At 65.6% G+C, this 57,671-nt stretch carries 49 protein-coding genes, 1 tRNA gene and 1 pseudogene (1 of these 51 running past the window's edge); 29 read left to right on the plus strand and 22 right to left on the minus strand.

The window, feature by feature from the left end; genetic code table 11:
• From murF to I6F09_RS14680, 17 genes are all read left to right on the plus strand, one after another.
• Positions 1–1,368 carry the 3' portion of a UDP-N-acetylmuramoyl-tripeptide--D-alanyl-D-alanine ligase gene (murF, locus tag I6F09_RS14600; RefSeq protein WP_225188366.1) on the plus strand. Its footprint begins 15 nt before the window's first position, so 1,368 of the gene's 1,383 nt are visible here — the last part of the coding sequence; its start codon lies beyond the left edge, outside the window; the stop codon is at positions 1,366–1,368.
• A 139-nt stretch (positions 1,369–1,507) separates the two neighbouring features.
• Entirely contained in the window at positions 1,508–2,611 is a 1,104-nt protein-coding gene (gene mraY / locus I6F09_RS14605; protein ID WP_036003524.1) for a phospho-N-acetylmuramoyl-pentapeptide-transferase, read from the plus strand.
• 7 nt (positions 2,612–2,618) lie between these two features.
• A complete protein-coding gene (murD, locus tag I6F09_RS14610; protein ID WP_225188367.1) occupies positions 2,619–4,016 on the plus strand; it encodes a UDP-N-acetylmuramoyl-L-alanine--D-glutamate ligase in 1,398 nt (465 codons plus the stop codon).
• A gap of 30 nt (positions 4,017–4,046) precedes the next feature.
• The gene (locus tag I6F09_RS14615; protein ID WP_036003531.1) at positions 4,047–4,340 is read left to right on the plus strand and encodes a hypothetical protein; all 294 of its coding nucleotides are present in this window, start codon (positions 4,047–4,049) and stop codon (positions 4,338–4,340) included.
• A 101-nt stretch (positions 4,341–4,441) separates the two neighbouring features.
• Positions 4,442–5,593: a putative lipid II flippase FtsW gene (gene ftsW, locus I6F09_RS14620; RefSeq protein ID WP_036003534.1), complete on the plus strand. Its 1,152-nt coding sequence runs from the start codon at positions 4,442–4,444 to the stop codon at positions 5,591–5,593.
• 113 nt (positions 5,594–5,706) lie between these two features.
• Positions 5,707–6,810: an undecaprenyldiphospho-muramoylpentapeptide beta-N-acetylglucosaminyltransferase gene (murG, locus tag I6F09_RS14625; protein WP_199751031.1), complete on the plus strand. Its 1,104-nt coding sequence runs from the start codon at positions 5,707–5,709 to the stop codon at positions 6,808–6,810.
• A 149-nt stretch (positions 6,811–6,959) separates the two neighbouring features.
• Positions 6,960–8,363 carry a UDP-N-acetylmuramate--L-alanine ligase gene (murC, locus tag I6F09_RS14630; protein WP_225188368.1) on the plus strand — a complete coding sequence of 468 codons (1,404 nt, stop codon included), beginning with the start codon at positions 6,960–6,962 and terminating at the stop codon, positions 8,361–8,363.
• Between the two features lie 4 nt (positions 8,364–8,367).
• Positions 8,368–9,288, plus strand: a complete 921-nt coding sequence (gene murB, locus I6F09_RS14635; protein WP_225188369.1) for a UDP-N-acetylmuramate dehydrogenase — start codon at positions 8,368–8,370, stop codon at positions 9,286–9,288.
• 144 nt (positions 9,289–9,432) lie between these two features.
• Positions 9,433–10,419, plus strand: a complete 987-nt coding sequence (locus tag I6F09_RS14640) for a D-alanine--D-alanine ligase (RefSeq protein WP_225185123.1) — start codon at positions 9,433–9,435, stop codon at positions 10,417–10,419.
• A 350-nt stretch (positions 10,420–10,769) separates the two neighbouring features.
• Complete coding sequence (locus I6F09_RS14645; RefSeq protein WP_057026921.1) at positions 10,770–11,798, plus strand: cell division protein FtsQ/DivIB; 1,029 nt, start codon at positions 10,770–10,772, stop codon at positions 11,796–11,798.
• A complete protein-coding gene (ftsA, locus tag I6F09_RS14650; RefSeq protein WP_225188370.1) occupies positions 11,795–13,117 on the plus strand; it encodes a cell division protein FtsA in 1,323 nt (440 codons plus the stop codon). Before I6F09_RS14645 ends, ftsA begins: the two co-directional genes overlap by 4 nt.
• Positions 13,118–13,204: 87 nt before the next feature.
• Positions 13,205–14,992 carry a cell division protein FtsZ gene (ftsZ, locus tag I6F09_RS14655; protein ID WP_074447532.1) on the plus strand — a complete coding sequence of 596 codons (1,788 nt, stop codon included), beginning with the start codon at positions 13,205–13,207 and terminating at the stop codon, positions 14,990–14,992.
• Positions 14,993–15,356: 364 nt separating this feature from the next.
• Positions 15,357–16,319: a UDP-3-O-acyl-N-acetylglucosamine deacetylase gene (gene lpxC / locus I6F09_RS14660; protein WP_109144668.1), complete on the plus strand. Its 963-nt coding sequence runs from the start codon at positions 15,357–15,359 to the stop codon at positions 16,317–16,319.
• Positions 16,320–16,559: 240 nt separating this feature from the next.
• A complete protein-coding gene (locus I6F09_RS14665) occupies positions 16,560–17,450 on the plus strand; it encodes an outer membrane protein assembly factor BamD (protein WP_036003576.1) in 891 nt (296 codons plus the stop codon).
• 13 nt (positions 17,451–17,463) lie between these two features.
• Entirely contained in the window at positions 17,464–19,137 is a 1,674-nt protein-coding gene (recN, locus tag I6F09_RS14670; RefSeq protein ID WP_036003579.1) for a DNA repair protein RecN, read from the plus strand.
• Between the two features lie 164 nt (positions 19,138–19,301).
• Entirely contained in the window at positions 19,302–21,455 is a 2,154-nt protein-coding gene (gene ligA, locus I6F09_RS14675) for an NAD-dependent DNA ligase LigA (protein ID WP_225188371.1), read from the plus strand.
• Positions 21,456–21,765: 310 nt separating this feature from the next.
• A complete protein-coding gene (locus I6F09_RS14680) occupies positions 21,766–23,214 on the plus strand; it encodes a cell wall hydrolase (protein WP_225188372.1) in 1,449 nt (482 codons plus the stop codon).
• A gap of 108 nt (positions 23,215–23,322) precedes the next feature.
• Here I6F09_RS14680 and nadC read toward each other — a convergent pair whose 3' ends face one another.
• The 3 genes from nadC to nadA are packed head-to-tail and all read right to left on the minus strand — an operon-like array spanning position 23,323 to position 26,934.
• The gene (gene nadC / locus I6F09_RS14685) at positions 23,323–24,201 is read right to left on the minus strand and encodes a carboxylating nicotinate-nucleotide diphosphorylase (protein WP_225188373.1); all 879 of its coding nucleotides are present in this window, start codon (positions 24,199–24,201) and stop codon (positions 23,323–23,325) included.
• A 10-nt stretch (positions 24,202–24,211) separates the two neighbouring features.
• Positions 24,212–25,816: an L-aspartate oxidase gene (locus I6F09_RS14690; protein ID WP_225188374.1), complete on the minus strand. Its 1,605-nt coding sequence runs from the start codon at positions 25,814–25,816 to the stop codon at positions 24,212–24,214.
• An 11-nt stretch (positions 25,817–25,827) separates the two neighbouring features.
• A complete protein-coding gene (nadA, locus tag I6F09_RS14695) occupies positions 25,828–26,934 on the minus strand; it encodes a quinolinate synthase NadA (RefSeq protein WP_225188375.1) in 1,107 nt (368 codons plus the stop codon).
• Between the two features lie 338 nt (positions 26,935–27,272).
• Between nadA and I6F09_RS14700 the strand changes: the two genes are divergently transcribed.
• The 6 genes from I6F09_RS14700 (at position 27,273) to I6F09_RS14725 (ending at position 34,547) form a co-directional block, all read left to right on the plus strand.
• Positions 27,273–28,526 carry an MFS transporter gene (locus I6F09_RS14700; RefSeq protein WP_225188376.1) on the plus strand — a complete coding sequence of 418 codons (1,254 nt, stop codon included), beginning with the start codon at positions 27,273–27,275 and terminating at the stop codon, positions 28,524–28,526.
• Positions 28,527–28,568: 42 nt separating this feature from the next.
• Positions 28,569–29,555, plus strand: a complete 987-nt coding sequence (locus I6F09_RS14705; protein WP_225172650.1) for an MDR family oxidoreductase — start codon at positions 28,569–28,571, stop codon at positions 29,553–29,555.
• Between the two features lie 114 nt (positions 29,556–29,669).
• A complete protein-coding gene (locus I6F09_RS14710) occupies positions 29,670–30,257 on the plus strand; it encodes a hypothetical protein (protein ID WP_036028315.1) in 588 nt (195 codons plus the stop codon).
• Between the two features lie 162 nt (positions 30,258–30,419).
• Positions 30,420–30,665, plus strand: a complete 246-nt coding sequence (locus I6F09_RS14715; protein WP_036003604.1) for a hypothetical protein — start codon at positions 30,420–30,422, stop codon at positions 30,663–30,665.
• A 200-nt stretch (positions 30,666–30,865) separates the two neighbouring features.
• Positions 30,866–32,602: a methyl-accepting chemotaxis protein gene (locus tag I6F09_RS14720; RefSeq protein WP_225188377.1), complete on the plus strand. Its 1,737-nt coding sequence runs from the start codon at positions 30,866–30,868 to the stop codon at positions 32,600–32,602.
• A 256-nt stretch (positions 32,603–32,858) separates the two neighbouring features.
• Positions 32,859–34,547 (plus strand): methyl-accepting chemotaxis protein, encoded by a 1,689-nt coding sequence (locus tag I6F09_RS14725; RefSeq protein ID WP_225175072.1) that lies wholly within the window; start codon positions 32,859–32,861, stop codon positions 34,545–34,547.
• A gap of 70 nt (positions 34,548–34,617) precedes the next feature.
• On the opposite strand, the gene I6F09_RS14730 is transcribed toward I6F09_RS14725, so the two are convergent.
• The 6 genes and pseudogenes from I6F09_RS14730 to I6F09_RS14755 all read right to left on the minus strand — a co-directional run bounded on the left by I6F09_RS14730 (position 34,618) and on the right by I6F09_RS14755 (position 41,388).
• Entirely contained in the window at positions 34,618–37,323 is a 2,706-nt protein-coding gene (locus tag I6F09_RS14730) for a DUF2339 domain-containing protein (RefSeq protein WP_225188378.1), read from the minus strand.
• A 110-nt stretch (positions 37,324–37,433) separates the two neighbouring features.
• Positions 37,434–38,402 carry an NAD regulator gene (locus tag I6F09_RS14735; protein WP_225188379.1) on the minus strand — a complete coding sequence of 323 codons (969 nt, stop codon included), beginning with the start codon at positions 38,400–38,402 and terminating at the stop codon, positions 37,434–37,436.
• Between the two features lie 226 nt (positions 38,403–38,628).
• The gene (locus tag I6F09_RS14740; protein ID WP_036038271.1) at positions 38,629–39,135 is read right to left on the minus strand and encodes a protein-tyrosine phosphatase family protein; all 507 of its coding nucleotides are present in this window, start codon (positions 39,133–39,135) and stop codon (positions 38,629–38,631) included.
• A gap of 145 nt (positions 39,136–39,280) precedes the next feature.
• A complete protein-coding gene (locus I6F09_RS14745) occupies positions 39,281–39,895 on the minus strand; it encodes an HD family hydrolase (RefSeq protein WP_036028303.1) in 615 nt (204 codons plus the stop codon).
• Positions 39,892–40,516, minus strand: a pseudogene (locus I6F09_RS14750) (DNA-3-methyladenine glycosylase I). Before I6F09_RS14750 ends, I6F09_RS14745 begins: the two are co-directional and overlap by 4 nt.
• Positions 40,513–41,388, minus strand: a complete 876-nt coding sequence (locus I6F09_RS14755) for a folate-binding protein (protein WP_225188380.1) — start codon at positions 41,386–41,388, stop codon at positions 40,513–40,515. The pseudogene I6F09_RS14750 and the gene I6F09_RS14755 overlap by 4 nt, the downstream one beginning before the upstream one ends.
• 97 nt (positions 41,389–41,485) lie before the next feature.
• On the opposite strand from I6F09_RS14755, the gene I6F09_RS14760 reads away from it, so the two are divergent.
• The gene (locus tag I6F09_RS14760) at positions 41,486–42,820 is read left to right on the plus strand and encodes a dihydroorotase (RefSeq protein WP_225188381.1); all 1,335 of its coding nucleotides are present in this window, start codon (positions 41,486–41,488) and stop codon (positions 42,818–42,820) included.
• Between the two features lie 153 nt (positions 42,821–42,973).
• Positions 42,974–43,843, plus strand: a complete 870-nt coding sequence (locus tag I6F09_RS14765; RefSeq protein WP_225188382.1) for a sulfurtransferase — start codon at positions 42,974–42,976, stop codon at positions 43,841–43,843.
• Positions 43,844–44,015: 172 nt separating this feature from the next.
• On the opposite strand, the gene I6F09_RS14770 is transcribed toward I6F09_RS14765, so the two are convergent.
• The 4 genes from I6F09_RS14770 to I6F09_RS14785 form a co-directional block, all read right to left on the minus strand.
• Positions 44,016–44,282, minus strand: coding sequence for a hypothetical protein (locus tag I6F09_RS14770; protein WP_036003643.1), 267 nt, complete (start codon positions 44,280–44,282; stop codon positions 44,016–44,018).
• Between the two features lie 266 nt (positions 44,283–44,548).
• Positions 44,549–44,926: a TIGR02301 family protein gene (locus I6F09_RS14775; RefSeq protein WP_036003646.1), complete on the minus strand. Its 378-nt coding sequence runs from the start codon at positions 44,924–44,926 to the stop codon at positions 44,549–44,551.
• A 45-nt stretch (positions 44,927–44,971) separates the two neighbouring features.
• Positions 44,972–45,406 carry an NUDIX domain-containing protein gene (locus I6F09_RS14780; RefSeq protein ID WP_036003648.1) on the minus strand — a complete coding sequence of 145 codons (435 nt, stop codon included), beginning with the start codon at positions 45,404–45,406 and terminating at the stop codon, positions 44,972–44,974.
• A gap of 9 nt (positions 45,407–45,415) precedes the next feature.
• On the minus strand, positions 45,416–45,925 hold the full coding sequence (locus I6F09_RS14785) for a hypothetical protein (RefSeq protein WP_036003651.1): 510 nt from the start codon (positions 45,923–45,925) through the stop codon (positions 45,416–45,418).
• Positions 45,926–45,988: 63 nt separating this feature from the next.
• On the opposite strand from I6F09_RS14785, the gene I6F09_RS14790 reads away from it, so the two are divergent.
• Positions 45,989–46,753, plus strand: a complete 765-nt coding sequence (locus I6F09_RS14790) for an SOS response-associated peptidase (RefSeq protein WP_036028292.1) — start codon at positions 45,989–45,991, stop codon at positions 46,751–46,753.
• A gap of 201 nt (positions 46,754–46,954) precedes the next feature.
• Here the strand turns inward: I6F09_RS14790 and I6F09_RS14795 are convergent, their stop codons facing one another.
• From I6F09_RS14795 to I6F09_RS14820, 6 genes are all read right to left on the minus strand, one after another.
• Complete coding sequence (locus I6F09_RS14795; RefSeq protein ID WP_225188383.1) at positions 46,955–48,148, minus strand: CoA transferase; 1,194 nt, start codon at positions 48,146–48,148, stop codon at positions 46,955–46,957.
• A 35-nt stretch (positions 48,149–48,183) separates the two neighbouring features.
• Positions 48,184–49,113 carry a glycine reductase gene (locus I6F09_RS14800; RefSeq protein ID WP_225188384.1) on the minus strand — a complete coding sequence of 310 codons (930 nt, stop codon included), beginning with the start codon at positions 49,111–49,113 and terminating at the stop codon, positions 48,184–48,186.
• A 285-nt stretch (positions 49,114–49,398) separates the two neighbouring features.
• Complete coding sequence (locus I6F09_RS14805; protein WP_225188385.1) at positions 49,399–49,980, minus strand: NUDIX domain-containing protein; 582 nt, start codon at positions 49,978–49,980, stop codon at positions 49,399–49,401.
• Between the two features lie 9 nt (positions 49,981–49,989).
• Positions 49,990–50,451, minus strand: coding sequence for a GNAT family acetyltransferase (locus I6F09_RS14810; protein WP_225188386.1), 462 nt, complete (start codon positions 50,449–50,451; stop codon positions 49,990–49,992).
• Complete coding sequence (locus I6F09_RS14815) at positions 50,448–51,875, minus strand: FAD-binding oxidoreductase (protein WP_225188387.1); 1,428 nt, start codon at positions 51,873–51,875, stop codon at positions 50,448–50,450. Before I6F09_RS14815 ends, I6F09_RS14810 begins: the two co-directional genes overlap by 4 nt.
• 16 nt (positions 51,876–51,891) lie before the next feature.
• A complete protein-coding gene (locus tag I6F09_RS14820; RefSeq protein WP_225138298.1) occupies positions 51,892–52,899 on the minus strand; it encodes an L-threonylcarbamoyladenylate synthase in 1,008 nt (335 codons plus the stop codon).
• Positions 52,900–52,949: 50 nt separating this feature from the next.
• On the opposite strand from I6F09_RS14820, the gene I6F09_RS14825 reads away from it, so the two are divergent.
• The 3 genes from I6F09_RS14825 (at position 52,950) to I6F09_RS14835 (ending at position 54,828) form a co-directional block, all read left to right on the plus strand.
• Positions 52,950–53,026, plus strand: a tRNA-Pro gene (locus I6F09_RS14825).
• Between the two features lie 144 nt (positions 53,027–53,170).
• On the plus strand, positions 53,171–54,244 hold the full coding sequence (locus tag I6F09_RS14830; RefSeq protein WP_225172643.1) for a hypothetical protein: 1,074 nt from the start codon (positions 53,171–53,173) through the stop codon (positions 54,242–54,244).
• 11 nt (positions 54,245–54,255) lie between these two features.
• Complete coding sequence (locus I6F09_RS14835; protein WP_225142377.1) at positions 54,256–54,828, plus strand: hypothetical protein; 573 nt, start codon at positions 54,256–54,258, stop codon at positions 54,826–54,828.
• Here the strand turns inward: I6F09_RS14835 and I6F09_RS14840 are convergent.
• The 3 genes from I6F09_RS14840 to I6F09_RS14850 all read right to left on the minus strand — a co-directional run bounded on the left by I6F09_RS14840 (position 54,825) and on the right by I6F09_RS14850 (position 57,641).
• Positions 54,825–56,081: a tyrosine-type recombinase/integrase gene (locus I6F09_RS14840; RefSeq protein WP_225142378.1), complete on the minus strand. Its 1,257-nt coding sequence runs from the start codon at positions 56,079–56,081 to the stop codon at positions 54,825–54,827. The two genes, I6F09_RS14835 and I6F09_RS14840, sit on opposite strands and share 4 nt — an antisense overlap.
• A gap of 650 nt (positions 56,082–56,731) precedes the next feature.
• Positions 56,732–57,277 (minus strand): tyrosine-type recombinase/integrase, encoded by a 546-nt coding sequence (locus I6F09_RS14845; RefSeq protein ID WP_225142379.1) that lies wholly within the window; start codon positions 57,275–57,277, stop codon positions 56,732–56,734.
• A 13-nt stretch (positions 57,278–57,290) separates the two neighbouring features.
• The gene (locus I6F09_RS14850) at positions 57,291–57,641 is read right to left on the minus strand and encodes a hypothetical protein (RefSeq protein ID WP_225188388.1); all 351 of its coding nucleotides are present in this window, start codon (positions 57,639–57,641) and stop codon (positions 57,291–57,293) included.
• Positions 57,642–57,671: the final 30 nt, after the last annotated feature.

Raw genomic sequence — 57,671 nt, forward strand, 5'->3', positions numbered from 1 at the left:
TGGACGGTTGCCGAGGTCGCGCGCGCGCTGGGCGTGGCCGGATCGTTCCCGGAGACGGCAATCGATCTCGTCACCCAGGACAGCCGGCTGGTGAAGCCGGGCAGCCTGTTCGTTGCGCTGAGCGGCACGCCGAGCGGCGGCTTCATCTCGGCTTTCGCCAGCGCGCGCGACGGCTGGGAGTTCGCCGACAAGGCGGAAGCCGCAGGCGCAGTGGCGATGATCGTGCCGCACGAGATCGCGGGCATCCGCATCCCCCAGATCGTGGTCAAGGACACGCTGATCGACGGCCTCTGGGGCCTCGCGCGCGCCGCACGCGCGCGCTTCAACGGCCCGGTGATCGGGCTCACCGGCAGCGCCGGCAAGACCAGCACCAAGGAATTCATCGCCGCCTATCCGAACGCCTATGCGAGCCCCTCGAGCTTCAACAATTTCTGGGGCGTGCCGCTGACGCTGTGCAATGCGAGGCGGGACGCCAGCCTCTGGGTCGTCGAGATGGGCATGAACCAGAAGGGCGAGATCGCCCGTCTCAGCGAGCTCACGCAGCCAACCGTCGCGCTCGTCGTCAACGTCCAGCCGGTGCATCTGGAAAAGCTCGGCTCGCTCGAAGCCATCCGGCGCGAGAAGGTATCGATCGCGCTCGGACTGCCCGAGAACGGCGTGCTGGTGCTGCCCGCCGGAATCAAGGCTTCCGAGTGGAAGGGCAAGGTCGTGCGCTTCGGCGGCGAGCATGCCGAGGTGCACGAGGTCGCCCACGCGCCGCACGGCGAGAGCTGGCAGGTCGTGGCCGCGATCGGCAGGAAGGAGATCGCCTTCAGCCTCACCCCTGGCGCGCCGCACCGGGTGCACAATGCGCTGGCCGCGCTCGCCTCGGTTCATGCCGCGCATCTCGACGTCGCGACCCTCGCGGTCAAGCTCGACCGCGTCGGCATCATGACCGGCCGCGGCGTCGAGCAGGCGGTCGGCGACGTCACCGTGATCGACGACAGCTTCAACGGCAATCCGGCCAGCGTGGCCGCGGCGCTGCAAAGCCTGCAGGCGCGCAACATGAGCGGCGGCCGCCGCATCGCGATTCTCGGCGACATGCTCGAGCTCGGCGAGGACGCAACGAGCTATCACACCGGCCTTGCCAGCCACCTCGACGGCATCGACGGCGTCTATTGCGTCGGGCCGCTGATGCGCCACCTGTTCGACGCATTGCCCTCTGGCAAGGGTCTTGGCTGGCACGACGATCCCGCCACGCTGAAGCCGGACGAGGTCGCAAATCTGCTGAAGGCAGGCGACGTCGTGGTTGTCAAGGGCAGCAAGAAGATGTTCTGGGTCAACAAGTTTGTGCCGGGGCTGGTGGCCGCCTTGCAGGCAAAGGCGTAAACTGCTTGGAAGACGCCGTTCCCGAATCCCACCCTTTGCGGCGGAAGCCGTCCGTTTCCCGAAACGCGCGGCCCATGACGAAGACCAGCGAATGCGCGTGAAGCACCTGGACGTGCAAAGGCGCCATAGGACCGTCTGAATGTTTTACTGGCTGATCGAGCTTTCCAACACATTTCCGGGCTTCGGTGCCTTTCGCACCTTCCTGAACGTCTTCCGCTACATCACCTTCCGCACCGGTGGCGCCATCGTGACCGGCGCGCTGTTCGTGTTCCTGTTCGGCCCCTGGATCATCGATCACTTGCGCATCCGTCAGGGCAAGGGCCAGCCGATCCGCACCGACGGTCCGCAATCGCATCTTTCCAAGAAGGGCACGCCCACCATGGGCGGGCTGATGATCCTGTCCGGGCTCACGGTCGGCACCGTGCTGTGGGCCAATCCGCTCAACCCCTATGTCTGGATCGTGCTGGCGGTGACGCTCGGCTTCGGCTTCGTCGGCTTCTATGACGATTACCTCAAGGTGACCAAGCAGACCACGACCGGGTTCGGCGGCAAGCTGCGCCTCTTGATCGAAGCCGTGATCGCGCTGGTCGCCTGCTATGCGCTGGTGCGGCTCAACCGCGATCCCGCCTCGACCGCGCTGACGATTCCCTTCCTGAAGGATACCGTGCTGCATTTCGGCTGGTTCTTCGTCGTCTTCGGCGCCTTCGTCATCGTCGGCGCCGGCAATGCGGTGAACCTCACCGACGGCCTCGACGGCCTCGCCATCGTGCCGGTGATGATCGCCACCGCGAGCTTCGCGATGATCGCCTATCTCACCGGCAACTTGGTGTTCGCCGATTACCTCCAGATCAAATATGTCGCCGGCACCGGCGAGCTCGCGGTGCTCTGCGGCGCGTTGCTCGGCGCTGGCCTCGGCTTCCTCTGGTTCAACGCGCCGCCGGCCTCGATCTTCATGGGCGACACCGGCTCGCTCGCGCTCGGCGGCATGCTCGGCGCGATTGCGGTCGCGGTGAAGCACGAGATCGTGCTCGCGGTGATCGGCGGATTGTTCGTGCTCGAGGCGGTTTCGGTCATCGTGCAGGTCGTGTCCTTCAAGCTCACGGGCAAGCGCGTGTTCGCGATGGCGCCGATCCACCATCACTTCGAGCAGAAGGGCTGGACCGAGCCGCAGATCGTGATCCGATTCTGGATCATCTCGGTGATGCTGGCGCTTGCCGGCCTCTCGACGCTGAAGCTGCGGTGACCGATCGATGATCCCCGTCACCTCGTTCGCCGGCAAGACGGTCGCGGTGTTCGGCCTCGGCGGCTCGGGGCTCGCCTCCTGCCATGCGTTGAAGGCCGGCGGGGCCGAAGTGATCGCGGCCGACGACAATGCCGAGAACGTCGCCAAGGCCACGCAGGCCGGCTTCATCACCGCGGACTTGCGCAACGTTTCCTGGGCGAATTTCGCAGCCCTCGTGCTCGCGCCCGGCGTGCCGCTCACCCATCCGGTGCCGCACTGGAGCGTCTTGAAGGCGCGCGAGGCAGGGGTGGAGGTGATCGGCGACATCGAGCTGTTCTGCCGCGAGCGGCGCCGCCATGCGCCGGACGCGCCGTTCGTCGCCATCACCGGCACCAACGGCAAGTCGACCACGACGGCGCTGATCGCGCATCTGACCAAGGTCGCCGGCTACGACACCCAGATGGGCGGCAATATCGGCACCGCGATCCTGTCGCTGGAGCCGCCGCGCATGGGCCGCGTCCACGTCATCGAGATGTCGTCCTACCAGATCGACCTTACGCCCTCGCTCGATCCCTCCGTAGGCATCCTGCTCAACGTCAGTGAGGACCATATCGATCGCCACGGCACGATCGAGCATTACGCCGCGGTGAAGGAGCGCCTCGTGGCCGGCGTGCAAGGCGGCGGCACCTCGATTGTCGGTGTCGATGACGGCTTTTGCCGCGACATCGCCGACCGGCTCGACCGCGCTGGCAAGAACGTGGTGCGCATCTCGGTCAAGAACCCGCTCGCGTCGGGCATTTACGTCGAGCACGGCACCATCGTGCGCGCCGCGGGCGGCGCCCACAGCGAGATCGCCGCGCTCGGCGGCATCGGTTCGCTGCGCGGCCAGCACAACGCGCAGAACGCGGCCTGCGCGGCCGCCGTCGCGCTCGCCATGGGCATCAGCCAGGACGTGCTGCAGAACGGCCTGCGCAGCTTTCCGGGCCTGGCGCATCGCATGGAGCAGGTCGGGCGCCGCGGCAACGTGCTGTTCGTCAACGATTCCAAGGGCACCAACGCGGACGCCACCGCGCATGCGCTGTCGTCCTTCGCCGACATCTTCTGGATTGCCGGCGGCAAGCCGAAGGCCGGCGGCATTACGAGCCTGACCGGGTTCTTCCCGCGCATCCGCAAAGCCTATCTGATCGGCGAAGCCGCGCAGGAGTTTTCGGGCACGCTCGGAACGGTCCCGCACGAGATCAGCCAGACCCTCGACGTCGCCGTCGAGCACGCCGCGCGCGATGCGGAAGCGTCGGGCCTCACCGACGCCGTCGTGCTGCTGTCCCCGGCCTGCGCATCGTTCGACCAGTACCGCAATTTCGAGATCCGCGGCACCAAGTTCCGCGAGCTGGTGCAGGCGCTGCCGGGTGTGCAGCCGGTGGTGTGAGGACACCGACACCAACGATTGAATGACATAATGACTCTGGTAGGCGCCTGGCTTGTAGACGAGACCGATGAACTGGCGCTAGCCCGCCTGGGAAATGTCCTGCTCGAGTTCGATGAGAGCGGTGGGTTGCGCTACACAATTCGTGAGCACGACAAGCGACAAATCATCAATCTTCGATATCGGGTGGAGGGCTCGACGATTGTCACCGACCAGCCCTCAGCTCCACAAGTTGAACGAACCCAGTTCTCATTCGCCGAGGATGGCGTTCTCACTCTGGCGTTTGGCGGCATACCCTATCGATTCGTCAGGGCTCCCGGTTCGTAGCCCGGCACCAACGCTTCGCTCAAAAGTTACCCGTCCCTTTAACCTCCCGGTAACCAACCTCGGCGACCAATGAACGGACCTCTGTCCGAAAGCGGCCGCCCATGCTCTCCCGTGAAGAACGCACCCCCTTTTCCGAGTGGTGGTGGACCGTCGACAAGCCGCTGATGGGCGCCATCCTGGGGCTGATGCTGACCGGGGTGATCCTGTCGCTGGCGGCGAGCCCGCCGGTTGCGACCCGCATCGGGCTCGATGCCTTCCATTTCTTCAGCCGCCACGTGCTGTTCCTGGTGCCGTCCTGCATCGTGCTGCTCGGGGTGTCCTTCCTGTCGCCGCGCGCGATCCGCCGCTCGGCGCTGATCATCTTCGCGGCGAGCATCGTCCTGATCGTGCTCACGCTCGCCTTCGGCCCGGAGGTGAAGGGCTCGCGCCGCTGGATCACGCTGCTCGGCGTCAACATCCAGGCCTCCGAGATCGCAAAGCCGTCCTTCGTCGTGATCGCGGCCTGGCTGTTCGCGGAATCGACGAGGCGCCCGGAGATGCCGGCGACCTCGATGGCGGTGGTGCTGTTGCTGATGCTGGTCGCGCTATTGGTGATGGAGCCGGATTTCGGCCAGACCATGCTGGTCCTGATGGTGTGGGGCTCGCTGTTCTTCATCGCGGGCATGCGGATGATCTGGGTGTTCGGCCTCGCAGGTCTCGGCGCGGCCGGCCTGTTCAGCGCCTATCTGTTCGTTCCGCACGTCGCGGGGCGCATCAAGCGCTTCATGAACCCGGCCTCCGGCGACACCTTCCAGGTCGATACCGCCATGGAGGCTTTCTACAACGGCGGCTGGTTCGGGCTCGGACCGGGCGAGGGCATCGCCAAGCGCAGCCTGCCGGACAGCCACACCGACTTCGTCTTCGCGGTCGCGGGCGAAGAGTTCGGCATCATCCTGTGCCTTGCGATGCTGGCGCTGTTCGCCTTCGTCGTCATGCGCACGCTGTCGCGCGCCTATGCCAACGAGGACATGTTCTCGCGCTTTGCGGCCTCCGGGCTCGCGATCCTGTTCGGCGTGCAGGCGGCGATCAACATGTCGGTGAACCTGCAGCTCATCCCCGCCAAGGGCATGACGCTGCCCTTCATCTCCTATGGCGGCTCCTCGATGGTCTCGCTCGCCTATGGCATAGGCATGATGCTGGCGCTGACGCGGCTGCGCCCGCGCACCGAGGTCGAGGCGAGCGGCCACGCCGAGGCGATGCGCAGTTACGCGTGAGCCGTCATTTGCGAGGAGCGAAGCGACGAAGCGATCCAGGCTGTCTCCGCGGAGGTGGTCTGGATTACTTCGCTTCGCTCGCAATGACGAGAAAGACCCTGTAAAACGCCCTCATTATGGACACGTCCCCCCTGATTCTTCTCGCCGCGGGCGGCACCGGCGGCCATCTGTTCCCGGCCGAGGCGCTCGGCGTCGAATTGATCCGGCGCGGCTATCGCGTCCGCCTCGTCACCGACGAGCGCGCGCTGCGCTATAGCGGGCTATTCAGCAAGGACATGATCGACGTCGTCAGAAGCGAGACCGCGCGCGGCCGCAATCCGCTTCAGCTGGCCTATGCCGGCCTCACGCTTGCCGCCGGCACGCTGTCCGCCTACGCGCTGATCAAGCGGCTGAAGCCCGTCGCCGTAGTCGGCTTCGGGGGCTATCCGACGCTGCCGCCGCTGGTCGCGGCGAAATTCGCCGGCGTGCCCGGCATCATCCACGACGCCAACGCCGTGCTCGGCCGCGCCAACCGGTTCCTGTCGAGCCGCGTGCGCGCCATCGCGACGTCCTTGCCCGGTGTGCTCGATCGCGATCCGGCGCTGGCAGGCAAGACGACGACCGTCGGCACGCCGATGCGTCCGGCGATCCTCGCGGCCGCCGCGGTGAAGTATGCCGCGCCCGAGCCGAACGGTCCGCTGCGTCTGCTCGTCGTCGGCGGCAGCCAGGGCGCGCGCATCATGGCCGACATCGTGCCTAGCGCGATCGAGCGGCTCGAGCCTGCGCTGTGGAGCCGTCTCGTCCTCACCCAGCAGGTGCGCGAAGAGGACATGAGCCGCGTGCGCGCCGTCTACGACAAGCTCAAGATCAAGGCCGAGCTCGCGCCGTTCTTCACGGATCTGCCGGCGCGGCTTGCCTCCAATCATCTCGTGGTATCGCGCTCCGGTGCGGGGACCGTGGCCGAGCTCGCCGCGATCGGTCGCCCCTCCATCCTGGTGCCGTTGCCGGGCTCGATCGACCAGGACCAGTTCGCCAATGCCGGCGTGCTGGCCAAGGTCGACGGCGCGATCCGCATCCCGCAGACCGAGTTCAGCTCCGACCGGCTGGCATCCGAAATTTCTGGCTTCGCCGCCGAGCCGGCACGGCTTGCCGCCATGGCGGCGGCGGCGAAGGGGGCGGGGCGGCTCGATGCGGCCGAGCGGCTGGCGGATCTCGTGGTGAAGACCGCGGGAATCTGACGCCTGTTCCGGCCCGAATGGCCAAAAAAGCCACTTGTCATGCCCCGCGAAAGCGGGGCATCCAGTATCCGACGCAGTTGATTTGAATCTCTGGCGTCGCGGAGTACTGGATCGTCCGCCTTCGCGGACGATGACCCCAAGGAAACCACATGAGACTGCCGCGCGAGATCGGACCCATCCACTTCGTCGGGATCGGCGGGATCGGCATGAGCGGCATCGCCGAGGTGCTGGCCAATCTCGGCTATGCCGTGCAGGGCTCGGACGCCGCCGACAATTACAATCTCGACCGTCTGCGCAAGAAGGGCGCGAAAGTCTCGGTCGGCCACAAGGCCGAGAATATCGACGGCGCCGAGGTCGTGGTCGTGTCTTCCGCGATCAAGCGCGACAATCCGGAACTGATGGCGGCGCGCGAGAGGCGCATTCCCGTGGTGCGCCGCGCCGAGATGCTGGCCGAGCTGATGCGGTTGAAGAGCTGCGTCGCCATCGCCGGCACCCACGGCAAGACCACCACGACGACGATGGTCGCCACGCTGCTCGACGCCGGCGGGCTCGATCCGACCGTGATCAACGGCGGCATCATCAACGCCTACGGCTCCAACGCGCGGCTTGGCGCCGGCGACTGGATGGTGGTCGAGGCCGACGAGAGCGACGGCACGTTCCTGAAGCTGCCGACCGATGTCGCGATCGTCACCAATGTCGACCCCGAGCATCTCGATCACTTCAAGACCTTCGAGGCGGTGCAGGACGCGTTTCGTCACTTCGTCGAGAACCTGCCGTTCTACGGCTTTGCCGTGATGTGCATCGATCATCCCGTCGTGCAGAGCCTCGTCGGCAAGATCGAGGACCGCCGCATCATCACCTATGGCGAGAATCCGCAGGCCGATGCGCGGCTGGTCGATCTCACCGCCGGCGGTGGCGGCTCGAAGTTCAAGGTCGTGATCCGCGACCGCAAGAACGGCATCACGCACGAGATCGCCGATCTCGCGCTGCCGATGCCGGGCCGGCACAATGCTTCCAACGCGACGGCGGCGATCGCGGTCGCGCACGAGCTCGGCGTGTCTGACGAGGCGATCCGCGAGGCGCTGGCGGGCTTCGGCGGCGTCAAGCGCCGCTTCACCAAGACCGGCGAGTGGAACGGCGTCACCGTGATCGATGATTACGGCCATCACCCCGTGGAGATCGCAGCCGTGCTGAAGGCCGCGCGCGATTCCTATACCGGCAAGGTGATCGCGGTGGTGCAGCCGCATCGCTACACCCGCCTGCAATCGCTGTTCGAGGAGTTCTGCACCTGCTTCAACGATGCCGATGCGGTCGTCGTCGCCGATGTCTATGCCGCCGGCGAAGCGCCGATCGAAGGCATCGACCGCCACCATTTCGTCGCCGGCCTGCGCGCCCACGGCCATCGCGAGGTGATCCCGCTGCCCAATGCCGGCGAACTAGCCAAAATCGTTCATGGCATCGCCAAGAGCGGCGATCTCGTTGTGTGTCTCGGCGCCGGCAACATCACGCAATGGGCGTATGCGCTGCCGGACCAGTTGAAGGCGCTGGGGTAGCGCGGTGGGATTTCCCGACATCACCCCTTCACTCAAAGCCGCGATGCCCGAGCTTCGCGGGCGGCTGTTGGCGAACCAGTCGCTGGCCGAGCTCACCTGGTTTCGCGTCGGCGGTCCCGCGCAGGTGCTGTTCACGCCGGCGGACGAGGACGATCTCGCTTACTTCCTGGCGCATCTCGCCTCCGCCATTCCCGTCTACGTCATCGGGGTCGGCTCCAATCTGATCGTGCGCGACGGCGGCATTGCCGGCGTCGTCATTCGTCTCGCGCCGCGCGCCTTCGGCGAGGCGATTGCGAGCGGCGACATCGTCACCGCCGGCACGGCTGCGCTCGACAAGCGCGTGGCCGAAGTTGCGGCCTCCGCCAATATCAGTGGGCTCGAATTCTATTTCGGCATTCCCGGCACGATCGGTGGTGCGTTGCGCATGAATGCCGGCGCCAATGGCGACGAGACCAAGGACGTGCTGGTCGAGGCGAGGGGCGTCGGGCGCGACGGCACCAAGCACGTCTTCTCCAACGCCGAGATGAAGTTCGTCTACCGCTCCAGCGGCGTCGATCCCTCCATCATCTTCACCTCCGCGCGCTTTCGCGGCGAGATCAGGGACGCGGAGGCGATCCGCGCGCGCATGGCGGAGGTGCAGAGCCATCGCGAGACCGCGCAGCCGATCCGCGAGAAAACCGGCGGCTCGACCTTCAAGAATCCGCCCGGCCATTCCGCCTGGAAGCTGATCGACGCTGCCGGCTGCCGCGGCCTGCGCGTCGGCGGCGCGCAGGTCTCGGAGATGCATTGCAATTTCCTGATCAACACGGGCGAGGCCACCGCGCACGACATCGAGACGCTGGGCGAGACGGTACGTGCACGCGTGAAGGCGAATTCCGGAATCGAGCTACACTGGGAAATCAAGCGGATCGGGGTTTCCAATTGAGCGTCATTCCGGGGCGCGACGAAGTCGCGAGCTATGGTGCGCAATTGCGCACCCGAGAATCCATACTCACGATCGTGGGTATGGATTCCGGGCCTGCGCCTTTCGGCGCATCCCGGAATGACGATACACATGGGTGACAGGAACATGCGCATCACCATCCTCTTCGGCGGCTCCAACCGCGAGCGTCTCGTCTCGGTTGCCACAGCCCAGGCGCTGCATCAGGCGCTGCCCGAGGCTGACCTCTGGTGGTGGGACGTCGAGGACAAGGTGCACGTCGTGCAGTCGAAGCAGCTGCTCGAGCATGCCCGCCCGTTCGAGGACGAATTCAAGCCGGGCACGCGCGGCGTCCCGCTCGCGCAGGCGCTCGACCGGGCCAAGGCTGAGGATCGCGTGCTGGTGCTCGGCCTGCACGGCGGGCGTGCCGAGAACGGCGAATTGCAGGTGATGTGCGAGGCGCGCGGCGTGCCCTTCACCGGCTCGGGCTCGGCGTCGTCGCATCTGGCCTTCGACAAGATCGCAGCCAAGCGCTTCGCCGCGCTCGGCGGCGTGACGCCGCCGGAAAATCTTGCGCTCGATGATATCGATGAGGCTTTCGCCGAGTATGGAAGGCTGATCGCAAAGCCCGCGCGCGACGGGTCGAGCTACGGCCTGATCTTCGTCAATGCCAAGCAGGACCTCGTCGCTGTCCGCAACGCAGCGAAGCATGAAGAGTACGTCATCGAGCCCTACATCGCCGGTGTGGAGGCGACCTGCGGCGTGCTGGAGCGCACCGACGGCTCGATCATCTCGCTGCCGCCGATCGAGATCATTCCGGGCGAGGGCAATTTCGACTACGCGGCGAAATATCTTCTGAAGTCGACCCAGGAGATCTGCCCCGGCCGCTTCGCACCCGAGATCACCGCCGCGCTCGAGGCGCAGGCGATGCTGGCCCATCGCGCAATGTCCTGCACCGGCTATTCCCGTTCTGACTTCATTGTCTCGGACAAGGGCCTCGTCTATCTCGAGACCAACACGCTGCCCGGGCTGACCAAGTCCTCGCTCTACCCCAAGGCGCTCAAAGCCGAAGGCATCGAATTCGTCGACTTCCTGCGCGGCTTGGTCGAGCTCGCCTGCCAGCGCGTGCGGAAATAGTCAGGACTGGTTAACGGCCGGACCGGCGAAACGGGCCGGTTTGGTGGCCAAAACCGGTAAAATGCCGGACATCGCGGCGCAAATGCCTCACAGCGCGAGGCAAAATGCGCAGGTCGTTAACGAATTTTACCTTTTGTTTACCAGGACGTCCGAAGGTTAACGCTGGCGGCGCATATGGCGCTTTGGCTGCCGGCGCGTGAGCTGTCGCGGGTGATGTCACCTCCAGCGAACGCTTTGAAGGGGAGAGGTTTTCTTCTGCTGAAGACCAGCACCCGGCCCGGCAAGTCCGAGACGTCATGTTCGCCAGGATCCGCGCGATGTCGCGGGCAAACTGTTGACGAGCTCGTGCAATGGATGGTGCAGGACGCCTCACCCGATCGGTTTTGAGATCGCTGAGGCCTCAAGCTGACCTGAAGGCGGCCGCTATCGGAGCGGTCGTGCTTCTGCGCGAGTGGGTGCAGGACAGGCACGAAGCGGCGCGCGCTGCCGCCAGGGACAAGGCCAAAGCCAAAGCCCAGGCCAAGGCCGCCGTCGAACGCGAGCCGCCGCCGCGCCTGGTCGCGCTGGTCGAGCGCTATCTGCCGCGCCGGGTCGGCCTCAGCATGACCGTGCTGCTGTTGATCGGCAGCTGCGGCTTCGGCATCGTCAAGGGCGGCCACCTCCAGGATTTCGTCACCGCGGTCAGCGATGCCCGCAATGCGCTGGCCAATTCCGCCGGCTTCCGCATCACCTCCGTCGTCATCAACGGCCGCAAGCAGCTGACCCAGGACGAGATCCTCGCGATCGGCGGCGTCAGCGGCCGCTCCTCGCTGCTGTTCCTCGATGCCGAGGCGGTGCGCGACAAGCTCAAGGCCAATCCCTGGATCGCGGATGCGACCGTGCTGAAGCTCTATCCGGGCCAGCTCATGATCGAGCTCACCGAGCGCAAGGCGTTCGCGCTGTGGCAGGAGGCCGGCCGGCTCTCCGTCATCGCCGACGACGGCGCCGTGCTCGAGCCCTATGTCTCGCGCCGCTTCCTGTCGCTGCCGCTCGTGGTCGGCAAGGGCGCCGAGACCCAGGCCCGCGATTTCCTGGCGCTGCTGGCGCGCTACCCGCAGGTCCATTCGGTGACCAAGGCCGCGATCTACGTCGGCGAGCGGCGCTGGAACCTGCGGCTCAAGGACGGTCTCGACATTCGCCTGCCCGAGCAGGACGTCGGCAACGCGCTTGCGATGCTGTCGAAGCTCGACAAGGAGGACAGGCTGTTCTCGCGCGATATCGTCGCCGTCGACATGCGCCTGCCGGACCGGCTGGTGGTGCAGCTCTCCGAGGACGCCGCCAAGGCGCGCGAGGAGCTGTTCAAGGACAAGAAGAAAAAGAAGGCCGGGGATTCCGCATGACCGGTCTCGATCGCACCCAGACGCCGAAGACGCGCCCGATGCCGCACAAGCGCGGCGGCATCGTCGCCTGCCTCGACATCGGCACCAGCAAGATCGCCTGCATGATCGCGCGGCTGAAGCCGTCGCCGCCGAGCGATGCGCTGCGCGGCCGCACCCATGCGGTGGAATTGATCGGCTACAGCCAGATCCAGGCGCGCGGCATGAAGGCCGGCGCGGTGATCGATCTCGGCGAATGCGAGCAGGCGGTGCGCCAAGCCGTCGGGCTTGCGGAGAAGATGGCCAAGGTGCGGGTCGAGTCCGTGCTGTTGTCGGTCTCCGGCGGCCGGCTCGCCGGCCAGCTGGTCGAGGCTGCCGCCGACATTCGTGGCGGCGCCGTGACGCCGGCCGATGTCAGCCGCGTCACCTCCACCGGCATGCGCCACGCCACCGGCGAAGGCCGCACCGTGCTGCACGCCCTGCCGGTCGGCTACACGCTCGACGGTGTCAAAGGCATCCGCGATCCCCGCGGCATGGTCGCGCACCAATTCGGCGTCGACATGAACGTCGTCACCTGCGACGCCACCGTGGCGCGGAACCTGATGCTGGCGGTGGAGCGCTGCCACATCAATGTCGAAGCCATGGCAGCGAGCCCCTATGTGGCCGGACTCTCGGTGCTGACCGACGACGAGGCCGATCTCGGCGCCGCTGTCGTCGAGATGGGCGCCGGCACCACCACGATTGCCGTTTATTCGGGCGGCCGCTTCGTGCACGCGGCAGGTTTTGCGGTCGGCGGGCAACACATCACGATGGATCTTGCGCGCGGACTCTCGGCGACCATTGCCGATGCCGAGCGAATCAAGACCTTATACGGCACCGTCATCACCGGCGGATCGGACTCGCGTGAGCTGATGTCTGTGCCGACAGCCGGTGACGAGCAGGATCTGCCGCAGATCGTCTCCCGCGCCACCATCGCGAACATCGTCAAGCACCGTGCCGAGGAAGTCTTCGAAATGGTTCGGGACAAGCTGAAGGATTCGCCCTTCGCCGCAGAGCCGAACGGCCGCGTCGTGCTCTCGGGCGGGGCCTCCCAGCTGACCGGCCTCGTCGATCTTGGCACCCGGATTCTCGGCCGGCCCGTGCGGGTCGGTCGTCCGCTCGGTTTCGGCCGGCTTCCCAACGAGGCGAAGAACGCCGCGTTCGCGGTGCCGGCCGGACTTCTGGTCTACCCGCAATATGTTCACCTCGAACATGTCGAACCGCGGCATACGCGGCAGCAGATCAAGACAGGGACCGGCGGATATCTCGGAAAGGTCGGACGATGGCTACGCGAGGGCTTCTGATGACCGCTTTCCGCAATCTTCGATTTTCACCAACTCCCGCGGCCACCGGCCGGGGCGAACCCACGCGCGCGTGATCGAGAGGCAACCATGACCATCAGCATCAATGTTCCTGATATTCACGAACTGAAGCCCCGGATCACCGTGTTCGGCGTCGGCGGCGCCGGCGGCAACGCCGTCAACAACATGATCACGGCGGGCCTGCAGGGCGTCGACTTCGTGGTCGCCAACACCGACGCGCAGGCGCTGACGATGTCGAAAGCGCAGCGCATCGTGCAGATGGGCACGGCCGTCACGCAAGGCCTCGGCGCCGGCTCGCAGCCGAACGTCGGCGCCGCGGCAGCGGAAGAGGTGATCGACGAGCTGCGCGACCATCTCTCGGGCGCCAACATGGTGTTCGTCACCGCAGGCATGGGCGGCGGCACCGGCACGGGTGCAGCTCCCGTCATCGCCAAGACCGCGCGCGACATGGGCATCCTCACCGTCGGCGTGGTGACCAAGCCGTTCCACTTCGAGGGCCAGCGCCGCATGCGCACGGCCGAAGCCGGCATCTCCGAGCTGCACAAGGTCGTGGATACGCTCCTGATCATCCCGAACCAGAACCTGTTCCGGGTCGCCAACGAGAAGACCACCTTCGCCGACGCCTTCGCGATGGCCGACCAGGTGCTCTATTCGGGCGTCGCCTGCATCACCGACCTGATGGTCAAGGAAGGCCTGATCAACCTCGACTTCGCCGACGTCCGCGCCGTCATGCGCGAGATGGGCAAGGCGATGATGGGCACCGGCGAAGCCTCCGGCGACAAGCGCGCGCTGACCGCCGCGGAAGCCGCGATCGCCAACCCGCTGATCGACGACTCGTCGATGAAGGGCGCCAAGGGCCTCCTCATCTCCATCACCGGCGGCAAGGACCTCACTTTGTTCGAGGTCGACGAAGCCGCGACCCGCATCCGCGAGGAAGTCGACCAGGACGCCAACATCATCGTCGGCGCCACCTTCGACGAAGCGCTCGACGGTCTGATCCGCGTCTCGGTGGTCGCCACCGGCATCGAGCAGGCCGCGATCGCCCGCAACAGCCAGGCCACCTCTGCGCCCGTCGCCAACCCGGCACCGCAGATGCAGCAGGCTGCCGCCCCGGCCGCCGCCGCCGAGAGCCGTCTCGCCGACCTGACCGCCCGGCTGCGTGCCGACAATCAGCGTCTGGCCGAGCGCGCTCAGAAGCTGGAAGCCCAGACCCCGGCCGCCGCGCCGGCTCCGGCTGCCGCCGCGCCCCGTCCGAACGTCGAGCGTGCTGCGCTCGCCGCGATCGCCGCTGCCGTTTCCGAGGTGCCGCAGCCGCCCGCGCCACAGACCTATGGCGACGTCACCGTGCGCCCGATCGCGCAGAAGCCGACCCTGTTCCCGGAGGCCGACATGGCCCCGGTCGCGGTGCAGGAGCCGATGACGCCTGATACCTTCATCCCGCCGCAGGCCGAGCGTCCGGCCCGCGCGCCGCGCATGCCGCGAATCGAGGAGCTGCCGATGCCGGCGCAAGCCGAGATTCGGCAGGCCCGCGGCGAGGCTGAGGAGGAGACCCCGCAGAAGACCCGCCTGTCGCTGCTGCAGCGCCTCGCCAATGTCGGCCTCGGCCGTCGCGACGAGGAAAGCGAGCCACCGGTCGCGGCCCGCACCGCCGGTCCCGCCATGCCGCCGCTGCCCGAGCGCCGGCCGCAGAAGACCGTGGCGCAGCAGATCGCGTCCAACGAGCCGGTATCGGAGTATGCCCGCCGTCCCGCGCCGCAGGGTCTGGACGTCCATGGCCGCCCCGCGCCTGTTGCGCCGGCGCCACAGGGTGACGACCATCTTGATATCCCGGCCTTCCTGCGGCGGCAGGCGACCTGAGGATTGTTACAATAAGGCAGACGAAAAAAGGTCCCGGCGAGGAGCTCGCCGGGACCTTTCCTTTTGTCCCGGGCATGTCCGGATTGAGCAGCCAAACAACTGATTTTAAATGATTAATTACGGCTTCGGTGGTTCAGTAGAACTGCCGACAGCGGTCCCGAAACCCGGCGCAATTTGGTTAAGCCTTGGCGCGAATACGGCAGGTTTGGGGTAACAATCGGTAAAAAAGCGTGAGTTGGCGCTGTTTGAGGCTGCAACTATGGTTTGCCGTGACTTGGGGATACGGAGATTCGGTAGCGTCGGCTCTGGCCGGCCAAGCAGGTCTCGTATAAGTCGCAGTGGGTCTTAGTGGGGCGGGTTCCTGATGAAATTTAGCCGGCAAACAACGCTTCGTGCGCAAGCCTCTGTGGCAGGCGTGGGCGTTCATTCCGGTCTTCCCGTCACTCTCACGCTTGGGCCTGCGCCTGTCGACGCGGGTTTTATTTTTGTCCGGACCGGACTTGAGGGAAGTGACCGCGAAGTTCAGGCCACCGCCGAGCAGGTGATTGCGACTGACTTTGCCACGGTCCTCGGCGACCGCAACGGTCCGCTGGTGTCCACTGCCGAGCATGTGCTTGCTGCACTGCGGGGAATGGGTGTCGACAACGCCACCATCGAGATCGACGGTCCCGAAGTTCCGATCATGGACGGCAGCGCCGCCGCCTTCATCGCGGCAATCGACCAGGCCGGCATCGTCACCCAGCCGGCGCAGCGCCGTTTCATCCAGGTTCTGAAGCCGATCTCGGTCAAGATCGGCGACTCCTTCGGCGAGGTCAGGCCCCACACCAACGGGTTCCGCGTCGAGGTCGAGATCGATTTCACCAATCCCGTCATCGGCCAGCAGGCTTACGCCTTCGACCTCAATCCGGAAGGTTTCCGCCGTGAAGTCGGCCGGGCCCGGACCTTCGGCCTGATGTGCGACGTCGCGCGGCTCTGGAGCGCCGGCTATGCCCTCGGCGCCTCCTTCGACAACACCGTCGTGTTCGACGACGAGCGGCTGCTCAACACCGAGGGCCTGCGCTACGCCGATGAATGCGCCCGTCACAAGGTGCTGGACGTGATCGGCGACCTTTCGCTGGCCGGCCTGCCGCTGCTTGGCGCCTACCGCTCGGTGCGTGGCGGTCATAAGCTCAACCACGCCGTCTTGACGGCGCTGCTCGCCGACCGGACCGCCTGGCGGGTGGTCGAGGGCGAGGCTGCCCGCCGCACCACGCGTGCCGTGGGCGAGGTCGGTCGTGGCATCGTCGGCGGCCGGGTCGCTGCGGCCTTCGGACCGGATGTGTCCTGACGCGGCCTGTCGCCTTCGGAACGTGGTTGGCGGCCCCGGGAAACTCCTGGTAACCATGATCGGCTAGCATTGCGGCAGGTTCGCCTTAATCCGGGCGAAATGCCTCCCTATCCGGTTCGTTAACGATCGTTTTCGGATACATCGGCGTGGTCGCGTGGCAGGCACCACGGTTACATTTCGCGCCCATGAGGGTTCGTGGGCTGGCGGACACCGCATCACAGGGCGTCAGGGCTTAAACTCATGTCGGCACAGCGTATGACGCGCGGATTTTTCTCGGTCTCGTCGCGAGCCCGCGGGCTGATTCAGGCCGTCACCTTCATCGTTCTTGCGCTGCCGCTCGCCGGATGCGGCACGGGCGCGCTCTGGGACAAGTTCACCGCCAAGGATGACACCTTCGTCGAGGAGCCCGCCGACAAGATCTACAATGAGGGCCTGTACCTCATGAACGAGAAGAAGGACATGAAGGCGGCGAACAAGAAGTTCGAAGAGGTCGACCGCCAGCATCCTTATTCCGACTGGGCCCGCAAGTCGCTGCTGATGTCGGCCTATGCGTCCTATCAGGGCGGCGATTATGACGGTTGCATCGGTGCCGCCACCCGCTACGTCACGCTGCATCCCGGCAGCCCGGATGCGGCCTATGCGCAATACCTGATCGCCGCCTCCCATTACGACCAGATCCCGGACATCAGCCGCGACCAGACCCGCACCGAAAAGGCGATCGCCGCACTGGAAGAGGTGGTGCGCAAATATCCGAACTCGGAATATGCGACCTCGGCCAAGGCCAAGATCGAGGGAGCGCGCGACCAGCTCGCCGGCAAGGAAATGAATGTCGGCCGCTACTACGCCCAGAAGCGCGACTACACGGCCGCCATCAATCGTTACAAGACCGTCGTGACGCAGTACCAGACCACTCGCCATGTCGAGGAGGCGCTGTTCCGGCTCACCGAGGCCTATATGGCGATCGGCATCGTTGGCGAAGCGCAGACCGCGGCGGCGGTGCTTGGGCACAATTTTCCTGACAGCCGCTGGTACAAGGACGCCTATAATCTTGTAAAATCCGGCGGTCTCGAGCCGAGCGAGAATCAGGGGTCCTGGATCAGCCGGACCTTCAAGAAGATGGGTCTCGGCTAGGAAATTTGGTTCCATGCTGGCGCGTCTGTCGATCCGTGACATCGTCCTGATCGAACGGCTCGATATCGAATTCGCCTCCGGCCTCGCGGTTTTGACCGGCGAGACCGGTGCGGGCAAATCCATCCTGCTCGATGCCTTTGCGCTGGCGCTCGGCGGCCGCGGCGACGCCGGCCTCGTGCGTCACGGCGCGGAGCAGGGGCAGGTCACGGCCGTGTTCGATGTCCCGAAGAATCACCCTGCGACGAAGATACTGGCCGAGAATGGCCTCGACGACACCGGCGAGATGATTCTCCGGCGCGTGCAGCTCGCCGACGGCCGCACCCGCGCCTTCATCAACGACCAATCGATCAGCGTGCAGACGCTGAAGGCGGTCGGCACCGCCCTGGTCGAGATCCACGGCCAGCACGACGAGCGCGCGCTGGTCGATGCCGCCACCCACCGCCGCCTGCTCGACGCTTTTGCCGGCCTCGAGAAGGACGTCGCGGCCGTCGAAGCGCTCTGGGATGCGCGCCGCACCGCCAACACCGCGCTGGAGGAGCATCGCGCCGCCATGGAGCGCGCGGCGCGCGAGGCCGATTATCTGCGCCACGCCTCCGACGAGCTGAAGCAGCTCGCGCCCAAGGACGGCGAGGAAACCGCATTGGCTTCCCGCCGCACCACCATGATGCAGGGCGAGAAGATCGCCTCCGACCTGCGCGAGGCGCAGGAGGCGGTCGGCGGCAATCATTCGCCGGTTGCCGCGCTCTCGGCGGCGGTGCGCCGGCTGGAGCGCCGCGGCGTCAACTCGCCGGCGCTGGTCGAGCCCGCGGTAAAGGCAATCGACGCGGCGATCAACGCGCTGGAGGAGGCCGATCAGCATCTCCAGGCGGCGCTGGCCGCAACCGATTTCGATCCGGCCGAGCTCGAGCGCATCGAGGAGCGGCTTTTTGCTTTGCGTGCGGCGTCTCGCAAATATTCGACCCCGGTTGACGGCCTCGCCGCGCTGGCCGCCAAATACGCCGCCGACGTCGTCCTGATCGATGCCGGCGCCTCGCGCTTGAAGAAGCTGGAGCAGGCCGCGATCGAGGCGGACAGCCGCTATGCGGCGGCCGCCAAGAAGCTGTCGCTGGCGCGGCAGAAGTCGGCCGAGAAGCTCAACAAGGCGGTCAATGCCGAGCTTGCCCCGCTCAAGCTCGAACGCGCGAGGTTCATGACCCAGGTCGAGACCGACGAGGCTGCGCCCGGGCCGCAAGGTTTCGATCGCGTCGAGTTCTGGGTGCAGACCAATCCGGGCACCAGACCGGGGCCCTTGATGAAGGTCGCTTCCGGCGGCGAGCTGTCGCGCTTCCTGCTCGCGCTCAAGGTCGTGCTGTCCGACCGCGGCTCGGCGCCGACGCTCGTCTTCGACGAGATCGACACCGGCGTCGGCGGCGCGGTCGCGGACGCCATCGGCGGGCGCCTGGCGCGGCTTGCCGGCAAGGTCCAGGTCATGGCCGTGACCCACGCCCCGCAGGTCGCCGCCCGCGCCGACCAGCACCTGCTCATCTCCAAGGACGCCCTCGACAAGGGCAAGCGCGTCGCCACCCGCGTCAATGCGCTCGCCGCCGACCACCGCCGCGAGGAGATCGCCCGCATGCTCGCCGGCGCCGAGATCACGGCCGAGGCGAGGGCTGCGGCGGAACGGCTGCTCAAGGCGGCGACGGCTTAGGCTTGTGTCCCGGACGCGCGTAGCGCGAGCCGGGACCCAGAATGCCTGCCGCGACATGGGCCCCGGCTCTGCAGCGCACCGCTGAAGGAGCGCTGCGCTGCGCCCGGGGCACGAGATTTCCACAAGCCTTTACCCTCCCGCCCGCTCCGTCGTATCCAAGCGCCATGGCCAGAGCAGCAAAATCCAAAGCAACACCGCTACGCGACGTCGCCGAGCTCACCAAGGCGCAGGCCAAGGTCGAGCATAAGCGGCTCGCCCTCGAGATCGAGGGGCACAACGATCGCTACTATCAGGAGGACGCGCCCACCGTCACCGACGCCGAATACGACGCGCTGCGCCAGCGCCTCAACGCGATCGAGGCGCGTTTTCCCGAGTTCGTCACCGCGGACTCGCCCTCGCAGAAGGTCGGCGCCGCGCCGTCAGGGCGCTTCAAGAAAGTCCCGCATGCCGTGCCCATGCTGTCGCTCGACAACGCCTTTGCGGAGGAGGACGTGCGCGACTTCGTCGGCCGCATCGTGCGCTTCCTGAAGCTCGACGACGACAAGATCGACTTCTCCGCCGAGCCGAAGATCGACGGCCTTTCGATGTCGCTGCGCTACGAGGGTGGCGAGCTCGTCACCGCCGCGACGCGCGGCGACGGTGCGGTTGGCGAGGACGTCACCGCCAACATCCGCACGCTCGAAGACGTGCCGCAGAAGCTGAAGGGCCGCAACATCCCCGACATCTGCGAGGTGCGCGGCGAAGTCTACATGACCAAGAAGGCGTTCCTGGCGCTCAACGAGCGGCAGAAGGCGGCAGGCGACACCATCTTCGCCAATCCGCGCAATTCGGCCGCCGGCTCGCTACGCCAGAAGGACCCGACCATCACCGCCTCCCGTCCGCTCGGGTTCTTCGCCTATGCCTGGGGGCAGATGAGCGCGATGCCGGAAGACACGCAGAGCGGCATGATCGGCTGGTTCGAGCGCTGCGGTTTCAAGACCAATCCGCTCACCAAGCTCTGTCACTCGGTCGAGGAACTGCTCGCCTTTCATCATGCGATCGAGGAGCAGCGCGCGCGGCTCGACTACGACATCGACGGCGTCGTCTACAAGATCGACCGCATCGACTGGCAGGAGCGGCTCGGCTTCGTCTCGCGCACGCCGCGCTGGGGTATCGCGCACAAATTCCCGGCCGAGCGCGCCATGACGGTGCTGCGGGACATCGAGATCCAGGTCGGCCGCACCGGCTCGTTCACGCCGGTCGGCAAGCTCGAGCCGGTCGGCGTTGGCGGCGTCATCGTGCAGAACGTCACGCTGCACAACGAGGACTACATCAGGGGCATCGGCAACAAGGGCGAGGTGCTGCGCGAGGGGCGCGACATCAGGATCGGTGACACCGTGGTGATTCAGCGCGCCGGCGACGTCATCCCGCAGGTGGTCGACGTCGTCTTCGACAAGCGGCCGAAGAGCGCCAGGGAATTCCACTTCCCGAAGAAGTGTCCGTGTCCGCTGCACACCGACGTCGTGCGCGAGGAGACGGCGACGGGCGAGGAGGGCTCGCGCGCCCGCTGCACCGGCGAGTTCGCCTGTCCCTACCAGAAGATCGAGCATCTGAAGCTGTTCGTGTCGCGGCGGGCCTTCGACATCGACGGCCTCGGCGAGAAGCAGCTCCAGTACTTCTTCGACGAGGGCTGGGTGAAGGAGCCCGCCGACATCTTCACGCTGGAGAAGCGCAACGCAAAACTCAAGCTCGAGGAGATCGAAGGCTACGGCGCGACCTCCGTGCGCAACCTGTTCGGCGCCATCGAGAGCCGGCGCAGAATCGCGCTGGAGCGCTTCATCTTCGCGCTCGGCATGCGCCATGTCGGCGAGACCACGGCGCTGGCGCTGGCGCGCGGCTACGGCTCGTGGGACGCCTTCCATGATGCCTGCCTCAAGGTTGCCAAGGGCGACGAGGAGGCGATCGCGGACATGGACGCGCTCGACCAGATCGGCGACACCGTGATCAAGAGCATCGCCGATTATTTCGGCGAGAGTCACAATCGCGGCATTGTCGAACGCCTGACCAAGGAGGTCGAGATCGTCGACGCCGAGAAGCCGAAGAGCAATTCGGCCGTCGCCGGCAAGACCGTGGTGTTCACGGGCTCGCTGGAGAAGATGACACGGGATGAAGCCAAGGCGACGGCCGAGCGGCTCGGGGCCAAGGTGTCGGGCTCGGTTTCGAAAAAGACCGATCTCGTCGTCGCGGGCCCCGGCGCCGGCTCGAAGCTCGCGGACGCCAACAAGCACGGCGTCAAGGTGCTGACCGAAGACGAGTGGTTGAAGCTGATCGCCGAGTGAGGGGCGCGTTGGCCCCTCGCAACCGTCGTCATCGCACAGGCGCTCCCCCAACAGCTTCCCGTGATGGTACGCGGGGGCGCAAGAGTTCCTTCACCATTCGCGTTGACCCGATGTTTACCGCTTCACGTGAGGCCGCATTTACCAATGCGCGACGTCGCCCCGTGAAAACACCTGCATTCGCTTGAGTGTGCCGCCTGCGCAACGCCGATTAACGCCCCGGCAACCTAAATTGGATACTCACAATAAAGATCGAATTGCACGGATGTACTGAGTTCGATCGAACCAGCGTAAGCGTAGCGTGAGCGTATCGATGTCTGTGTTGCGTAACCATCCGAAGGGCGCGCGGTTCGCGTCCTTCGGCATCGGTCTCTGCATCTTCGCATTGATGCCGAGAGAGACCGGCTATCAGGACATTGCCTCGCTGCTGGCGCGCCAACCCGGCGTCGCCGAGCGTTGGCAGAAGCAGGTGTTCTCCGCTGCGTCCTCGATCCAGCTGGCCACCTACAGTTTTTCCCGCCCCATCGGCACCTCGGTTCCGCAGAGCGCGATGGTTCGGCTCGCGAGCCTCGACGGCGGCGACGTCACCGGCGCGATCCGCCGCAATCCGGCGCTTCAGGCACCGCCGCGCTACCACGCATCCGACTTTCCCAAGGTCGATCGCGCCCTGAAGGGCGATCGCCTCGCAATCGTCCCGCCGACTCAGTCGCCTGAGACGGCCGCGCCGGCTGCAGCACCGGCCAAGGAAGATCCCGCGACCTCGAACAGCTCGGTGTTCGGCGCCAAGACCGCCGCATTGCCGCCGGCGATGTCGCCGGAATCCGCGGCCCCGCTCGATCCCGAGCTGCAGGAGGCGATGCGCGCGCCGCCGCTGCCGCAATATTCCAATCCGCCGCAGGCGAGCGAGGCTGCGCGCGCGTTCGCGGTGCAGCCGCTGGAAGCGCTGAAGCGCGACACGGCGCCGGCTGTTCCCGCGCGCGATCCTTTCAGCGTCAAGACATCGAGCCTGTTCTTCGGCAGCTCCTCGCTGGGCGGCAATCTCGAGACCATCGAGAGCTGGCAGCCCGGCGCCGAGCCGCTGATCGTGATGCCCGACCCCGACATGAAGGTGACGGCCTCGCTGACCCCGCCGACGGCGGAGATCGCCAAGGACATCGAGAGCGGCGAGAGCGTCGCGCCGAAGGGCGAGGTCAACGCCGACAACCAGCGCGGCAAGTCGCCGGCGGAGCGACTCGCGCTCGACGACAAGTCGCGCGCCAAGTCCGAGAAGTGTCTTGCCGAAGCCGTCTATTTCGAGGCCCGCGGCGAAGCCGTGCGCGGCCAGATTGCGGTGGCGCAAGTGGTGATGAACCGCGTCTTCTCCGGCAAATATCCCGACACCGTGTGCGGCGCGGTCTACCAGAACAAGCACCGTCACCTGGCCTGCCAGTTCACCTTCGCCTGCGACAACAATGCCGACGTGATCCGCGAACCCGAAATGTGGGAGCGCGCCAAGAAGATCTCCAAGGCGATGCTCGACGGACAGATCTGGCTGCCCGAGGTCGGCAAGTCCACGCATTACCATGCCTATTGGGTCCGCCCGTCCTGGGTCGCCGAGATGAAGAAGCTGTACAAGACCGGCGTGCACACCTTCTATCGGCCGCGCAACTGGGGCGACGGCAGCGAGTTGCCGAGCTGGGGCACGCCGGCGCAAACCGCCGCGCTCTCCGCCGCGCTCGCGCAGGAAGCCAAGAGCTCCGCGGAGTTGGGCGAGCGGCGGTAGCGCCTACAAGTGATCGTCATGCCCGGGGCTTGTCCCGGGCATCCACGTTCTTCGTAACGCATGACGTTGATGGCCGGGACAAGCCCGGCCATGACGCGAGAGGTGCCATCACGCCTCGATGTCCAGCGCACAATCGAAATTCGGCGCAGAATGCGTCAGGGCGCCGGCCGACGCATAGTCGACGCCGGTGGCCGCGATGGCGGCGATCGAGTCCAGCGTGACGCCGCCGGACGCCTCCAGCGCGAGGCGGCCCGCGTTGAGCCTCACCGCCTCGCGCAGCGTCGCAAGGTCCATATTATCGAGCAGCACCGCATCGGCCATCCCGCTCTCGAGCACCTCGCGCAGCTGCGCCAGCGTGTCGACCTCGATCTCGATCTTGACGAGATGGCCGGCATGGGCGCGGGCGCGCTCCAGCACCGGGCGGATGCCGCCGGCCACCGCAATGTGGTTGTCCTTGATCAGGATCGCATCGTCGAGCCCGAAGCGGTGGTTGAAGCCGCCGCCGCAGCGCACCGCGTATTTCTCCAGCGCCCGCAATCCCGGCGTGGTCTTGCGCGTGCAGCAGATGCGCATCCTGGTGCCTTCGGTGCGGGCGACATAGTCCGCGGTGAGCGTGGCGATGCCCGACAGCCGGCCGACGAAGTTCAGCGCGGTGCGCTCCGCCGTGAGAATGGCGCGCGCCGGGCCCGAGATCGTCAGCACGTGCTGGCCGCGCGCAACCCGCGCGGCATCGCGGACATGTGCGCGCACCTCGATCTCGGGCGAAAGCTTCTGCAAGGTCGCGAGCGCCAGCGGCAATCCGGCGATCACGCCGGACTGGCGCGCGACCAGGATGGCTTGCGCGCGCGTCGCCTCCGGGATCGTCGCCAGCGAGGTGATGTCGCCGGCGCGGCCGAGATCCTCGTCGAGCGCGCGCTCAACGGCCGCCTCGATCGCGAGCGGCGAGAGGAAGGCATCGGGATAGAGCAGTGAGGTCGGGGTGATCATGGGGCCTCCTTCAGGCGATCATGGATTGCGCAAGGCGTGGCCGCGGGCGCTCGTCGAGGCTCTCCGCGACCTCGCGCGCCGCGGCGAGCGTGGTCATCGTTCTCTGCGCCAGCGCTGGGTTCTCGGCCGGATGATCGGAACGGCAATGCGCACCGCGGCTTTCGCGCCGCGTCCAGGCCGCAGCGGCGACGAGCAGGGCCGAAATCGCCATGTTGCCGAGGACGCTGCGTCCGGCCTCGCGCTCGAGTCTGGCGAAATGGCGCACGGCTTGCGCAAGCCCATCACCGTCGCGGATCACGCCGACATGCGCGCTCATCATTGCGCGCAGCCGCTTCACCTCCGCAGCATCCGGCGTGCCGGCGCGTGGTGTCACAAAAGACTCGGGAAGGCGTGCCGGCGGGGACACGGTGCGGCCGGCGATGTCGTCGGCAATGCGGGCGGCATAGACGACGGCTTCGAGCAGGGAATTCGAGGCAAGCCGGTTGGCGCCATGCGCGCCCGTGGAGGAGACTTCGCCGGCGGCCCAGAGGCCGTCGATCGAGCTGCGACCGCGCGCGTCCACCGCGATGCCGCCCATGTGGTAATGCGCGGCCGTCGCGATCGGAATCGGCTGCGCCGCGGGATCGATGCCGGCGGCGATGCAGCTCGCATGCACGGTCGGAAAACTCGTCGCGAAACGCGCGCCCAGCGCCTGTCGCGCATCGAGGAAGGCGCCGCGCCCGGCCGCGATCTCGGCGAACACGCCGCGGGCCACGATATCGCGGGGCGCGAGCTCCGCGAGCGGGTGGCGGGCGCTCATGAAGCGCTCGCCGTTGCCATTGATCAGCGTTGCCCCTTCGCCGCGCAGCGCTTCGGTGGCGAGCGGTGCCGGGTCGCGGCCGACCATGATGGCAGTCGGGTGGAACTGCACGAATTCAGGATCGGCAATCACGGCGCCGGCGCGGGCGGCGATCGCAAGGCCCGAGCCGCTCGCTTCCGACGGGTTGGTGGTGACGGCGTAGAGATGGCCGAGCCCACCGGTCGCAAGCACGACCGCGCGTGAGGCGAGCACGAGCGGCCGTGCCGCGGGATTGCCGGCATCGCGCAATTGAAGCCCGGTGACCGCGCCGTCCTCGGTCAGCAGTGCTTCGGCGACGAAGCCTTCCATCAGGCGGATCGAGGGCGTGCGGCGCGCGGCCTCGCTCAAGGCCGCGATGATCGCGGCGCCGGCGCCATCGCCGCGCACATGCACGATGCGACTCGCGGAATGCGCAGCTTCGCGTCCGACCGCAAGCCTGCCGTCGAGATCGCGGTCGAACGGCACGCCGTAGGCGAGAAGATCGTGGATGCGCGGCGCAGCCTCCCGCGCAATGCCGAGCGCAACGGCTTCGTCGACGAGGCCGCCGCCGACCGCGACGGTGTCGGCACCGTGTGCCTCCGGCGTATCGCCTTCGGCGACGGCCGCCGCGATGCCGCCTTGCGCCCATGCCGAGGATGCACCGTGCCCGAGCGGGGCCGCCGAGATCAATGTCACCGGCCGCGGCGCGAGCTTCAGCGCGCAGAACAGTCCGGCAAGGCCGCCGCCGACGATGACGACGTCGTCGGCGCGGGCGCGGTCGTGGATGTCGTGTTGCATGTTGCTTGCCCTCAATTTCTCAGATTGATCATGCGCTCGACCGAGCGCCGCGCGCGTTCCGCGAGCGCGGGATCGATCGTCACCTCCTCGCGAAGCGTCAGCAGGCTCTCCAGGATGTTGGCGAGCGTGATGCGCTTCATGTGCGGGCAGAGATTGCAGGGGCGAAGCATCTCCACGTCGGGCAGCTCGGCCCGGACATTGTCGGCCATCGAGCATTCCGTGATCATGACGAGCCGCCGCGGCCGCTTCGCGCGTACCCAGTTGATCATGTGCGCGGTCGAACCGGTGAAGTCGGCTTCCGCCAGCACGTCCGGCGGGCATTCCGGATGCGCGATGATCTGCACCGACGGATCGGCCTCGCGAAAGCTCCGCAGCTCTTCGCCCGTGAAGCGCTCGTGCACCTCGCAGGCGCCTTTCCAGGCGATGATCTTCACGTCGGTCTTCGACGCCACGTAAGTGGCGAGGTATCGGTCGGGCAGGAAGATCACGGTCGGGGCGTTCAGGCTCTCGACCACCTGCACCGCGTTCGAGGACGTGCAGCAGATGTCGACCTCGGCCTTCACCTCCGCCGAGGTGTTGACATAGGCGACAACAGGCACGCCGGGGAACTTCTCCCGCAGCAGCCGCACGTCCGCACCGGTGATGCTGGCGGCGAGCGAGCAGCCCGCGCGCGAATCCGGGATCAAGACGGTCTTGTCCGGATTGAGCAGCTTCGAGGTCTCCGCCATGAAGTGCACGCCGCATTGGACGATGATGCCGGCCTTCACCTTGGTGGCTTCGACCGCGAGCTGGAGCGAGTCGCCGCCGATATCGGCGACGCAGTGAAAGATCTCCGGAGCCTGATAGTTGTGGGCGAGGATGACTGCGCCCCGCGCGCGCTTGAGCTCGTTGATTGCGTGAATCGTCGGGGCCATCAGCGGCCATTCGATCGGCGGGATCACGTGCTTGACGCGGTCATAGAGCGGCGCGGTGGCGCGTTCGACCGCCGGCGACCATTCCAGGGACGGCATCGGCCATGTCGGTCCCGGAGGCACCGGGACGGGGCGCGGGGAGACGGTGGGTTGGCCTTGCGGCCGGTTGGCAAAGTCGTCGGGACCGTAAATTGCAGTGATCGGCATTGAAGCCTCCCAAGTGTGGCCATTATGCGTGGCATTATGCTCAGTTTGAGAATATAGTGGGCCCGAGAAAACCGGCCGAGCAGGCCGGACAGAAGCCATATATACTCAATATGAGTAAATCAGGCATAGCACGCACGCGCGAGTATCGCTAGGGCCTGCCGCACACATTCCCGTCACCGCGCACCTGTCAGGCGAGGTCGGATTGAAACGCAATGCTCCCGCGTCAGCTCTTCGTGGAATGCAATCGTTTTGGCCTTGGGATTTTCATGCATATGCATTAAACGGGCTGTCCCGCGGCTGCTGATTTGCGGCTCCGCCAAGGACAGACGAGGACAACCATGTCGACACAGATCGGCGAGCTCGCACCGGCCTCGCGCTCCTCCAACTGGCGTACCCCGGCCGTCATCATCCTCTGCGGTTGTGCCATCGGCATGCTCGGCTTCGGTCCGCGCTCGGCGCTCGGCTTCTTCGTGCAGCCGATGAGTCACGAATTCAGCTGGGGCCGTGACGTGTTCGGCCTCGCCATCGCCGTGCAGAATCTGTTGTGGGGACTGGGCCAGCCGTTCGCCGGTGCGGTCGCGGATCGCTTCGGCCTGTTCCGGGTGATGTGCGTCGGCGCGCTGCTCTATGCCGGCGGGCTGCTGTTGATGCGCTATTCCTCGACGCCGCTGTCGCTCAACATCGGCGCCGGGGTGATGATCGGCTTTGGCCTCGCCGGCTGTTCGTTCAATCTGGTTCTGTCGGCCTTCACCAAGCTCTTGCCCGCGGAGAAGCGCGGCATCGCGCTCGGCGCCGGCACGGCCGCGGGTTCGTTCGGGCAGTTCCTGTTCGCACCGATCGGCGTTGCCTTGATCGACAATTTCGGCTGGCAGCAGGCGCTCTCCGTGTTCGGCTTCCTGATGCTGCTGATCATCCCGCTCTCGCTGGCGCTCTCGACGCCGCCGGTGACAAGCGTGAACAGCGCAACGCCCGCGGATGACCAGACCATCACCAAGGCGCTTGCCGAAGCTTTCGGTCATCGCTCCTACGTGCTCCTGGTGCTGGGCTTCTTCACCTGCGGCTTTCAGCTCGCCTTCATCACCGTGCATCTGCCGGCGTTCCTGGTCGATCGCGGTATCACCGCACAAACCGGCGGCTGGGTGATCGCGGCGATCGGCCTGTTCAACATCATCGGATCGCTCAGCGTGGGGTATCTCCAGAACTACCTTCCCAAGCGCTACATCCTCTCGGCCATCTACTTCACGCGCGCGCTGGCGATCCTCGCTTTCATCTCGTTCCCGATCACGCCGTTCTCGGCGATCGCGTTCGGTGCAATCTCCGGCCTGACCTGGCTGTCGACGGTGCCGCCGACCTCGGCGCTGGTGGCGCTGATGTTCGGAACGCGCTGGCTCGCGACGCTCTACGGCTTTGCCTTCGTCAGCCATCAGGCAGGTGGCTTCCTCGGCGTCTGGCTCGGGGGCATCGTGTTCGAAAAGTTCGGGTCCTACACGCCGATCTGGTGGCTCTCGATCCTGTTCGGCGTGCTCTCGGCGCTGATCAATCTTCCAATCGTCGAGAAACCGGTCCAGCGGGTGGTTGCGCAGCCGGCCTGATCAGCTAAACATCCCCGACAAACAAAGTCAGGGAGTTCAGTCGTGGCCACATTCAAGGCTGTCAGGATCGACAAGGCGGACAAGGGCACCACCGCGCAGCTCGCGCAGTTCGACGAAACCGAGCTGATGGAGGGCGACGTCACCGTCCGTGTCGAATGGTCGACGCTGAACTACAAGGACGGCCTTGCGCTCACCGGCAAGGCGCCGGTGGTGCGCCGCTTCCCGATGATCGCCGGCATCGATTTCGCCGGCACGGTCGAAGCCTCCTCGCATCCACAGTGGAAGGCGGGCGACAAGGTCGTTTGCACCGGCTGGGGCATGGGCGAGACCCATCTCGGCGCCTATGCCGAGAAGGCGCGGGTGAAGGGCGACTGGCTGGTCGCTCTTCCGCAAGGGCTATCGGCGCGCGATGCCATGGCGATCGGCACCGCCGGCTTCACGGCGATGCTCTCGGTGCTGGCGCTGGAGAAGCACGGCATCTCGCCGAAGAGCGGCCCGGTCGTGGTGACGGGCGCTGCCGGCGGCGTCGGCTCGGTCGCGATCGCCGTGCTCTCGAAGCTCGGCTACCACGTCATCGCTTCGACCGGCCGGGCCTCCGAGGCCGACTACCTGAAGCAGCTGGGGGCTGCCGAGATCATCGATCGCAATGAATTGTCGGCCCCGGCAAAACCCCTCGCCAAGGAGCGCTGGGCCGGCGGCGTCGACAGCGTCGGCTCGACCACCCTCGCCAACCTGCTTTCGATGACGAAATATGGCGGCGCGATCGCGGCCTGCGGCCTGGCCGCCGGCATGGACCTGCCGTCCTCGGTGGCGCCGTTTATTTTGCGCGGAGTGTGCCTTCTCGGCATCGATTCCGTGATGTGCCCAATCGAGCCCCGGAAGGCCGCCTGGCAGCGCTTGGCCTCCGACCTGGACCGAACAAAACTCTCTGAAATTACTGAGGAAATTTTGCTCGACGAGGTTCAGGGCTGGGGCGCGAAAATCCTCGCCGGCCAGGTTCGCGGCCGCGTCGTGGTAAAAATTGTCTGACGGCGTTCAGACTTTACCAACCAAGCTGCTTCAATCTCGCCATGGTTCGTATGGTAAGCAGCGGGTAAAGAGATAAAGGCATCGCCCGCTGCGGGGGTTGGTTCGGAGTTGAGCATGCTTGCGCGTATTGTGTTGGGGGCTGTCACGGCGGCAGCGACGTTTGCGCCGGCCATCGCTGGAAGCATGAACGCCGACGAGGCGCGCCGCTTCGTGGCCGGCAAGGTGTTCGCCTTCACCTGTTTCGACGGCACCCGCGGTGCAGGCCGCATCCTCGACGATCTCGGCGCCGCCGGTGCGGTGCAATTCTCGGGCTCGGGCCCGGTCAAGCACCTCCGACTTCCCGGCAATACGCTCCAGATCCGCGGCCAGAACGTCTGCGCCTCGATCAAGGGCATTCCGTTCGAGCCCTGTTTCAACCTCGAAAAGACCGACGATCGCAGCTTCCGCGGCTCGGTGTCGGGCATGGGCTTCGCCTATTGCGACTTCCGTCACCAGGGCGGCAACCAAATGCTGATGGCGCGCGCTGCGGCGCGGCCGCGCTCGCTGCACAAGCCGGAGCACACCGGCACGGTCGCCGCCTCGACCACCGAGGTAGCCGCGCGCGTCGAGACGCCGCGTGTCGAGGGCAGCCGGCTCGAGCCGGTGAAGTCCGAGCCGGCGAAGAACGAGGGACCGCTGGAGCTGCGCCGCTCCACGCAGTGAGTTCGTCTGCGCGAGACAACCCGCGCCATTGATCGTCGAAGGCATCATCGAACATCAAGCCGCCTGCGCCGTAGTCATACGGACGGCGGCTTTCATGCCTTGGTAGCTGTTCGGGCCGCAGTTTGCGCGCGCCGGGGGGCGGTCCCACGCAAGGGTTCAACCATGTCGCTCTATTTCTTCCGCATCAGCACCGGCCGTTATTCCGGCGCCGCCGACCTGCCGTACGAGTTCGAGGATCGCGCAGCCGCCTGGACCGAGATGACCGAGGTGTGCGCCAATCTGCTCAGCGGCATCGCGCGCGGCCTGAAGCCGAACGCCGAGTGGTGCATGGAGCTGCTCGATGAGGACAAGCAGCCGGTCTTTCGAATCAGCCTCGTCGGCGAGGCCATCGGATGTAAAGCGTCCTAGCTCCGACTTGAAGCTGCAATTTACAACTATGACGGGATCGTTTCCTTTCGCGCTCAATCATTTAGCGTGCAAAGTCAGTATTTCTGCGAGGGATTTCGTTAACCAAATCGGAATGTGAGAAGCTCATTTTTTGGGCAATGGCGCAGTCAGGGGAAGCCGACAATGACTCGGCTGCGCGTTCCTTCGGGGGAAGCATGCCCATGTTGAGCCTAGTTCAGAATCTGAGGATCGGGACCAAGCTGGCGATTGCGTCGGCGCTCGGTGTGCTCCTGGTTGGGGCCATGATTGCAAGCCAGATGCTCGGCAATGCGGGAATTCGCGAGAGCAGCCAGAGCGCGCTTGCGCAGCAGCAGATCGCGCGCGACGCAGTCAAGGCCGAGGCTGCGGTTCGCGGCATGCAGCTTGCGGTACGAGACCTTCGTCTTGCCAATAGCCCGGCTGACATTCAGAAGGCCGTCCAGAATCTGGGCGACCGGCAAAAATCGACGAATGCGCTGGTCGATGAAATGCTGAAGCTTTCTCACGAGGCGGAGAACCGCGCTCGGATGGAGAAACTGAGATCGCTGGCTGCGAATTACGAAAAGGCCGCGCAGCAGATCGCCGGCGTGCGCGGCGAAGCCCTGGCCGCCAGCGGTGCAGACGGAGCGGCCCGCGCTGCGAAGCTCAATGAAGACGTCGTTCGCATCGCACGCGAGGTGACCCTGCCGATTGCCGGCGAGCTCGACGTGCTGATCGGCCAGATCGCCGACTACGCAAGGCACAAATCCGAGGAGAAGAATTCCGCGGCCGCGGCCCAAATGAGATCGAGCGAGCAGCTTGCGATCCTGGTCGGCGCACTCGCCATGCTCGTCCTCGTCGGCTCCTGGCTGATGTCGTTCCTGACCATCGCGCGGCCGATCCGTGCGCTCACGGTCGCCATGGACAAGCTCGCCGGCGGCGATTTCTCCGTGGTTCTGCCCGGTCTCGGCCGCAAGGACGAGGTCGGCGGCGTCGCGGCGGCCGTTGAAAAGTTCAAGGTCGTGTCGGAGCAGAAGGCGCGCGAGGCCGCCGAAGCCAAGATCAGGCAGGACCAGATTGCGTCCGCGCAGCGCAAGGCCGAGATGCACAAGCTGGCTGACAGCTTCGAAGCCGCGATCGGTGAGATCGTCGATACCGTGTCCTCGGCCGCGACCGAGCTGGAAGCTTCCGCCTCGACGCTGACCGCGACCGCGGCGCGCGGCCAGGAGCTCACGACCATGGTTGCTGCCGCTTCCGAGGAAGCGTCCACCAACGTGCAGTCGGTCGCGTCGGCGACCGAAGAGCTGTCGTCGTCGATCACCGAGATCAGCCGGCAGGTGCAGGAATCCGCCCGCGTCGCCGGCGATGCGGTGAACCAGGCTCGCACCACGACCGATCGCGTCGGGGAGCTCTCCGCTGCTGCGGCGCGGATCGGCGACGTGGTCGAGCTGATCAACACCATCGCCGGCCAGACCAATCTCCTGGCGCTCAATGCAACCATCGAGGCCGCGCGCGCCGGCGAGGCAGGCCGCGGCTTTGCCGTCGTCGCTTCGGAGGTCAAGGCGCTTGCCGAGCAGACGGCGAAGGCGACCGGCGAGATCGGCCAGCAGATCGCCAGCATCCAGACCGCCACCGAGCATTCGGTCGGCGCGATCAAGGACATCAGCCACACCATCGAGAAGCTGTCGGAGATCTCCTCGACCATCGCAGCCGCGGTGGAAGAGCAGGGGGCCGCAACGCAGGAGATCTCCCGCAACGTGCAGCAGGCGGCGACGGGCACCCATCAGGTGTCGTCCAACATCACCGACGTGCAGCGCGGCGCGAGTGAGACCGGTTCGGCATCCTCGCAGGTGTTGGGCGCCGCGCAATCGCTGTCCGGCGACAGCAACCGGCTGAAGCTCGAAGTCGGAAAGTTCCTCGATACCGTCCGCGCGGCCTGACACGTGCCTTTGCGTCCGCATCGTAACGGGAGATGCCGGTGCGGCTGCAACAGAGAGTTGCAGCGAACCACGATCGCTGCGCACGAGCCGTATTTTTACGTAGCCTCCTGTTAACGCCTGTTTGCGATTATGCGCGCAATCCTTCGGGAAAAGAACCAGCCAGCATTGTTGAACTGACCTTCGCCCGGGTCGTCCGTCGTGACGTCTGCGGCGCAGGCGATGTGCGCGTTGCCGGGTAATCATCGGGATTGTCGTGATGTCGAAATTGTCGATCGTCTTCAAGCTGCTGACCGTGCTGTCGGTCCTCGTGCTCTCGCTCGCCGGCGTCGGCGTGATGGCGATCGGCACGATGCAGAACATCAACGCCCATACGGTCGAGATCGCGCAGGGCTGGTTGCCGAGCGTGCGTGCGCTCGGCTCGATGCGTGCTGACATCAACGAGCTCCGCGTCGCGCTGCGTCTGCACCTGATGCAGGATACTGCCGAAGGCAAGGAGGCTGCCGAGAAGCGCCTGGCAGGTTTGCGCGAACGGATCGAGAAGACCCGCAAGATCTACGAGCCGCTGATCACGCGCGCAGAGGAGCGCTCGCTCTACGAGCAATGGACCAAGGCCTGGGCCGAGTACCTGAACGGCGTGCAGGATGTAATGGCGCTGTCGCGTAAGAGCGTCGGCCGCTTCCCGACCGATGCCAACGAGATGTTGCAGACCAAGGTCGCGAAGATGGCTCAGGCCGCCGATCCCCTGCTGCAGAAGGGCATCGAAATGAACAATCAGGGCGCCGAGCTGGAGACCAAGCAGGCCGCCGACAGCTACGCTACGATCTTCCGTGTGCTGGTCGGGATCATCGTGGCCTCCGTCGTGATCGCGATCGCGGCCGCCTACTATCTCGTGCGCGACGTCTCGCGCGGCATCGCTTCGATCATCCGCCCGATGCAGTCGCTCGGCGAGGGCGACCTTGCGGTGGAGGTGCCGCATCGCGGCGAGAAGACCGAGATCGGCTCGATGGCGGATGCGCTCCAGATCTTTAAGGAGGCGCTGATCGCCAAGAAGGCGGCCGACGCTGCGGCGGCGCGCGACGCCGAGGCCAAGATCGAACGCGGCCGCCGCGTCGATGCCATCACCCGCAATTTCGAGGTCATGATCGGCGAGGTCGTCGAGACCGTGTCGTCGGCTTCGACCGAGCTCGAGGCGTCCGCGGCAACGCTGAGCGGCACAGCGCAGCGCGGCCAGGAGCTCGCAACCGTCGTTGCGGCTGCGTCGGAAGAAGCTTCCACCAACGTCCAGGCCGTGGCCTCGGCTTCCGAGGAGCTGTCGTCCTCCATCACCGAGATCAGCCGCCGCGTGCAGGATTCGGCGCGGATGGCAGCGGAAGCGGTCGAGCAGGCGGCGCGGACCAACGAGCGCGTCAACGCGCTGTCGCAGGCGGCCGCCCGCATCGGCGACGTCGTCGAGCTCATCAACACCATCGCGGGCCAGACCAACCTGCTCGCGCTGAACGCGACCATCGAGGCGGCGCGCGCGGGCGAAGCCGGCCGCGGCTTTGCCGTCGTCGCCTCCGAGGTCAAGGCACTGGCCGAGCAGACCGCGAAAGCGACCGGCGAAATCGGGGCGCAGGTCTCGGGCATCCAGGCGGCGACGCAAGAATCCGTCAACGCCATCCAGGAGATCGGCGGCACCATCGAGCGGCTGTCGGAGGTGTCCGCGGCGATCGCCGCCGCCGTCGAGGAGCAGGGCGCGGCCACGCAGGAGATTTCGCGCAACGTTCAGCAGGCCTCGCTCGGCACGCAGGAAGTGTCGTCCAACATCACCAACGTGCAGCGCGGTGCGATCGAGACCGGCTCGGCCTCGAGTGAAGTGCTGTCGGCGGCGAAGTCGCTGGCGACCGACAGCACCCGCCTGAAGGTCGAGGTCGCGCAGTTCCTGGAATCGGTCCGCGCGGCGTAGAGGCACCCGCTCGATCGTTGTTGACCTCTCCCCGCTGGGGAGAGGTGGAGTGCCCGCCCGACGATCCAGTCTAGCTGCCCGTCTGCGGCGCAGCCGGCGGCGGTGCGATCTGCCGCCGGAACAGGATGCGCTGGTAGAGCCAGCCGATCGCGACCAGCACGACGCCAAGGCACATGAACGAGAGCGCCCGATAGACGCCGGTCAGCGTCCACACGTCGACGGCAAAGGCCTTGAAGATCGTCAGCGCGATGACGGCGGCGGACGCCAGCCGCGCACGCTCCGAATTGACCAGGATGCCGACGCCGAGCAGCGCCACGCCAAAAGCGAGCCAGCCGATCGAATAGGTATATTGCTCGGCGCTCGTGGTGCCGCCGTAGAGCAGGACCGGGCCGTGATAGAAGCGGCGGATCTCCAGCGTCACATAGGTGAGCGCGAACACCAGGGCACCACCCGCAATCGTGTTTGCATATGCGACACTGCGGTGTCCTGCCACCGCGTAGGAGAGCAGCAGCATCAGCACGGCCGGCAACGCATAGCCAAGCAGCAGCAGATTGAACACGAGGCTGCCGACATTGACGCTGGAGAGCAGCATCGGGTTCTCCAGGATCAGGAGGCCGAACACGCTGATAAAGCCGGCGATCGCCGTCAGCACGACCGCGCCGACATTGTGCACGATGCTGCGGCTGCGCAGCCGCAGGCGCTCCAGGCCGATTGCCATGGCAAGCGTGACACAGACTTGCAGCGCGAACTCGAGCAGCGAGGGCGGCGAGGTCATGCGGCCGCCGGTCGCAAAGTGCCGGATCTCCATGAAGGCGAGCAGCGCGGTGAACAGGATCGCCGCCGTCTCGACCACGCGCAGCGGCGGATCGTCGGCGCGGCGGCGCAGGAAGATGCTCGCGCCCCAGAACGAGGCGGCCGGCAGGCCATAGCCCCACAACAGCCAGTTGAAGATCGGCGTGGTCCCGACGGCATCGCCGACGATGCTCGGATCATAGACGATGCGCGCGGTGACGATCGCAGCGAAGACCGCAGCCAGCCGGCGCAGCACCGGAATCGGCCGCTGCAACGAGATCCAGGCGGTGCCGAGCGACATCAGCGCGAGCGCAATGGTGAGCCAGCCCTTCTCCAGGGCGAAGGTCAGCGCCAGCGCCAGCGCGCCGAGCGTACCGGTCGCGAACAGCGCGACCGAGGTTGCAACGCCGGGCCGTTCTTCGCGGCGCATCAGCGCTTCGGTCGCAGCGCCAAAGGCCGCAGCGAGCAGCACGGCGAGGATCGCAAACGGGATCGAGCGGTCGAGATGGGCAATGCGCGCATAGAGCGCAACCAGGATGGCGATCGGCGTCGCGACGCCCGCCGCCGACCACACCACGGGAATGATCACCGAGTTCGAGCGGCCTTGCGCGAAAAAGCCCGTGACGCCGAAACCGGCGGCGAAGATCGCGGCCGTCACCAGATGCAGCGTCACCGCGCTATCAATCGCGACCGGGCCGACGCCGGGCATCGGGCCGCCCGGCAGCACCAGCATATCGGGGTTGGCGCGCACCGCCCATTCGGCGAACACGATGAACACGGCCGCCGCGGCCGCGCCCAGCGCGCCGGTCGCCGCCGGTGCGCGCCAGGCGACGAACAGCGTGCCGCCGACGAGGAGCGTGAAGGCGATCAGCGCGAGATCCGCATGCGCGCTCGACAGCACGACCAGCATCGCGCCGAACAAATAGCCGCCGAGCGCGCCCGATGAGACCGGCTCGATCTCGCCGTCCTCCATGCTGGGTCCGAACATGAAACCGCAGACGACGAGCAGTGCGGCGAGCACAAAGCCGGCGATGGCATGGAAGGCGTGCGGCGCGACCTGCACCTGTTCGGTATCGAGACCCGGGAAGATCCAGAGCACCGCGAAGGCAATGGTCGTGACCGCAAGCCAACGCCATAGCCTGATGCGGGCGAGCCCGAAACTCGCGGCCGTCACGACCGCAAGATAGATGTAGAGCGCCCAATAATCCGGCTTGCCGGAGGAGACGAGGATCGGCGTCACGAAGGCGCCGACGACGCCGAGCCCGGCGAGCGCGGGGCCGTGCAGGAGCGCTGCGGCCAGGGTGGCCATCGCAACGATGCCGAGCAGCACGAAGGCTGTCGCAGGCACGAGGAAGTCGTAGAGCGCGTACGCCGCGTAGATGGTCGCGAACGCCACCGCCGTGCCGGCCGCGGTGAGGATCGCGGGAATGTTGGCGATCGGCAGCGCCGCGATGCTCGAAATGCTCTCCTTGCGCCGCGTCCATTCGCCGGCGCCAAGCAGCGCAGCGGCGAACAGGCCGCCGAGGAACACGCGCACGCCGGGGCCGAGCAGACCGGCCTCGATCGAATAGCGCACCATGAAGAAGCCGCCGAGCGCGAGCGCAAGCCCGCCGATCCACACCACCCAGCGGGTGCCGAGCCGCTCCTCGAAGCCGGGTGCGGCCTCCGGCACCGGAGGGGGCGCAGCGGCGCCCGTGCTCGGCTCGAGCGGGGGCGGCGAAATCTCTTCGGTGACGAGCGGAGGCGGCGTCGTTTCGGCTTCCGGGGCCAGCGGCGGCGGCTCTGCGGCTGCAGTCGTCGCGGGGGCTTCGGCCTGCGCCGGCATCAGCGGGGGCGGTTGCACCGGCCGCTGCGCGTAAAGCATCTCTTCGAGCGACCTGATCCGGCGGCGCAACTCGGTCGCCTGGCTGGACGCCTTGATCGCGATCAGGAAGGAGATGATCGCAATGATCAGCGCAAAGACGTCAAACGGGCCGTCGAGCATGAAGCCTCCAGGCAATCGGCGGGCAGGGGCCGATACCACTGATATCAGGAACTTAATTTCTTGAGCATGATCTTACCGGAAAACCGCAACGCACTTTTCCGGATCATGCTCTAGCGCCGGGAGCGAACGCGCAAGCCCGGCGCGGGCCGCTCCTGGAGCACCTCGCGGCGGAAGCGGTAGAGCGCTGCCGGCCGTCCGCCCGTCTGTGTCGACATCACCCCGGTCGGTTCGACCAGGGCTTCCATCTCGACCAGGCGGCGGAAATTCTGCTTGTGCAGGTGCCGGCCGGAGATCGCTTCCACCGTGTGCTGCAGTTCAGTGAGTGTGAATTCGGTCGGCAAAAGTTCAAAGACTACAGGACGATACTTCAGCTTTGCGCGCAGCCGCGCGATTGCCGTGGCGAGAATCCGTCGATGGTCGAACCGCATCGAGGTCCCGAGCGGGGGAAGCGTCTTGCGCGCCAATGCCGCAGGACGGCCGTCGCGGCGGGCCTCCTCGATCAGCCCGGCCTCGTAGAGCAGCTCGTAGCGGTCGAGCACGCGCTCCTCGTCCCAGGGCGCGCCGTCCAGACCGAAATAGAACCGCACGCGATCCTTCCGTGGCAGCGCGCGAATCGTCTCCGCGGTCTCCTCCTCGGCCCATTCGGTCAGCGCGGGGATGATGTCGCGCGCGATGATCGTCGGCGGCTGCTCGCGCCAGTCTTCCCAGGGGAAGAATCGGTACCAGGGCGCGAAGCTCGCCGCGTTTGCGGCGAGCTCGCCGCCCACGGGGCGCGTCAGCGCGAGATAGCCGATCGACACGATGTGGGCTCCGGTGTCGCCGGCCTCGGCATGACGGCCACGGTCGCCGAACGTGTAGAGCTGCTCGACATAGCCGAGCCGCAGCCCCGCCTGTTGCTCGACCCAGGCGCGCAGGCCGATCTCGAACGTGCGATGGCTCACCGCGTCGAACGGACCGAACGGCAGCCCGGCAAGCCGGTCAGCACCGGGTGCGGTCAGGATCAGCGGCTCGTGGTTCTCGATCGCGACGATGGCCGCGGTGAGGCCGATTTCGATTGGCGTCAGCAGCGTCTCGCTCATGCGGCTGCCGTGTCGTTGAATTGAACAGAATGCCGCTTGGTTAAGACGGCCCATCCGCGGACTCGGTGCACCTCTCCCGCTTGCGGGAGAGGTCGCGTCGCATCGACAGATGCGAGGCGGGAGGGGGCTCTATCCTCTGGGGGAGTCTTCGTCGCCGAGATACCCTCTCCCCAACCCTCTCCCGCAGGCGGGAGAGGGGGCGCACCTCCATCGTGACAACCAGCTGTCATTCGAGCTCGATCGCGAAGGGGCGGCCTTCCACCATCATCGCGCCGGGGCCCATCTCGTCGAGCGCGCGCAGCATGCGGCCGTTGCGTCCGAGCGCATGATCGGCGAGGCTGACGATGCGACGGTTCGGCGAGGCGATCGGCGAGGCCGCGCGAATCTTCCTGGCGATCTCGATCTCGTCGCGATTCGGATTAAGCGCGCAAACGGCCGCGAACGCGCTGGCGGTGGAGCGGCTGATCCCGGCATAGCAATGCACCACCAGCGGGGCGCTGCGGTCCCAGCCGCGCACGAAGTTGAGCACCTGCTCGATATGCGTCTCCGACGGCGCGACGAAGCCGTCCATTTCCTCGGTGATGTCGTCCATCGACACCTTGAGGTGGTTGGCCGGGAGCACCGACACGGGACGCGCCACCTGCTCGACATTGGCCATCACGGTCAGCACGTGACTGGCCTTGGTGAGGCGGACGGTTTCGGGAAGCGCGGCGAGGGAACAGACGTGGATCATGGCGAACCTTTTTGCGCCCGATTATAGCGAGCGCTCGTAGGGTGGGCAAAGGCGCATCGCGCCGTGCCCACCATTTCGCAATTGCGCGCATGTCGCTTGGTTCGGTGGGCACGCTTCGCTTTGCCCACCCTACGAAGGAATAATGCTACGCAAACACGGCGCCAAACCGCTCCAGAAACTGCTTCTCGGCCCGCGCCGCGGTCCAGGGCGTCAGATAGTCGCGTCGGACGCTGTCGGAGAGACCCGGATCCTTGCCGAACAGGCGCCGCGCTTCGCTTGCGCTGAAGCCGGCGAGCTCGGTCGCCTCGAGATAGGCCGCGCCGCGATCGGCGGCCTTGATGGCCTGCGTGATGTCATCTGGCAATACCGGCGGCAAACCGAAGCGGATATGGATGGCACCGAGCAGCCGCTTCTCGACGGCCTTGTAATGACCGTCGAGCACGGCCTTGAACGGCGAGATCATGTCGCCGATCACATATTCCGGCGCATCATGCAGCAGGGCCGCGAGCCGCACGCGCTGGTCGACGCGGGGTATCTCATGCCGCAGCACGGTCTCTACCAGCAGCGTATGCTGCGCGACCGAAAAGATGTGCGCGCCGAGGGTCTGTCCGTTCCAGCGCGCCACCCGCGCCAGCCCGTGCGCGATGTCGCCGATTTCGATGTCGAGCGGGGAAGGATCGAGCAGGTCGAGCCGCCGGCCCGACAGCATGCGCTGCCAGGCGCGGACCTCTTCGTTGCGCGCTGCCTTCTTCGCCGTCATTTGGCCTTGAGGCGCAGCTTGCGCTGGCTTGCTGCAGGTCGCATGACAGTGGCAGTCGACCAGGTGGTCGTTGACCATGCCGGTCGCCTGCATGAAGGCATAGACGATGGTCGGGCCGACGAATTTGAAGCCGCGCGAGGACAGCTCCTTGGAGATCTGCACCGAGAGCGGCGTCGAGGCCGGCACGCTTCCCGTGGTCTTGAACTGGTTGACCTTGGGCCGTCCGTCCATGAAGTCCCACAGCAGCTTCGAGAAGCCCGGGCCCTTCTCCATGATGTCGAGATATGACTTTGCACTCAGGATCGCGCCTTCGATCTTGGCCTTGTTGCGCACGATACCCGCATCGTTCATCAGCGCGTGAATCTTCCTGGCACTGTAACGCGCGATCTTCTCCGGCTGGAAATCGTCGAAGGCTTTGCGGAAATTGTCGCGCTTGCGCAGGATCGTGATCCAGGACAGGCCGGCCTGGAAGCCGTCCAGCATCAGCTTCTCGTACAGCGCGCGGTCGTCGTATTCCGGCACGCCCCATTCGGTGTCGTGATAGGCGACATAAAGCGGATCTTCGCCCGGCCAGGGGCAGCGGGTCAGACCATCGGGATGCAAGCGGGCAGCGCGGCTCATGCGATCGGCTGCTTGGCTGGAATGCGAACGACGTCTGGTTCAGCGAGTGTCAAAGACAGCCCCCCAGCGGTGAGCGGCTGGCCTGCATCGAGTGCATCGGCGACACGATCGATGCGCACCAGCGCGATGCCCTTGCCGCCGGCCGTCGAGCCGATGGTGCCGACCGGCTTGTCGCCGGCGAGAATGGTTGTGCCAGGCTCGGGCGAGGCGTCCTCGAGCAGCACCTTCACGCTGCGCGTGCGCGCGGTGCCGCGATGCTGCATGCGCGAGACGACCTCCTGGCCGACATAGCAGCCCTTGTCGAAATCGACGCCGGCGAGGCGGTCCATGTTGGTCTCATGCGGGAACGCATCGCTGTACATGAAATCGAGCCCGCCGCGCGGCACGCCGAGCGCAATGCGATGCGCCTCGTACTCGGCTGCATCGACCAGCTCGGCGCCAATGAGATCGGACAGTTTCTGCTTGAGATCTTCCTGGACCAGGATGCGGGTGCCGAGCCCCTCAGCCCGCGGATCGGCAAAGGCAAGGTCGGGCTGCGCCGTCGGCTCGCCGTCCCAGGCCGCGAGCACGCCGAGGTCGAGCTTGTCCACGGTGACCTTGGCGCGCAGCTTGTAGAATTTCAGCTTGGTGGCGAGGGTGTCCGCCAGCGCCTTGGGGCAGTCGATCAGGAACCCGCCGCCGTGGCCCGCGGACGCTTCCGTGATCAGGAAATCCACGATGATCTTGCCCTGCGGCGTCAGCAATGCGCCGAATCGCCCCAGACCAGGTTTCAGCCTGTCCAGGTCGGTGGTGACGAGGCCATTGAGGAAGTTGCGCGCATCCTCACCCGCGACTTTGATCACGCCCCGGTCGGGAAGAAACGTCGATTTCATGCGAAAATCTCTTGCGACATGTTGCTCCGGAACGTAAGCCCGCAACGCATAAACGACAAGACCTCGAGCCCTGCGCCCTGAGGATGAGAGAGGCCCAATGACCCAGCGTTTCGATGTGATCCTGAAGGGTGGCACCGTCTTCAACCAGGACGGCGAGGGCGTGCGGGATATCGGCATCACGGGCGGTCGCATCGCCGAGCTCGGTCCGCTATCGCAAGACTCAGCCGCCGAGGTGATCGACTGCAAGGGCCTGCACATCCTGCCCGGCGTGATGGACACGCAGGTGCATTTCCGCGAGCCCGGGCTGACGCACAAGGAAGACCTCGAGACCGGCTCGCGCAGCGCCGTGATGGGCGGCGTCACCGCCGTGTTCGAGATGCCGAACACCTCGCCGCTGACCGTGACGGAGGCCGAATTCACCGACAAGGTGAAGCGCGCCCATCACCGCATGCATTGCGATTTCGCCTTCTTCATCGGCGGCACCCGCGAGAACGTGCAGGACCTGCCTGTGCTGGAGCGCGCACCCGGCTGCGCCGGCGTCAAGGTGTTTATCGGCTCGTCCACCGGCGCGCTCTTGGTGGAGGACGACGAGAGCCTGCGCCGCATTTTCCAGGTGATCCGCCGCCGCGCCGCCTTCCACGCCGAGGACGAATACCGCCTCAACGAGCGCAAATCGCTGCGCATCGAGGGCGATGCGCGCTCGCATCCGGTCTGGCGCGACGAGATCGCGGCGCTGATGGCGACGCAGCGCCTCGTCAAGCTCGCGCACGAGACCGGCAAGCGTATTCACGTGCTGCACATCTCGACCAAGGAGGAGATCGAGTTCCTGCGCGACCACAAGGATGTCGCCTCCTGCGAGGCGACGCCGCACCATCTCACCCTGGTCGCGCCGGAATGCTACGAGCGGCTCGGCACGCTGGCGCAGATGAACCCGCCGGTGCGCGGCGCCGATCATCGTGCCGGCATTTGGCGCGGCATCGAACAGGGCATCATCGACGTGCTCGGCTCCGACCACGCCCCGCATACGCTGGAGGAGAAGCAGAAGACCTATCCCGCTTCGCCTTCCGGCATGACCGGCGTGCAGACGCTGGTGCCTGTGATGCTCGATCACGTTAATGCGGGTCGGCTCTCGCTGGCGCGCTTCGTCGACCTCACCAGCGCCGGCCCTGCGCGCCTCTACAACATGGCCTGCAAGGGCCGCATCGCCGCCGGCTACGATGCCGACTTCACCATCGTCGATCTCAAGCGCAGCGAGACCATCACCAACAAATGGGTGGCGTCCAAGGCCGGCTGGACGCCCTATGATGGCGTTCGCGTCACCGGCTGGCCGGTCGGCACCTTTATCCGCGGCCGTCGCGTGATGTGGCAGGGCGAGCTGGTGACGGCCGCGCAGGGCGAGCCGGTGCGGTTCCTGGAGACGCTGAAGCAGTAGAGTGATGTGGGGGACGCACGGGGCTTCCACCGTCATTGCGAGCGCAGCGAAGCAATCCAGTCTGTCGCCGCGGAAAGACTCTGGATTGCTTCGCTGCGCTCGCAATGACGAGAGGAGCGGTCTACACTTCCTCTCGAACGGGAGTGCAGCCTGATGTCCCAACCCGCCGCCCTCATCACCACCGAGCAGCTCGCCGCCATGCTCGGCGATCCCAACCTTCGCCTCTACGACTGCACGACCTATCTTGAGCCCGCGCCGGAAGGCAGCGACGTGCCGTATCGCGCGGTGCCCGGCGCCAAGACGTTCGCGGCCGGCCACATCCCCGGCGCCGATTTCCTCAACCTGCAAGGCGAGTTCTCCGACGCCTCGTCGCAACACTTCTTCATGATGCCCGATCTCGCCCAGCTGGAGGCCGCCTTCGGCCGCCACGGCCTCGATGCGGGCAAGACCATCGTGCTCTACAGCATAGGCACGATGATGTGGGCGACGCGGTTCTGGTGGATGTTGCGCGCGCTCGGCGTCGATGCCCACGTGCTCGACGGCGGCTTCGACAAATGGCAGCAGGAGGGACGGCCGACCGAGACGGGCGCACCGAAAGGCTATCCGGTGACGGCCTTCAAGGCGGCGCCGCGCCCGGGCTGCTTCGTCGACAAGGAAGCCGTGCTGGCGAAGATCGGCGATCCCGCAACCATCATCGTCAACGCGCTCGGGCCGCAGTTTCACCGCGGCCTCGAGCCGAGCCGCTATGGCCGGCCGGGCCGCGTTCCCGGCAGCGTCAACGTTCCCGCAGCCACACTCGTGAATGCCGACAAGACGCTGACGAATCTTGCGGATGCGCAAGCGAAGTTCGCCGCCCAGGGCGTTACGCGCGAAAAGAACGTAATTCTTTATTGCGGCGGCGGCATCTCGGCGACGATCGACCTCCTGCTGCTGACGCAGCTCGGCTACGACAAGCTGACGCTCTACGACGCTTCGATCGGCGAATGGGCGAGGGATCCGGCGCTGCCGATCGAGACGGACTGAGGCGCGCGTTCCCGGGTCTGTCGGGAACATCTCCCGGTCATCGCGAGACTAATGCTTGTCCGCCGGCAACGGCTTCCGTGCGATAAGAGCGGCAGACTTCGCGACGCCTTTCGCCAAGTCATTCATCCGTCAACTGGCCCCGCCCGCGTGGCGGGGTCATTTTCAGGACGGCTTACTGCCTGCAGATGCCGACCGAGAATTCGCCGTTGCGAATGCGGCCGGGAAAGCCCTCGACGAACTTTGCCACTGCGTCCTCGCCATAGGTGCCGACGAGCTCGGCGAGGGCCGCGAACAGGCTCGCCTGCGCCAGGCAGTCGCCGTCGACGCCGTCATGACGCGCCTCGGCCCAGGCCTCGTTGAGATAGCTCAGTGCGGCCTGTTTCTGCTCGTGATCGGGCAGCGGCGCGCGGGCGGGGGCGTAGGAAATCGGCTGGCTCATGAAACTCGGTCAGGCTGGGGCGCGATCCACGGCGATGCGCTGTGCGAGAGGTGTAGCACGGGCGTTAACGACCGCTAGGCCACATCTTTAAGAACGGTTAACGGCTGTGAACAAAGTCGATGACAGGGTTCCAGGCCCGCACATGCGTCGACCGCGCCGTCATTCCGGGGCGCGCCTCGCGCGAGCCCGGAATCCATCGGGCATCAGAGCCGGTGGATGAATGGATTCCGGGCTCTCGCTTCGCGAGCCCCGGAATGACGGGGTAGCTAGTTCGCGTAGCGCGCCGTGAGATCGCGCGAGATCTTCGAGCCTTCCTCGATGTAGCGGCGGATCGCCACCATCGCGGCCGGCGTGCAGCTGCGATAGGTCTGCTGAAAACCGTTATAGCCGCGGTTGAAGCCGGCGATCATGCGGGTGCGGCGCTCGCCGGAGGGGGTCTCGGCATCGATCAGCGCCTGCATCTCATTGCGCCATTTGTTACCCTCGTTGGCCCCGCAGATGCCGCGCAGATAGTGCAGGCCGCCGAGGATCTCGGCCAGCCGCTGCAGTTCGCCGTCAAACGGCGCCGCCACGTCCTGGGCCCTCGCAGGCACGGAGGCGCAGGCGAGAATCAGGACAAAAATGGCCAGAAATCGCGACGACATCGGCGGCTGTATGCCCCCTCGGGATGGCTGGCGCAAGGCGGGCCGTCAGGCTCCAAGCAGCCGGTGAGCGGACAGGATGACCTCCTCCAGCCCCCCGGTCAGCTTGAGGTCGCCGAGGCTTGCCAGGGCGCCAGGGGCGATCCAGCGGTGATCGTCGAGCTCGTCGTTCAGCGCCGGCTCCCGGGCCGTCCAGCGCGCGGCAAAGGACATGATCAGGTAATGGCCGGCGCCGGCCGCGGCCGGCAGCACCTCGCGCCAGCCGGCGAGGCCAATGATCTCGATGCAAAGGCCGGTTTCCTCGTCGACCTCGCGGCTCAGGGCCTGATGCAGCGATTCGCCGAACTCGACCCGGCCACCCGGCAGCGAATAGAAGCCCTTGGCCGGCGAGCGGGCGCGGCGGACCAGTAGCACCTTGCCGTCGCGGAAGATCGCCGCGCTGACCGCAAGCTGGGGATGGGCAGGATGGACGATTGCGGCCAATCGCGTCACCTATCCGGATGAGTTCGCCATGATGGTGTCGACGTCGGCTTCCGCCCCGCCATTGATGATGCCGCCGCAGGCTGCGATCAGGGGCTTGACCCAAAGCGTGGCCTGCTCGGCGAGGCGGACCCGCGTCGTGTCCTTCTCGACCTCGCGCATAGCCGAGCCGACCGCGGTCAGGATCGAGGTCATGGTATCCGTCAAGTGGTCGAACTGGGCACGCACGTTGGGATCGGCTTTCTCATAGGCTTCGATCGCCAAATCCCGCGCCTTGAAATTCGACGCCGTGAAATGCTCGGCATAAGACAGCGGCGTCCAGGTCAGGAAGTCTTCGGCGCATTCCGGCATATCCGGCACCATTTCGAGCAGCATCACGGCTTCATTGAAATGGTTGAGATAGTCGGTGGCAAGCCCGGTCCGCGGATTGATGTTGGCCACGCGCAGCCGTTCGGCCCAGGCGGTCGCCTCAGGGCCCGTCTGTACATGCGTCCGCGCGGGTTGGGAGGCCGTTGAGCTCATCTGCCGCAGTGTTAACGTTCGGGGTTAAAAGGACCTGAACGGACCCTATATAGGCCTCCAAGGATGTGTGGACGCTTCGTCATAACTTCGGCCCCCGCGGCTTTGCGGCAACTGTTCGGCTATGTCGAGCAGCCGAATTTCCCGCCCCGGTACAATGTCGCCCCGACGCAACCGATTCCGGTGGTGCTGCTCGAGAACGGCGCGCGCCATTTCCGCCTGATGCGCTGGGGTCTTCTGCCCGGCTGGGTCAAGGACCCCCGCGGGTTCACGCTCCTGATCAACGCCCGTTCCGAGACGGTGCTGGAGAAGCCTGCGTTCAAGAACGCGATTCGCCGCCGGCGCGGCCTGATTCCGGCCGATGGTTATTACGAGTGGAAGACGCAAACCGGCCGCAAGCAGCCCTTTTTCATCCACCGTGCCGACGGTGAGCCGCTCGGCTTTGCCGCTGTGTTCGAGACCTGGGTCGGTCCGAACGGCGAGGAACTCGACACGGTCGCGATCGTCACCGCCGCGGCGGGCGAGGATCTCGCCGCGCTGCATGACCGCGTGCCAGTCACCATCAGCCCGCACGACTTCGAGCGCTGGCTCGACAGCAAGGGCGACGAGATCGACGCGATCCTGCCCTTGATGAGGCCCCCGCGCGCCGGCGAATTCGCCTGGCACCCGGTCTCCACCCGCGTCAACCGCGTCGCCAATGATGACGAGCAGCTCGTGCTGCCGATCAGCGCGGATGAGATCGAGGCTGAGGCCGAGGCGGCGAAGCCGAAGAAGGCGGTGCGGAAGACTGCGGCAGCGTCATCAGATGACGGGCAGGGGTCGTTGTTCTAGGTGCGGTGCCGCCACTCACTCCGCTGTCGTCCCGGACAAGCGCGCCCAAAGCGCGCGCCGATCCGGGACCCATAGCCACAGGATGAGGTTATGGCGCAAACTGTTCACCACGAGTCTTCGTCAAACGCGATCCTGTGGTTATGGGTCCCGGGTTCGCGCTACGCGCGCCCCGGGACGACGACTGAGTGTGAGGCGCTGCCGTCACACAATCTCCCGCGCCCTCAAGCCCGCGATCTCCGCCGCATCGAATCCCAGCTCGCCCAGCACCGCGTCCGTATCCGCGCCCAGCTCCGGCGCCATGCGATCCAGCCTGCCGCCGCCATGGGCCAGCTTGAAGCCGCTGCCGGCAAAGCGCAGGCGGCCGTATTCCGTGTCCAGCTCCTGGATCGCGCCGCGCGCCTTGATTTGGGGATGGTCGATGACCTCCTCGACCTTCCAGATGCTGGCGCAGGGCGCGCCGGCGTCCTCAAGAATTGTCTCCCATTCGCGTGCCGGCCGTTTTGCCAGCGCCTGCTCGATGATGGCGCGCAGCGCGCCCTCGTTCTCGTTGCGCGAGAACCAGTCGGCGAAGCGCGGATCTGACAGCGTATCCTCGCGGCCGAGCGCAGCCATCAGCGCGCGGTACTGCTTCTCGTTGTTGACGGCGAGCAGGATATGGCCGTCGCCGCACTTGAACAAATTCGCCGTGGTCCGGCGGCTCACCGCCTGATTGCCCGATAGCTGTTGCCGATGTCCGGCGACCGACCAGTCGGCGATCTGGCCCGAGAGAAACGCCAGCGTCGCCTCCAGCATGGAGACGTCGATCAGCTGCCCCTTGCCGGTGCGGTCGCGCTGGTACAGCGCGCTGGACACGCCGAACGCAGCGGTGGCGCCCGAGAGCACGTCGCACACGGCAAAGCCCGCGCGCGTGGGCCCCGTCTCGGAGTGGCCGGTGATCGCCATGATCCCCGACAGCGCCTGCATCTTGCCGTCATAGCCGGGCCGCAGGCGATCCGGCCCGGTCTGGCCGAAACCCGACACCGCGCAATAGATCAGCTTTGGGTTGATCGCGGACAGCGCCTCATAGCCGATGCCGAGCTTGTCCATCACGCCGGGGCGGAAATTCTCCATGACCACGTCGACGCGGCCTGCGAGCTTCTTCACGATCGCGATCGCCTCCGGGTTCTGCAGATCGAGCGTCAGGCTGCGCTTGTTGCCGTTGACCGCCTGGAATGCCGGCGCCAGACCGCGCTCGGCCCATTCGCGGCTGAGCGGCGTGCGGCGCATGTCCTCGCCCTCGCGCCGCTCGACCTTGATGACGTCGGCGCCTAGCAGTGCGAGCTGGTAGCTCGCGTAGGGGCCGGCCAGCACTTGCGTGAAATCCAGGATCTTCACGCCCTCGAACGGTCGCGTCACGTCGCTCTCCCTCGGCTTGTTGTTGTTGGAGGACGTCAGGCGGCGCGGTTGCCGCGCGCGATCTCCTTCTGCTTGTCGAACTCGGCGCGGCGGCGAGCCAGCTCTTCGGGCGAGAGCTGCGCAACGTTGTTGTAGTCGAGCTTCCAGGAGGCGTCCTCGCTCCAGCGCAGCGGCGATTGCATCGTGGTCTGCGGACCGCTCGCGCTCTCCAGCAGCCGGAGCGCGAGCTCGAGCGTCTGGGCCTGCGAGGCGATGTCGTGCGGCTTGCCGGCGGAATTGCCGAGCGGGAAGTCGGAGAACAGGAAGCGCGGCACGGCCGCGTGCTCGACGATGTCCTTGGCGCAGCCCATGACCACGGTGGCAATGCCGTTGCGCTCCAGGTGCCGCGCCAGCAGCGCCGTGGTCTGGTGGCAGACCGGGCAGTTTGGCACCAGCACCGCGACGTCGACCTTGTCCGCGAGGCAGCGCGCCAGGATCTCCGGCGCGTCGGTGTCGAGCGTCACGCGATGGCTGCGGTTGGTCGGCGCGCCGAAGAAGCGCGGCGCGACCTCGCCGATCCGTCCCGCGGCGCTCGCCTTCAACAGCTGCGGCAGCGGAAACCAGGTGCCGCTGTCGGTTGCCGAGGTGTGCTTGCGGTCGTAGCCGATGTGCGAGATGCGCAGGTCGTGCTCTGTCGACGTGTCGCCGTCATAGACCTGATAAAACTTCGCGCTGCCGTTATACGCCGCGCCCGGCCCCTGGTCGCCCTTGGCCGGATCGTAGGGCGCCGCGGTGGTGATGATGGTGACGCGCGATTGCGACAACGGCATCTTCAGCGGCTGGAACGGTGCCTCGGTGTAATGCGCCCAGCGGTACGGCGTGGTGTAGCCGATCGCCGCGTAATAATCCCGGGTGCGCTGCATGTAGGGGACGGGGGAATCGTAGTCGGGCGCAAAGCCGAATTCATCGTCGCGCGGAGCGGACATGGCGCGTCTCCTGGTTCTTGGTTGGGGCCAGAGTAGAGGTAGTTGCGGGGTTGCTCAACAGGGGGAGGGGACACGCAGGACAGAATTGCAGACGAGGACGGAGCGGCGCCTCTTACCCTCCCCTGGAGGGGGAGGGTCGATCGCGCGCAGCGCGAGCGGGGTGGGGTGATCTCTCCACGCGGGCAGTATGCGACGTGGAGAGACTGTCACCCCACCCCGTCTCACATTTCGCTGCGCTCAATGTGAGCCGACCCTCCCCCTCCAGGGGAGGGTGAAGAGCAGCACCTACCTGAACACGTGCAGCGCCACATATTGCAGCAGCATGATCGCCTTGGCGTCGATGATGCGGCCGTCGGCGATCATCGCGAGGGCTTCGTCAATGGAAAGCTCCAGCACCTCGATGTCCTCGCCCTCGTGTTCGAGGCCGCCGCCGTCGCTGACGCGCATCTCGGGCTCGTATTCGGCGACGAAGAAATGCAGCTTCTCGGTGATGGCGCCCGGGCTCATGAAGGCCTCGAACACCTTGTGCACGTGGTGCAGGCGATAGCCGGTCTCTTCCTCAGCCTCGGCCCGGATGCGCTCTTCGGGCTCGGCGTTGTCGAGCACGCCGGCAGCAGCCTCGATCAAGAGGTCGTCGTAACCGCGGATGAAGGCCGGCAGGCGGAACTGGCGCACCAGGATCACGGTCCGCCGCGCAAGATTATACGGCAGCACGGCGGCGGCATTGTCGCGCTCATAGGTCTCGCGATGCTGGGTCTGCCACTCGCCATTGGCGCGCCGGTACTCGAAGGTCGTGGTCTTCAGCGTGGTCCAGCCGTCCGAGAGCACGCGGACGTCCTTGATGCGGACGCGGTCGGAAATGGTCATGGCTAGATCTCAATTGCTTGGCGTGGTCGCGCGGCCGTCGAGCCACTTCTGGAACATCACGGATGTCGACAGCTCGAAGCCGAGCGAACCGTAGAACGCGTTGGCCTGCGCGTTCTCGCGCCGGACCAGAAGCTGCAGCTTCGAAATCCCGGCGCTTCGCAGCCAGTCCTCGGCCGCCGTCATGATGATGCGGCCATAGCCGCGCTTATGACGGCTGGGATCGACGGCGACGTAATAGACCCAGCCGCGATGGCCGTCATGGCCGACCATCACGGTGGCGACGATCGCGCCATTGTCGCGGCCGACCAGCACGGTGGAATTGTCGCGCCGCCGCGCCAGTGCGATGTCGGCATGGGGATCGTTCCAGGGGCGCGTCAGGCCGCAGCGCTGCCACAGCGCGACGACGCCCTCGACATCGGCGTCGGAGATGGGCTCGATCGCAAGCGGAGCCGGCGAGAGGGAAGCGCTCACAGCACCTTCCCCGGATTCATGATGCCGAGCGGATCGAGCATCGTCTTGATCGCGCGCATCAGCTCGATCGCGGTCTTGTCCTTCACTTGCGGAAGCTCGTCGCGCTTGAGCACGCCGATGCCGTGCTCGGCCGAGATCGAGCCGCCCATGCGCAGCACGATCTCGAACACCACCGCGTTCACATCATGCCAGCGCGCGAGGAAATCGGCGGTGACGGCGCCGATCGGCTGGCTGACGTTGTAATGCAGATTGCCGTCGCCGAGATGGCCGAACGGCACCGGCCGCGCGCCGGGGATCAGCTTCACCACGGCCGCATCGGCTTCCGCGATGAAGTCGGGCACGGCCGCAACCGGGACCGAGATGTCGTGCTTGATCGAGCCGCCTTCCGGCTTCTGCGCCGCCGACATCTCGTCGCGCAGCTTCCAGAACGCGCCGCGCTGGGCGAGGCTCGCCGCGATCACGGCGTCGTCGACGATCTCCTCCTCCATGGCACGGGCGAGGATCGTCTCCAGCGGCGTGCGGGCATCCTCGCTCGGCGATGACAATTCCATCAGCACGTACCAGGGATGCTTATCTGCGAGCGGATCGCGCACGTCGATGCCGTGGCGGACGGAGAAATCCACCGCCAGCTCCGACAGCAGCTCGAAGCTCGTCAGCGCATTGGCGGCTTCGCCTTGCGCGATGGTCAGCAGCTTTAGCGCTGCCGCCGGCAATTTCAGCCCGACGAAGGCGGTCTCGATCGCCCGCGGCTTCGGAAACAGCTTCAGCGTCGCCGCCGTGATGATGCCGAGCGTGCCTTCGGCGCCGATAAAGAGGTTGTGCAGATTGTAGCCAGTGTTGTCTTTCTTCAGCTTCGACAACGAATTGAGCACGCGGCCGTCGGCGAGCACCACTTCCAGGCCCAGCGCCATCTCGCGCGCGACGCCATAGGCGAGCGCCGCGGTGCCGCCGGCGTTGGTCGAGAGATTGCCGCCGATGGTGCAGCTGCCTTCGGCCCCTAACGACAGCGGAAACAGCCGGTCGACCTCGGAGGCCTTGGCTTGCGCGATCTGCAGCACCACGCCGGCCTCACACGTCATGGTGTTGGAGGCGGTATCGACCTCGCGGATCTTGTCGAGCCGGCGCAGCGACACCACCACCTCGCCATTGTGCGGGGTCTGGCCGCCGACGAGCCCGGTGTTGCCGCCCTGCGGCACCAGCGCGATGTTGTGCGCGGAGGCGAGCTTGCAGATCGCGGAAACCTCCGCCGTCGAGCCCGGGCGCAGCACCAGCGGCGAGCGGCCGTGGAACAGATTGCGCTCCTCGGTGACGTAAGGCTCGATGTCAGTCGGGTCGGTGATGGCGTGGCGGTCGCCGACGATCTTGCGGAATTGCTCGATCAATTCGGGCGCAAGCGGCGGGGTGGCAGGCTTGTTGATGTTCATGTCCTCGTCTCTTGCTTCAACGCGCCACCGCGGCGCGGCGCAGCCGGTCGTTGATCGCCTCGCCCAGACCATCTTCGGGAATCGGCATCACCGCAATCGCCCGCGGCGCTTTCGCATCGAGGCTGCGAAGATAGCCGAACAGATTGGCCGCGGCTTTATCGAGATCGGCGGTGGGCGACAAATTCATGACGGCCGAGGCGGCGTCAAGGCCGGGCAGGCGCTCCGGGCCGAACGCCAGCAGCGCTTCGCCCGGCGCGACCTCACGTGCATTGAGCCGCACATGGGCGCGCGGTGCGTAGTGCGAGGCCAGCATGCCCGGGGCCAGCGGCTGGCTGTCGTCGCTGCCAGCCTCCGCCGGCGGCCGCGTCAGCTTCGCGCCCAGCACCGCCTCGATCCGCTCGCGCGAGAGCCCACCGGGACGAAGCAGCATCGGCGCGTCGAAGCAGCCGACAATCGTGGATTCAACGCCGACCGTAACAGGCCCGCCGTCGATGATCAGGTCGATCCGCCCGGCAAGGTCGCTCTCGACATGCGCGGCCAGCGTCGGCGAGACGTGGCCGGAGATGTTGGCCGAGGGCGCCACCACGGCGCCGCCGAAGGCGCGCAGGATCGCCTGCGCGACGGGATGGGCGGGGATGCGGATCGCCACCGTGTCGAGGCCAGCCGTGGCGAGATCCGCCACCGGGCAGTCCTCGGTCTTGGGCACCACCAGCGTAAGCGGCCCCGGCCAGAACGCCTCCGCAAGCGCCAGCGCGCGCGCATCGAACAGCCCGATCCGCCGCGCGGCTTTGAGATCCGCAACATGCGCGATCAGCGGATTGAACGCCGGCCGGCCCTTGGCGGCGTAGAGATGGGCGATCGCGACCGCATTGGCAGCATCCGCCCCGAGCCCGTAGACCGTCTCGGTCGGAAACGCGACCAGCCCGCCGGCCGCAAGTCGCCGGGCGGCGGCTTCCGCGCCGGCTTCGCCGGCCGGCAATATCAGCGTTTCGACACCCGTCTTCACAGGGATAAAATTCCTCATCTCGGCCGCTTGCAGTGCGTCAAGCCCGACGCTATAAGCCGCCTTCTTGTCGGAGTGTGGCTCAGCCCGGTAGAGCACTGCGTTCGGGACGCAGGGGTCGCAGGTTCGAATCCTGCCACTCCGACCAAGATTTCAACTACTTATAGTTTCCGGGGCGTCGTTCCGCAATGAAATGCGCAATGAAAAGCCTCTTGCCTCCGGGGATAACGCGCTCACGACCTCTTCCTCAAGCGTGGGTTGTGACATTATCAGCTTCCGCAGGGAGGGCTGAGTGTCGAGTCCATTTCAGAGGATTGTTCTTTTAAATGGATTGGTTGCTCGGTCGATTTCAAAGGCTCCGAGCCACGCCAAAGTTCCGATCGTCTCCGGCAAGAGCATGTTCGACGCTCTCGAGGAGCGACGAAAAGCAGCGTGGGCTATTGAGTTTTTCGGAAAGTCAGAGACCGAGAGAGAGTCCGAAGAGACGGACGATGAGCGGAAAATCCGGTGCGCCGGATTGAACTTCATCTGGCTCCGAGATCTCAAGTCTCATACACGCGACGGTTTTCGATACTATCAGCTTCTGCTGGAATACGTTGATCAGCAAAAGACAACATTCTCCGTCGTCGACACAGCAAACTTGAACGGACGGGATATCTCCGGCCACGAAAATGAACGCGGGTGCGTGTCAGCCCATGTGGTCGTTCGCACCCCGGTCGTGGCCGTTGATAGCGGCGACTACCGATGTGTGATCGAAGTTGCACACTCAATAAACCGAAAAATGATTGAGGATTTCCTGTGTCGGCAGCTTCGCCGATGGGCAACGCAGGACGAACTCTCATTTGACGTACCGGTGCCAGATCCGAAACGAGGAAATGTGCTCAAGCCCTACCGATTCAATCCCCGCCTGGAACTCCACGCCGATGTTGGACGGAACGTCGGGTCTGCCACTGGTCCAGGTGCTGAAATTTCCTATCTAATCTTTACCAAGAGCAAAGAAAAACAATCGATTGCCGGTAAAACCCATGTGATCAATGAGGAATTTGACGCCCAAGTTCAATTGAAGGTGTCCGCCAAGCAGGGACCAAACGACCCTAAAGCACGTTTCGAATGGATGAACGCCCTGCGAACCTACTACACACAGCGCGGGTACAAGATTAAGGTGTCATTCCGGCACGTAAACGGTGCGATGATCACCGGGTCGTTGCCGGATGCACTTGCCGGCGCTTCGGATCTGATGATCTGCACAAAAGATGTAATATCTCTCCAGGCAGCCAGAGAGTGGTACACGACAGTCAACCGCGATGTCGTGAAGCAGATGGAAGCCTTGCTGGACAAAGACTCGCTATGGAAAGGTCACGGATAGAGTATCTGGACGTGGAACAGGGCGGGACGCATTCGCGACTGCGCCTGCTTGCTCCTATCCGCTACCTTTCTATCCGTCATCCAGAGAAGCGCCGGTATGACGTGATCGTTCCATTATCCGTCGCACTGGTGGCATGGATCGTTTACGTAGGCGTCCAACCACGCGCCCCACTGTTCGGCGATGCTGGGTTATTGCGGTTTGCCAGAGACCTATTGATCATGGCTGTACCGTTTATGGTGGGGGCGCTGGCGGCAGTATCGATGGGCGCGCCAGGTAACAACATTGATCGAAGGCCAATGGGAGCTGAGCTTTGGCTGGACAATGACGCCCTGACTATGCGCCAATCCCTTTGCTTTCTGCTAGGTTATCTGAGCTTCTTGGGCCTTGTGACGCTATTCGCTGTCGTGGGCGCTGGCTTGATGAGGGACGCGGTTATCAGCTGGACAGCAAGTGCTCCGTTGGCTCGAACAGCGGTCTGGGCAATCGGTAGCTTGATCCTGTCTATGCTTTTGTCGTTCTTGTCGGTGACTGTATTTTGGTCGCTCTATTTTCTGACAGACGTTGCTAACCGCAAGGGGAATTAGCGTCGTCCCCCAAACGCTTCGGCCGCCTCTTCCTGGAAATCTGGATGGTGATGGCCATAGTTGGCTTCCAGCTGCTCCACGGTCATCCCAAGCCAGCCAGCGGCTTCCCACATATCGACGCCAGCTTGCATGAGCCAAGTCGCGGCGGTGTGGCGCAAGGAGTGGCGAACCACATCATCGCCCAGTCCCGCATCCTCCAGAATTCCTTCCCAAGCCGACCTGATCTTGCCGGCAAGCGGCTGGCCATCGTGGATGCGGTTGACGATGAATCGTATCTGCTCGCCGTTCCTCATGATGCCCGCTGCTCTGAGTTCGGAGGAACGCTTCTCGTCGATCTTACGCCAGCGGACTAGGTGAGGGCGCAGCCGGCTGGCGATCTTCGCGGGCGGGCGTCGCTTCTTGGTGGACCGCTCCAAGGCTCCCTTGCCTTGGTACACCATCGCGTCCAGATTCATCCAAGGATGAGTCGTTGTCGATAGCCACTGTGTGCGGCGGATCGTCTCTTCGCGGCGCGCGCTGTAAATGCCGACCAACATGAAACGCGCCGCCGGATAGCGACGGCGGATGATCCACCGCTCACGTCTCAAAAGCTTGCCATCTTCACCACGCTTCCAGGTCTCTCGCTCATTGTCCCACACGTAACCAATCGCTGCTGCGAGTAAGCGAGCGGCTTCATTGCGTGTTAGCCACCGGTGACGCCCCTCCGCCTTTGGAGGCAGGGTGATCTTTGGGACCACGCTAAGTGTGTGTTCTGCGTGATAGACGTTGACCGCAGCCCGCAAATCCTCAAGTCGGCGTCGCGCGGTCTGATCTGAGACCGAGCTGTTGCGGGGCTTGATGCCTGCCTTTCTGTTGTTCTCGTTCGGCGTGCCAGTAGACCAGTCTACGAAATCACGACAGAGTTGGGCTTTGAGCTCGCTGACCGTCTTGTCGCCAAAGAAGGTGTTGAGGTCGAGCAAGCGAATGAGCAGCAGATCGTGTTGTGCCCACGCGCGTTGGTCGCTCTTATCCTTGGGGCGCTTTGCAATCTCGTAAGCAGTGAGAACATCAGCTATGGCGAGGGCGCCCGGGTCAGTGGCGCCGATTGTACTAGTATGTCGCCCGCCGATGTAGGTTTCGAGTGCCTTCGCAGCGCCATCAATGTCGTCGCGGCCGAAGCCTGTGCGGATCTGCCGGCCGCGGTCGAGGATGATCCAGGTCTCATCGTCGTCTCGGAACCAGAGTCGTGGTGGCTTGGCTTTGCGGCCCGGCATGACGGCTTGACCAGTTTGCGGATGGCGCGAGGTGTGGTCAAATCTTTGCCTGCCACTTTGGCAATTTCAAGAGTCCCAGTCGCTGCGGCCCTGCGCAACGATGATAAGGTCAATGGACCGTGCGGAAAAAATACGGTAACGGCCTCGATCAGCGTCATCACTTCGTCCTCCCCCCACTGTGCAGGATCGGGCCGGGCTTTGGCGCGAGCGAGTCTATCGATCTTACGCTTCGGCATATCTTGAACGCGGTACTTGTGAGTGCGCGAGGCCCTTCGGATCGGCCACCCGTCCAAGGTGTATGCGAAATCTGCTCTTCGAGAAGCGCGCCTCTCATTACATGCGGCAATTGGCGGTTCCCGAGTGCAAAACGGACAATTCGAGACTCTTAATCAGCGGGTCCCAGGTTCGAGCCCTGGTGCGCCCACCAAGCAAATCAAGCACTTACAGCAGTGCACGTCAGAACGGACCATTCGGTTTGACGTCCGGTTTGAGAAATCTGTTCATTGTCCGTACGCCGATGGCGGGATGGCTGCGCGTTACCGCAGCGGCTAGCTCGTTTCCGCGGCGGCGTGGAGCACTCTCTCACGCAGAAGCCTTGGCGACCGAGGACGCTTTCACCTGGAATCGTTCCACATCCCAATCCGTGGTTCCTACCCGTACACTTCGCTCAGCTTTTTGATCGCTGACTCCGCGAGTTCGAGCCGGCCACCCAGGTAGTGCGCGTCCAGAATCTCCTGCACGATCTTCATCGAGTGGCCGGTGATCGAGGCGATCTCCGGCACCGAGCAGTTGGATAGCGCGAGGCGCGTAACAGCAGTGCCGCGCAAATCATGAAAGTGCAGGTCCTTCAAGGACGTTTTCTTAAAGGCCTTGTCCCAGCTTGTCCTGAAGCCGTCCTCCGTCCACGGCCGTCCGAACGAATTGACCAAAATGGTCACTGCAGAGCGCCTTTCCTTGAGCGCAGCATCAAGCGCCGCCTTTAGCGTCGGCCCCACCGGTATGGTTACACGGCGCCTGCCCTTGCTGCCGCGTCCCTTAGACTGACGCATCCGGATGTACGTGCCATCGTAGTCCTTCCAAGTTAGGCGCAGCAGGTCCCCTTGGCGCTGGCCCGTCCACAGTGCAAGCAGTAGAGCCGCCTGCAGCTCAACGGACGCAACGCTGCAGAAGGCCCGGATGTCCTCGGCGCTCCACACGATCTCCGATCGATCAGAGTCGTAAAGCCGCGCCGCAAACGTTCACTGCGATCTTGCCGCGATCCTTCGCAACCGACAGAACACGCGCGATCGTTGTCCAAACGTAGTCCGCCTTGCGCGGCGTATCGGAGAATGAATCACGAAACTCTTTGAAGTCACCCCTCGCGCGCTTGTCTTCGAGAGCGCCGATTGGCATCAATCCAAACTTGGCCTCGATGAGCTTGAGATATCCGTCGTAAGCGCGCTTACTCTTGTCGCCGAGATCTTTGTACTCGCTACAGTCCTTGAAGTAGTCAATGAGCGAGCTGAACGTCTCGGCAGTCTTCGTTGTGTACGACGACACTGCTTCGTTGTAGAGCCGCATAAACTCCGGTGTGCCGGGTTCCGCGTCAAT

Origin of the sequence: Bradyrhizobium sp. IC3195, assembly GCF_020193585.1 — a bacterium.
Classification (GTDB): domain Bacteria; phylum Pseudomonadota; class Alphaproteobacteria; order Rhizobiales; family Xanthobacteraceae; genus Bradyrhizobium; species Bradyrhizobium yuanmingense.

Excerpts from the sequence above, each read along its gene's own strand:
- I6F09_RS14730 (WP_225188378.1), bottom strand. The coding sequence starts at position 37,323 with ATGCTCGACGGCCCGTTTGACGTCTTTGCGCTGATCATTGCGATCATC.
- I6F09_RS14800 (WP_225188384.1), bottom strand. The coding sequence starts at position 49,113 with ATGTCCGCTCCGCGCGACGATGAATTCGGCTTTGCGCCCGACTACGAT.
- I6F09_RS14725 (WP_225175072.1), top strand. The coding sequence starts at position 32,859 with ATGTCGAAATTGTCGATCGTCTTCAAGCTGCTGACCGTGCTGTCGGTC.
- I6F09_RS14665 (WP_036003576.1), top strand. The coding sequence starts at position 16,560 with ATGTCGGCACAGCGTATGACGCGCGGATTTTTCTCGGTCTCGTCGCGA.
- mraY (WP_036003524.1), top strand. The coding sequence starts at position 1,508 with ATGTTTTACTGGCTGATCGAGCTTTCCAACACATTTCCGGGCTTCGGT.
- I6F09_RS14640 (WP_225185123.1), top strand. The coding sequence starts at position 9,433 with ATGCGCATCACCATCCTCTTCGGCGGCTCCAACCGCGAGCGTCTCGTC.
- I6F09_RS14680 (WP_225188372.1), top strand. The coding sequence starts at position 21,766 with ATGTCTGTGTTGCGTAACCATCCGAAGGGCGCGCGGTTCGCGTCCTTC.
- I6F09_RS14815 (WP_225188387.1), bottom strand. The coding sequence starts at position 51,875 with ATGAACATCAACAAGCCTGCCACCCCGCCGCTTGCGCCCGAATTGATC.
- ftsZ (WP_074447532.1), top strand. The coding sequence starts at position 13,205 with ATGACCATCAGCATCAATGTTCCTGATATTCACGAACTGAAGCCCCGG.
- nadC (WP_225188373.1), bottom strand. The coding sequence starts at position 24,201 with ATGATCACCCCGACCTCACTGCTCTATCCCGATGCCTTCCTCTCGCCG.
- I6F09_RS14850 (WP_225188388.1), bottom strand. The coding sequence starts at position 57,641 with ATGCGGCTCTACAACGAAGCAGTGTCGTCGTACACAACGAAGACTGCC.
- murC (WP_225188368.1), top strand. The coding sequence starts at position 6,960 with ATGAGACTGCCGCGCGAGATCGGACCCATCCACTTCGTCGGGATCGGC.
- I6F09_RS14745 (WP_036028303.1), bottom strand. The coding sequence starts at position 39,895 with ATGACGGCGAAGAAGGCAGCGCGCAACGAAGAGGTCCGCGCCTGGCAG.
- nadA (WP_225188375.1), bottom strand. The coding sequence starts at position 26,934 with ATGCCGATCACTGCAATTTACGGTCCCGACGACTTTGCCAACCGGCCG.
- I6F09_RS14755 (WP_225188380.1), bottom strand. The coding sequence starts at position 41,388 with ATGAAATCGACGTTTCTTCCCGACCGGGGCGTGATCAAAGTCGCGGGT.
- I6F09_RS14785 (WP_036003651.1), bottom strand. The coding sequence starts at position 45,925 with ATGAGCTCAACGGCCTCCCAACCCGCGCGGACGCATGTACAGACGGGC.
- I6F09_RS14645 (WP_057026921.1), top strand. The coding sequence starts at position 10,770 with ATGGATGGTGCAGGACGCCTCACCCGATCGGTTTTGAGATCGCTGAGG.
- ligA (WP_225188371.1), top strand. The coding sequence starts at position 19,302 with ATGGCCAGAGCAGCAAAATCCAAAGCAACACCGCTACGCGACGTCGCC.
- I6F09_RS14820 (WP_225138298.1), bottom strand. The coding sequence starts at position 52,899 with ATGAGGAATTTTATCCCTGTGAAGACGGGTGTCGAAACGCTGATATTG.
- I6F09_RS14710 (WP_036028315.1), top strand. The coding sequence starts at position 29,670 with ATGCTTGCGCGTATTGTGTTGGGGGCTGTCACGGCGGCAGCGACGTTT.
- I6F09_RS14720 (WP_225188377.1), top strand. The coding sequence starts at position 30,866 with ATGTTGAGCCTAGTTCAGAATCTGAGGATCGGGACCAAGCTGGCGATT.
- I6F09_RS14765 (WP_225188382.1), top strand. The coding sequence starts at position 42,974 with ATGTCCCAACCCGCCGCCCTCATCACCACCGAGCAGCTCGCCGCCATG.
- I6F09_RS14735 (WP_225188379.1), bottom strand. The coding sequence starts at position 38,402 with ATGAGCGAGACGCTGCTGACGCCAATCGAAATCGGCCTCACCGCGGCC.
- murD (WP_225188367.1), top strand. The coding sequence starts at position 2,619 with ATGATCCCCGTCACCTCGTTCGCCGGCAAGACGGTCGCGGTGTTCGGC.
- I6F09_RS14770 (WP_036003643.1), bottom strand. The coding sequence starts at position 44,282 with ATGAGCCAGCCGATTTCCTACGCCCCCGCCCGCGCGCCGCTGCCCGAT.
- I6F09_RS14715 (WP_036003604.1), top strand. The coding sequence starts at position 30,420 with ATGTCGCTCTATTTCTTCCGCATCAGCACCGGCCGTTATTCCGGCGCC.
- I6F09_RS14840 (WP_225142378.1), bottom strand. The coding sequence starts at position 56,081 with ATGCCGGGCCGCAAAGCCAAGCCACCACGACTCTGGTTCCGAGACGAC.
- ftsA (WP_225188370.1), top strand. The coding sequence starts at position 11,795 with ATGACCGGTCTCGATCGCACCCAGACGCCGAAGACGCGCCCGATGCCG.
- ftsW (WP_036003534.1), top strand. The coding sequence starts at position 4,442 with ATGCTCTCCCGTGAAGAACGCACCCCCTTTTCCGAGTGGTGGTGGACC.
- I6F09_RS14760 (WP_225188381.1), top strand. The coding sequence starts at position 41,486 with ATGACCCAGCGTTTCGATGTGATCCTGAAGGGTGGCACCGTCTTCAAC.
- lpxC (WP_109144668.1), top strand. The coding sequence starts at position 15,357 with ATGAAATTTAGCCGGCAAACAACGCTTCGTGCGCAAGCCTCTGTGGCA.
- recN (WP_036003579.1), top strand. The coding sequence starts at position 17,464 with ATGCTGGCGCGTCTGTCGATCCGTGACATCGTCCTGATCGAACGGCTC.
- I6F09_RS14805 (WP_225188385.1), bottom strand. The coding sequence starts at position 49,980 with ATGACCATTTCCGACCGCGTCCGCATCAAGGACGTCCGCGTGCTCTCG.
- I6F09_RS14615 (WP_036003531.1), top strand. The coding sequence starts at position 4,047 with ATGACTCTGGTAGGCGCCTGGCTTGTAGACGAGACCGATGAACTGGCG.
- I6F09_RS14700 (WP_225188376.1), top strand. The coding sequence starts at position 27,273 with ATGTCGACACAGATCGGCGAGCTCGCACCGGCCTCGCGCTCCTCCAAC.
- I6F09_RS14790 (WP_036028292.1), top strand. The coding sequence starts at position 45,989 with ATGTGTGGACGCTTCGTCATAACTTCGGCCCCCGCGGCTTTGCGGCAA.
- I6F09_RS14775 (WP_036003646.1), bottom strand. The coding sequence starts at position 44,926 with ATGTCGTCGCGATTTCTGGCCATTTTTGTCCTGATTCTCGCCTGCGCC.
- I6F09_RS14740 (WP_036038271.1), bottom strand. The coding sequence starts at position 39,135 with ATGATCCACGTCTGTTCCCTCGCCGCGCTTCCCGAAACCGTCCGCCTC.
- I6F09_RS14690 (WP_225188374.1), bottom strand. The coding sequence starts at position 25,816 with ATGCAACACGACATCCACGACCGCGCCCGCGCCGACGACGTCGTCATC.